Source organism: Streptomyces inusitatus (genome assembly GCF_014651115.1).
GTDB lineage: Bacteria > Actinomycetota > Actinomycetes > Streptomycetales > Streptomycetaceae > Streptomyces > Streptomyces amakusaensis.
This window is the reverse complement of the sequence record NZ_BMWG01000010.1, coordinates 1-45,146: the sequence shown is the minus strand read 5'-3', so window position 1 is coordinate 45,146 and position 45,146 is coordinate 1. Positions and strand designations below refer to the sequence as shown.

Below are 45,146 nucleotides of genomic sequence, written 5' to 3'. Positions count from 1 at the left end.
CCTCCTACGGGGGCCCACCCCCCTTCCCGGGTGGCGGGGCCTCGGCGTGTTCCGGCGGTAGACACGGGAGCGCCGGGCGGGGGGGACCTCGTCCCCCCCCGCCGGGAGTTCGCCGACGGGCTCCGGGGACGCCCGCCCGTCGGCTGCGGGAACCGGTCGGAAAGAATGAAGACTTTCGTGCGGTAAGGCCGGTCGTCCCCGTGACGGCCGGCGGGAGAAATGCCAGAGAGATTCTGTCGGCGCGAGAGCGCCGGAGGAGGAGCACACAGTGCGCAGTCTGCTGCCGTTCTTGAGCACCAAGCCGCACGCGGGCGGACGTTCCGCCCTCACCTGTCGCTACCGCTGTGGCGACGCCTGCTTCATGGAGGTGCCGAACACCAGCGACAACGAGTACGCGGGCGACATCATCGCCGCGGCCGTCTCCCGCCGTTCGGTGGTGCGGGCCACCGCCCTGGTGACCGTGGCGACCGCCGCCGGCACCGCCCTGACCGCCGTCCCGGGCACCGGGGCCCAGGCGCACGCCGCCCCGGTCGCGGGCCGGGGCCACGGCCGCCCCGACGGAGCGAGGGGCCTGCGGTTCACCCCCGTACCCCCCAATGTGAACGACGCGGTCACCGTCCCCGCCGGACACGCCCAGGGGGTGGTGATCCGCTGGGGCGACCCCATCCTGCGCGGCGCGCCCGCCTTCGACGCGGAGAACCAGACCGCGAAGGCCCAGGAGGGGCAGTTCGGCTACAACAACGACTTCCTCTCCCTCCTGCCCCTGCCGGGCGAGCGGGGCCGGCAGGTCATGGTCGCCAACCACGAGTACACCAGCGAGCAGCTGATGTTCCGCGGCTACGACCCCGAGAACCCCACCCGGGAACAGGTGGAGATCGGCTGGGCCGGACACGGGCTCTCCGTCGTCGTGGTCCAGGAGGAGCGCGGCACCGGCAGGCTCACCCCCGTCGTACGCCACCGTCTCAACCGCCGCATCACCGCGACGACCGAGTTCGAGGTCACCGGACCGGCGGCCGGCAGCCCGCTGCTCACCACCTCGGCCGACCCCACCGGGACCAAGGTGCTGGGCACCTTCAACAACTGCGCGGGCGGCACCACCCCCTGGGGCACCACCCTCCACGGCGAGGAGAACATCAACCAGTACTTCGCCAACGGCACCCGCGCCACCGACCGCCGCTACGGCCTCCCCACCGGGGTCACCGAGCGCAAGTGGGAGCGGTTCGACCGGCGCTTCGACGTGGCGCTGGAGCCCAATGAGCCGCACCGCCACGGCTGGGTGGTCGAGCTCGACCCGTACGACCCCGACTCCACCCCCCGCAAGCACACCGCGCTCGGCCGTCTCAAGCACGAGGGCGCGGAGCCCCGGCTCACCGCCGACGGCCGCCCGGCGGTCTACACGGGCGACGACGAACGCTTTGAATACCTCTACAAGTTCGTCTCCTCCAAGCGCATGCGTCAGGGGCACTCGCGCGCGGCGCGCCGGCACAACCTCACCCTGCTGGACGAGGGCACGCTGTACGTCGCCAAGCTCACCGGCGACAGCCCGGAGGCCATCGACGGCTCGGGCAGGCTCCCGGACGACGGCGAGTTCGACGGCTCCGGCGTCTGGATCCCGCTGGCCACCGGCGATGTCTCCCATGTGCCGGGGATGACCGCCGACGAGGTGTACGTCTTCACCCGCCTCGCCGCCGACAAGGTCGGCGCGACCAAGATGGACCGCCCGGAGGACGTCGAGCCCTCGCCGCGCACCGGCCGGGTCTATGTGGCGCTCACCAACAACACCGACCGGGGCAAGCCCGGCAAGCCCGGCGCGGACGAGGCCAATCCGCGCAACCTCAACAAGCACGGCCAGATCCTGGAGCTGATGGAGGACCGCAACGACCCGTCGAGCACGACCTTCGCCTGGCGGCTCTTCCTGGTCGCGGGCGACCCGGCCGACCCGGCCACCTACTTCGCGGGCTTCCCCAAGGAGAGAGTCAGCCCCATCTCCTGCCCGGACAATGTGACCTTCGACCCGCACGGCAATCTGTGGATCTCCACCGACGGCAACAAGCTCGGCTCCAACGACGGGCTCTTCGGGGTCGCCACCCGGGGCGAGCGGCGCGGTGAGCTGAAGCAGTTCCTGAGCGTGCCCGTGGGGGCCGAGACCTGCGGTCCCATCGTCCAGGACCGCAGGGTGGTCGTCGCGGTCCAGCACCCCGGCGAGGTGGACGGAGCCTCCGTCGAACTGCCCGGCAGCACCTGGCCGGACGGGCCGGGCAAGCTGGTGCGGCCCGCCGTGGTCGCCGTCTGGCGCGAGGACGGCCGCGACATCGGCGTCTGACCCGCACCCGCCCCAGCCCGGTGCACGGACACCCGGCGGCCTGGATCGCTCCCCGAGCGGATCCCGGCCGCCGGGCCGTCACCGGCTCATCCGCTCACCGGCCGCACAGGCCGCACCGGCTCATCACCGCCTCTCGCGCTCCAGCAGGACTCCGGCCAGGGCGACCTGCGCGGGCTCCAGCGCCGCCTTGCCGTCCTCCACGTCCCACAGGGCGTTCTGCAGTACGCGGCCGAGCGTCCAGCCGATCGCCCGCCGCCGGTCCAGCCCGAGCACCTCGGTGAGCAGGTCGAAGCGGCGGAGCACCGTGCGGCTCACCCCGCCGGGCACCACCGTCTCCTCCCACCGGCTGTCCAGCGCGGGCCACAGCTCGAACCCGGGGTCACCGGCCAGCGGTTCGGGGTCGATGGCCAGCCACGGCTCCCGCCGGCCGGCGAGGACATTGCCGTAGTGCAGATCCCAGTGGAGCAGCCGGTCCCCGGACTCGCCGATCAGCTCGGCCACGGCGGACGCGCAGCTGCGCACCAGCCGCCGCTCCGCCGGGTCGCGCAGCGCCCGCACCGCGCGCGGCGTCTCGTCGAGCATGGCCGCGGCGATGTCGGACAGCCGCCGCAGCCCCGGCGGCGCCTCCACGGCGACCAGGCGCGCCAGCAGCTCCGCGAGAATCCCCATGGCGGCCGAGTCGTCGGCCACCGCCGACAGCGGGCGGCTCGCGTCCAGCCGCTCCAGCAGCATGGTCCCGGACTCGGGATCGTGCTCCAGCAGACGCACCATTCCGTCGCCGTTCCATGTCCGCAGGCCGCTCGCGGCCCCCGCGTTCTCCTCCTTGGCCTTCTGGAGCTTCAGCGCCGCTCCCGTGCCGTCCGCGCGGGTCACCGGCAGCACCAGAGAGGCCATCCCGTGCCCCGGGGGGCCGTCCGGGCGCAGGCTCCAGCGGTCCAGGAACTCCGCCGCCAGCGCGGGCAGCGCGGCGATCCAGGTCCGGCCGGACGGGTTGTTCCGGAGGTACGACGCGACGAACGCGTCGGGTACGTCTGGTACGTCGGGCACATCGGGTACGTCGACAGGGGTCGACGGATTCATGTCGGGGTCTCCTTCGTGGGTTCGGGTTTCTCCGTGACACGAAGGAGCGGCGGGGGCGCCCGGGCCTCGGGCATGCGTCAAAGCATGGGATCACCTTAGGCGAACACCCCCCGCCGGGCCCGGGATTATTATCCCGCGCAGGTCTCCGTCCGTCCTCGGGTGTCACTCGTGCCGGTGTCTCCGGGCGTGTGCGCCGGGCCGCGGGCACCGGTGCGCGGGACGATGACCGGATGCGCCAGCGGTCCGTACTCCTCGTCCTGTCCGTCTCCGTCCTCCTCGGCCTGTCCGCGTGCGTCTCCGTGCCGGCCGAGCCCACGGGCGGGCCGGGCGCGCCCGGCCCGGCCCAGGACGGCGGCCGGTCGGCCCTCCCCGCCGGGGGCCGGCACCCCGCCGAGCCCACCGGCCGCGAACAGCTCACCTCCCCCAGCCACAAGCCCGCGCCCCGCCCCGCGAAGCGACCCGACGACAGCGCCCGCCACCCTTCCCACCTCGACCGCCCCCTCCCCGCCGTCCCCACCCTCCGCACCCCCCAGCCGCCTCCGCCGAGCCGGCGCGTCCCCTGGCCGGGGGCCCACGAGCCGCGCCCCTCGGTACCGAAGCCGCCCGCGCCCCGGCCGGGCAAGACCTACGGCATGAAGGACATCTGCGACAGCTCCGCCGGAATCACCGACCCCTCCGTCACCGTCCTCTGCCGCGACGCCTACCGCTGAACCGGCACCCCCTCCGGGCCTGTTGGCACACGCGTCCCCCGTACGAACTCGGGTGCGGCGGCGACCGCCGCTCCCGCACAATGCCCGGATGGCCGCTCACAACCACGCTTCGCCGCCGGGCCGGAAGGCCCTGCGGCATGTCGCGCTCCTCTCCACCGGCGGGCCCCTCCCTCCCGACGTACGGGTGACGATGCACTTCCACCCCGATCGCACGGCGGGAGACCGCCCGATCCTGGACAGCATGGCGGCGGACGGCGTCTATCGGTCCCAGTTCGTGACCGGCACCGGGAACGGCGGTCTGACCGCTCACCCCGGCGGGGACCGATGGCGCTGGGAGAGCCGTATCTTCGCGGGCGCGTACGATCACGCCCCGGCCCGCGAGCGCCCTGTGTACGGCGCGCTGAACCACCGCCACGACCCTGTCGGCGCCGCGCCCCGGTTCGGCTCCTCGTACTTCAGGCTCACCGCCGAGGCGCTCGCGCGCACCACGTTCTGCTATCCCGACAGCTCCACCGAGCCTGTGGACTTCGGCGTCGCCGCCCACTGCTCGCTCATCGAACTGGCCCGGTCCGGCGGGCTCGACGCCCTGGACGGTCACATCGAGGCACAGATCCACGGGCCGGTCGCTCTCGACGCCGACGTGGAGGCGCTGGTGCTGGACCCCAGCTATCGCGGTACGGCGGTCGAGGCCGCCGCTCACCGGCTTCCGTGCCCGGTGGAATGGCATCCCGGCTTCCGGCTCGGCGTGGACGAGCTGCGACGCCGTCCGGGCTACCGGGGGCAGCGGTACGTGGACCTGGGCGCCGAGATCGCGGTGGGCGGCTCGCTCACCCCCGAGGTCGTCGGGGATGCCGCCCGTTCGGGCCGGTACGCGCTTCAGGACCTCAAGAAGGTCTGGCACTGCCTGGCGCGATTCGGCCACCCGTCGTACCGCGCCGGAGCCGGGGTGCCGGAGTGCGGCCGGCCCCCGGCCGGAGGCGTATGTCCTAAGGAGCGGTGATGTGGAAGACGCCGCACTGCACGGACGGCGAGAGCACCACCCAGTGCGGGCTACACCCCACCACCACGTTCGGGTTCTGCTCCGAGGAGATGACGATGTCGCCGAAGTCGAGGGCCGAAGCGGCGGTCGTGGTGCCGAGGATTCCGGCGGCGGTGAGGGCGAGGGTGGTCAGGACGGCGCGGACGCGCATGATGGTTCTCCTTGACGGTCGATGGACCAGAGAGGGGGGAACTTCCGCTGAAACGTTCCCGCGCGGTCGGCCGGGGCATCGCGACATGCCGGTACGCACCTGATTGGCGGCCGGGTTTCACACGGCCGCAGCAAGGGGATCCGCCGTACGGCGGCCTGTCCGGCGCGGCCGCTACTCCGTCCGGTCGGGGGCGGACCAGAGATGGTCGAGGGCTCCGAGGACGAGCCGGCAGACGGCGTCGGGATCCGCGCCCGCCAGGGGCTCGCGGGCGACGACCGTGCGCATGAGGCCGATGCCGAGCAGCCAGGCCATGGCGAGGTCGGCGCGCAGGGCCCCGTCCTCGGCGCCGGAGAGTGTGGCCAGGGCGCTCTGGTACTCCTCGCCCAGCTCCCGCAGGGTTCCCGCCTCCTCCTCGCCCCGTCCGACGGATCGCAGATAGACCTCCAGCGAGCGGTCGGCCGCGCCGGTGGCGCTCCCGGTCAGCAGCGAGCGCAGGGAGGCCTCGAACAGCTCCCCGGGGGGCGTCGCGCGCAGCCGCTCCAGACCGCCCTGGGCGACGACCTCGGTGAGCAGCCCCTGCTTCGACCCGAAATAACGGAACAGCAGCGCCTGATTGGCCCCGGCCCGCTCGGCTATCTCGCGGACCGTCGTCCCCTCGTAGCCCCGCTCGGCGAACAGGTCCCGGGCCGCTTCGAGGAGCCGCAGCCGGGTGGCGGCGGCGTCGCGGCGGCGTTCTCCGGCGGGCGGACAGGGAGCTTCTTCCACGAGGGTGTTCCTTTCCGAAGGTTCGTCAGAACAACGTCTGTATACGGTCGTTGACCGCCCCGGAGGCCGGGCCTACCGTTGTAAGCAGATGCTTACATCTGGGAGGCCGCAGTGACAGCCGACACCACCACACCCCTTGCCTACCCCTTCAACACCGCCGACGGGCTCCAGCTCGCCGACGCCTATGAGCACGCCCGAGACCAGGAGGGCCTGCTCTCCGTCCGTATGCCCTACGGCGAACCGGCCCTGCTGGTCACCCGTTACGCGGACGCCCGGTTCGTCCTGGGCGACCAGCGGTTCAGCCGCGCCCTGGCCGCCGAGCACGACGCGCCCCGGCAGTCGGAGGGCCGTAATGACCGGGGGATCCTCAGCATGGACCCGCCCGACCACACCCGGCTCCGCTCCCTGGTCGCCAAGGCGTTCACGGTCCGCGCGGCCGAGCGGCTCCGGCCCCAGGTCAAGGAGTTCACCGCGGGCCTCCTCGACGCGCTGGAGGAGACCGGGGCCCCCGCCGACCTGGTGGACGGCTTCGCGCTGCCGCTGCCGGTCGCGGTGATCTGCCGGCTGCTCGGGGTGCCCCTGGAGGACCGCCCCCGCTTCCGGATCTGGAGCGACGCGGCGCTGTCGACCAGCTCCCTCACCGCCGCCGAGGCTGAGGCCAACCGCGAGGAGCTGCGCGTCTACATGGCGGGGCTGATCGAGCGCCACCGCGAGGAGCCGCAGGACGATCTGATGACCGCGCTCATCGAGGCCAGGGACGGCGGCGACCGGCTCTCCGAGGAGGAGCTCGTCGATCTGTGCGTGGCCGTGCTGGTCGCCGGGCACGAGACCACCGCGACCCAGATCCCCAACTTCGTCCTCACCCTGCTGGACCACCCCGATCAGCTCGCTCTGCTGAGGGCCCGCCCGGAGCTGATCCCGGGCGCGGTCGAGGAACTCCTGCGGTTCGTGCCGCTGGGCAGCGGCGCGGCCCACCCCCGGTACGCCACCGAGGACGTCGTGGTCGGCACCACCCTCGTCAGGGCGGGCACCCCGGTCCTGGTCGCGGCGGGCGCGGCCAACCGTGACGCGATGAGGTTCACCGCCCCCGGCGTCCTGGACATCTCCCGCGAGGGCAACCAGCACCTCGGATTCGGCCACGGGGCGCACCACTGTCTCGGCGCGCCGCTGGCCCGGCTGGAGCTCCAGGAGGCCCTGGGCGGGCTGATCTCCCGATTCCCCGGGCTGCGGCTGGCCGGTGATGTGGTGTGGAAGACCGAGATGCTGGTGCGCGGCCCCCGGGCCATGCCCGTCGCCTGGTGACCGGCGTGAGCCGGAGCGTACGGGTCGACTCCCGGCTCTGTCTGGGCTCGGGGATGTGCGCCGCGATCGCCCCCGAGGTGTTCGCGCTGGACGGCGATCGCGCACGGGCCCGTGAGGACGGCGCGGAACCGGACGAACGCGCCCTGGAGGCGGCCGAGATCTGCCCGGCCCTGGCGATCACCGTCCACGAAGGGACCGCCGTGATCGGCCCCCGCCGCGAATGAACCGAAGTGGAGCGAGCGCGGGGGATTCCCCCACAGGGTTCCGCCGCGCCCGCTCCTCCGCCGGCTCCGGCTCACGCTTCCCGTGCGGTGGTCCGGAGCCGGGGGAGGGCGACCGCGGTGAGCGCGGCGGCGGCCAGCGCGAGCCCGGCGGTGACGAGGAAGGCACGGCCGTACCCCGCCGCCAGCGCCTCCCGGGCTCCGGCCCCCGCGCCCTCGGAGGCCCTGGTCGCGGCGGCCGCGACGGTGGCGAGCACCGCGAGGCCGATGCTCCCGCCGCACTGGCGGCCCGCGTTGAGGAGTCCGCTGGCGAGACCTGCCTCGTGGTGGGCCACCCCGGAGGTGCCCATATAAGTGTTGGTGACCATGCTCAGCCCCATGCCGACGCTCGCCACCAGGGAAGGCCCGAAGAACCCGCCGACCAGGGTCGATGAGGCGTCCGCCAGACTGAACCAGGCCATTCCGGCGGCGAGGAGCAGCAGACCGCCGACGATGAGCAGCCGTCGGTCCACCGTCTTGACGAGGCGCATGCCGGCCACGCTGCCGCCGATGGCCCCGAAGCAGAAGGGCAGGAAGGCGAAGCCCGCCTCCAGAGGGGTGTGGCGCAGCACGTCCTGGAGGTAGAGCGAGGCCAGATAGAAGCCGCTCACCATCGCCGCGCCCACCAGCAGCGAGTTGACGTTGGAGAGCCACACGGTGCGGGTCCGGAGTATCCCCAGCCGCACCAGCGGGGCGCTGCTCCGCCGCTCCCACAGGGTGAACGCGAGGCCGAGGAGCACGGCCAGGCCCAGGACGGACAGGGTCCGGGCCGAGCCCCAGGGGTGCCGGTCGGTGCTCAGAACGCCGTAGACCAGGGCGGTCATCGACGCGGTGCCGAGCACCGCACCGAGGATGTCGAGCCGGGGCCGCTCGCTCGTCGGCCGGTCCCGTACGGCCGCCATCGCTATCGGCAGGGCCACGGCGATCAGCGGCACATTGATCAGCATCACCCAGCGCCAGCCGAGCAGATCGGTGAGCAGTCCGCCCGCCAGTACGCCCAGGGCGCTGCCGGAACCGGCGACGGTGGCCCAGGTGCCGACCGCCCTGCTGCGGGCCGGGCCCTCCGCGAAGGTGACCATGATCACGGTGAGGCCGATCGGCGCGAGCACCGCGCCCGCCAGCCCCTGCCCGGCCCGGGCGGCGATCAACTGGCCCGGGGTCTGCGCGAAGCCGCCCAGCAGCGAGGCGATCCCGAACAGCAGCAGCCCGGCGATCATGGTGCGGCGGTGTCCGAACAGATCGGCCAGCCGCCCCCCGAGGAGCAGCAGCCCGCCGAAGACCAGGGTGTAGGCGTTCACCACCCAGGCCAGCGAGCCCGCCGAGAAGCCCAGATCCCGGCTGATGGCGGGCAGGGCGACATTGACCACGCTGATGTCCAGCGCCACGATGAGCTGGGAGAGACAGACCGCGGCCAGCACCAGCCCGGTGCGGGCGGACGGCCCCCGGCCTTTCGCCCCCGTGGCGCCGGGGAGCGGTCCGGGCGCGGTGTCCCTGGTCGGGGAGAGGCCGCCGGAATCACCCATGGTTACCTCCTGTGTACCCGAGTCACAACTGCTCAGGTAAGGTATGCCTAAGTCCACTTGTGTGCAAGCTGGAAGGGTTTTCCGAGACCCCAACTGCCGTGCGGAGCAAGTTGATTCGTTCGGCGAGAGATGGTTAGGCTTTCCTTATCAACTTATGGACTGCTGGGTGCGAACGGGGGAGGCCTGGTGGTGAAGGCGTTGTGTCGTTTTCCCGGAGCGACGGTGACCGGGTGGTGAGGCGGTACGGTCCGGCGGCGACAGCCTCGGCCGAGTCCCCGGATCCGCCGGGCGGTTCGTCCCCCGTCCTTCTGACGAAGACCGCGGAGGAGCCGGCCGCGACGGCCCCCGGCCCGCCCGTGGGGGCCGCCTCCCCTTCGCCGCGCCGCCGGGCCGCCACGAAACGCTGGGGCGGCCTGCTCGCCGGTGCCGTACTGCTCGCCGGAGTCTGTGTGCTCAGCCTCTCGGTCGGCGCGCGGAGCATCCCGTTCACGGCCGTCTGGGAGGTGCTCTTCGACGGCAGGGGCGGCGAAGAGGGCTTCATCGTGCGGGAGCTGAGGATCCCGCGCACCGTGCTCGGGCTGCTGGCGGGCGCCGCGCTGGGGCTCGCCGGCGCGCTGATGCAGGGGCTGACCCGCAATCCGCTGGCCGATCCCGGACTCCTCGGCGTGAACAACGGAGCCTCGGCCGCCGTGGTGGTGGCGATCTCCTTCCTGGGCGTCGGTTCCCCGATCGGCTACGTCTGGTTCGCCTTCCTGGGCGCGGCGGCCACCTACACCCTGGTCTATCTGCTCGGCTCCACCGGCCGGGCGGCCACCCCCGACCGGATGGTGCTCGCCGGGGCGGCGATCAACGCCGCGATGATCGCCTTCGTCTCCGCCGTCCTTCTCCATGACGTGGAGACCTTCGACAAGTTCCGCTTCTGGGACGTGGGCTCACTCGCCGGCCGCGATCTGGCGGTGGCCCTCCAGGTCGGCCCGCTGATCCTGCTGGGCGTGGTTGTGGCGCTCGCCCTGGCCCGCCCGCTGAACGCGCTGGCCCTCGGCGACGAGACCGGCCGGGCGCTGGGCGCGCACACCGAGCGGACCCGGCTGATCGGCGCACTGGCGGTCGCCCTGCTCTGCGGCGGGGCCACCGCCGCGGCCGGGCCGATCGCCTTCGTCGGCCTGGCGGTCCCGCATGTCGTCCGGCTGCTCACCGGCCCCGACCAGCGCTGGGTGATGGCCTATTCGCTGGTGCTCGCACCGGCCCTGCTGCTGGGCGCGGACATCGCCGGGCGGCTGCTCGCCGCGCCGGGGGAGCTGGAGGCGGGCATCGTCACCGCGTTCCTGGGCGCGCCGGTCTTCATCGCGCTCAGCCGCCGACGCAGGGTCACCGGGCTGTGAGCGCGGTACGCGGGGGTCCCCCCGCCCACAAGTCCGCCGGGCCCCACAAGTCCGCCGGGCCGGGCAGGCCGGTCACCGGACGGGTGCTCCGCACCCCGGCCGGGGCGGTCTCCCTCCGCTTCCACTTCCGCTCGCTGGCCGCCGGGGCGCTGCTGGCCGCGGTGACCGCGGTCGTGGGCGTCGTGAGTCTGACCACCGGCAGCTATCAGGCCTCGGTCCCCGATGTGATCGCCACGCTGTTCGGCGGCGGCCCCGCCGGGCTGGACTTCATCGTCAACGAACTGCGGCTGCCCCGGCTGCTGGTCGCCGTCATGGTCGGGGTGGCGCTGGGGATGAGCGGGGCGATGTTCCAGAGCATCTCCCGCAATCCGCTGGGCAGCCCGGACGTCATCGGCTTCACCACCGGCTCGGCCACCGGCGCGCTGATCGTGATCCTGCTGCTCGGCGGCGGCCTCCAGGGCGTCGCCGCCGGCGCGGTCGTCGGCGGTCTGGCGACCGCCGCCGTGGTCTACGGGCTGGCCTTCCGGCGAGGGGTGCAGGGCTTCCGCCTCATTCTGATCGGCATCGGCACCACCGCGATGCTCGCCTCGTTCAACGCCTATCTCCTGACGCGCGCTGCACTCGCCGACGCGCACACCGCGCAGCTCTGGCTCACCGGCAGTCTGAACGGCCGCCGCTGGGAGCACGCGCTGCCGCTGGCGCTCGCGCTGCTGGTCCTGGTGCCCGCCGCGCTCGCCCTCGGCCGGCGGATGTCGCTGCTGGAGATGGGCGACGAGACGGCCCGCGCCCGGGGCGTCCCCGCCGAGCCGACCAGGCTCGCCCTCCTGGTGACCAGCGTCGGGCTGACCGCGGTGGCCACCGCCGCCGCGGGCCCCATCGCCTTCGTGGCGCTCGCCGCCCCCCAGCTCGCCCGCCGGCTGACCCGTTCGGCCGGGTCGGGACTGCTGCCCGCCGCGCTGATGGGAGCCCTGCTGCTGGTCGTCGGCGACCTGGCCGCGCAGCGGGTGCTGGCCCCGACACAACTGCCGGTCGGCGTCGCCACCGCGGCGCTCGGCGGGGTGTATCTGGCCTGGCTGCTGAGCCGGGAATGGCGGAACCGCTGATGGCGCGCCCCCGCCGGGACGTCGCCGGAATCCACTGCGCACCACACCACTTCGGAAGCGGGCAGGGAACGACATGAGCGACTCCGCGCACGGTGTCCGGCTCCAGGGCGAGGGCCTCACCCTGGCCTACGACGAGCGGGTGGTGGCCAGCGCCCTGGACGTCCGCATCCCGGACGGCTCCTTCACGGTGATCGTCGGGCCGAACGCCTGCGGCAAGTCCACCCTGCTCAAGGCCCTCTCCCGAATGATCAAACCGAGAGCCGGGACAGTCCGGCTGGACTCCGCGCCGATCTCCTCCTACTCCGCGAAGGAGGTGGCGCGGCGGCTCGGACTGCTGCCGCAGACCTCCACCGCCCCCGGCGGCATCACCGTCGGCGACCTGGTGGCGCGCGGGCGCTATCCGCATCAGCGGATGCTCCGCCAGTGGTCCGCCGAGGACGAGCGCGCGGTGGTCGAGGCCATGGAGATGACCGGCGTCCTGGAGCTGGCCGACCGCTTCGTCGAGGAACTCTCCGGCGGGCAGCGCCAGCGGGTCTGGCTCGCCATGGTCCTCGCCCAGCGGACCGGGGTGCTGCTGCTGGACGAACCCACCACCTTCCTCGACCTCGCCCACCAGGTCGAGGTGCTCGACCTCTGCTGGGACCTGCACCGGGGACAGGGGCACACCCTGGTCCTGGTCCTCCACGACCTCAATCAGGCGTGCCGCTACGCCACCCATCTGATCGTGATGAAGGACGGCAGGATCGCGGCCCAGGGCGACCCCTCGAAGATCATCACGGCGGAGCTGGTGGAGGAGGTCTTCGGGCTCGCCTGCCGGATCATCCCCGACCCGGAGGTGGGCACTCCGCTGGTGGTCCCCCTCGCCAGGCCCGACGACCCCCGCCGGCTGGACGCGCCCTCCTCCGGGCTGCTCGCCGCCGACGGCGCGCGACGGGGCTGAGCCGGGCCCGTCACGCGGAGGGCCGGACTCCCGTCCGTTCCCCATTCCCCCCGTCAACTGCTGCGACTACGGCGAGTTCCGCAAGCGGAAGGTCATTAATTACCCTTCCAACAGGGGCATTTGGGATGGGTGACAGTGGTGCGCACGGAAGGGATTAGGTTAGACTTACCTAAGTATCCATGTGAGTGGATCATGGCACGGGAACCCCAGGCCGACGACGTAAGGATCAACTCGTCCATGACGACGAACCCCTTTGACGACGACAGCGGAACCTTCTACGCCCCGGTCGACAGTGAAGGCACTCGCTCCTCGTGCCCGGAGCACAACGAACGGCAGTGGACCGACATGCGTCCGCAGAGCCTCATACGCCGGATGGAGCGGGACGCCCGGGCCCCCGCGCCCCGCTGACCCGCCGTACCCGTTCGCGTACACCCCCCCTCATCAGCAGGTGCGAACCTGCCTCTGAGCCGTCCAGGACCTGAATCTGTCACGGCGCACTCTGTGCTGCCAGAAGAGGACTTCCCATGCGGACCACGGAGCACCTTCAGCATGCAGTGAGCGTGCGGTGACCACACTTTCCGATCGATCCGGCTACCGATCCGCCACCGTCGGCGCCCTCGGCGACCCCCTCGCGGTCGCCGCCTCCCTGGCCGGGGCCTCCACCGCGCCCCATGTGCTCTACGAGCGCGCGGGCCAGTGGTCCTTCGGGGCCGGCGCCGCCTATGAACTGCTGCTCTACCCGGACCGGATCGAGGTGCGGGACAGCTTCGGCGACCGCACCCTGGCGACCGGCCCCGCACCCCTCCAGCAGATAGCCGACCTCCTCGCCGCCTGCCCGCTGCCCGGATGGCGCGCCTACGGCTGGGCCGGGTTCGAGCTGGCGTACTTCCTGCACGGCCTGCCCCAGCTCGCCGGTCCGGAACCGCTGCTGCATCTCATCGTCCCCGAGACCGAGGTCCGCTGGCAGGACGGGGAGGCCACCCTGCGCGCCCTGGACCCCGGGGCCCTGCCCGCGCTGGCCGAACTGCTCGCCAAGGAACCCGCCCCGGCCGCCGGAGCGCCGCTCGACCTCGACGAGGGCGAACTCGGCGAGGAGTACCGCAAGGCCGTCGCCGCCGCCGTCGAGGACATCCGGGCACGACAGCTCCAGAAGGTCATCCTCTCCCGGGTCGTCCCGGTGCCGCAGGAGATCGACCTCGCCGCCACCTATCTGCTGGGCCGCCGGGGCAACACCCCCGCCCGCTCCTTCCTGCTGGACCTCGGAGTCCACCGGGCGGCCGGATTCAGCCCGGAGACCGTCGTCGAGGTCGACGCGCACGGCCGGATCTCCACCCAGCCACTGGCCGGCACCCGGGCCCTGACCGGCGACCCGGCGGCCGACCACGACCGCCACGAAGAACTCCTCGCCGACCCCAAGGAGATCTTCGAGCACGCGATATCGGTCAAGGCCGCCTGCGAAGAGCTGTACCCGATGTCCGAGCGCGGCTCCGTCACCGTGGACGAGTTCATGAACGTACGCAGACGGGGCAGCGTCCAGCACCTCGCCTCCCGGGTCGGCGCACGCCTCGCCCCCGGCCGCAACGCCTGGCACGCGCTGGCCGCGCTCTTCCCCGCCGTCACGGCCTCCGGCCTCCCCAAGGCCGCCGCCTGCACCGCGATCCACCGGTACGAGAGCCTCCCCCGGGGCCTGTACAGCGGCGCGGTCCTCACCGCCGACGCGGACGGCTCCCTCGACGCCGCCCTCGTCCTGCGGACCGTCTTCCAGCGCGACGGCCGCACCTGGCTGCGCGCCGGGGCCGGCATCGTCGAACACTCCACTCCCGAGCGCGAGTTCGAGGAGACCTGCGAGAAGCTCCGCAGCACCAGCAGATTCCTCGTACCCCGCACGCCGTCCGACGCCGGCAGCCCCGAAGGGCCCCGCGACCCGCGCAACCGCGACTTCGGAGCGACAGACCGATGACCTCACACGAACCCACCCCCGAGGCGCTGCGCCGGACGATCGCCGAACTCGTCGACGAGGAGCCCGGGGCGATCGACGAGAACGCCAATCTCTTCGCGCTGGGCCTCGGATCCATCGCGGTGATGCGTCTGATCGGCGGCTGGCGGCGCGGCGGCCTCATGGTGAACTTCGCCGAACTCGCCGAGAACCCCACGCTCGCGGCCTGGACCGGGCTGCTCACCGCCCGTACCCCCGAAACGCCCGCCGGGGCGGAGACGGAGACGGAGGCGGAGGACGGCGAGAAGGACGGCGGCAGGTACGGCGACGGCGGTGAAGGCGCCGAGTTCCCCCTCGCGGTGATGCAGCACGCCTACTGGATCGGCCGCACCGACGGACAGCGGCTCGGCGGCGTCGCCGCGCACCTCTACACCGAGTTCGACACCGCCCCCGGCCAAGGCGTCGACCCGGCGGTCTTACGCACCGCGCTGGAACGGCTGGTGGAGCGCCACGCGATGCTCCGCGCCCGCTTCACCGACGACGGACGCCAGCGGATCGAGGCCCGCTCCGGCTGGCGCGGGCTGACCGTGCACGATCTGCGCGGGCTCGACGGACCCGCCCTCGAACGGCGGCTCGAAGACATCCGGCAGACCCTCTCCCACCAACTGCTCGGCATCGACCGGGGCGAGGTCTTCTCCACCGCGCTCAGCCTGCTCCCCGGCGACCGCACCCGTCTCCACCTCGATGTGGACATGGTCGCCGCCGACGCGGTCAGCTACCGGATCCTCCTCGCCGACCTCGCCCGTCTGCACACCGAGCCGGACACCGAACTGCCCGCCATCGACTACAGCTACCGCCAGTACCGCGCCGCCCGCCCCGAAGCCGCGCGGACGGCCGCCGACCACTGGCGGGAGCGGCTGCCCCACCTCCCCGGCGCGCCCGAACTCCCCCTGGCCCCCGAGCCGGACCGGACGGCCGCCGCCCGTGTCACCCGCCGGCACTTCGTCCTCGGCCCCGAGGCGCGCGGCCGGCTCACCGAAGCCGCCAGGCGGCGCGGACTGACCCCGGCGATGACCGTGGCGACCGCCTTCGCCGAGGTCATCGGGGCCTGGTCGGCCACCCCCCGGTTCCTGCTCAATGTGCCGCTGTTCGACCGCGAGCCGCTCCACCCGCACATCGACCGGATCATCGGCGACTTCACCGGCTCCGTCCTCCTCGACGTGGACCTCACCGAGCCGCTGCCCTTCGCCGACCGCGCCCACGCGATCCAGACCCGGATGCACGCGGACATGGCCCACGCCGACCACTCCGGCGTCGAGGTGCTGCGCGACCTCACCCGGCGGGCCGGTGAACAGGTGCTGGCCCCCGTGGTCTTCACCAGCGCACTCAACCTCGGCGAACTCTTCCACCCCACCGTGCGCGCCGCCTTCGGCGACCCGGTGTGGATCGTCTCCCAGGGCCCCCAGGTGCTGCTCGACGCCCAGATCACCGAACTCGGCGGCGGTCTGCTGGTCAACTGGGACATCCGGGAGGACGAACTGGCCCCCGGTACGGCCGAGGCCATGTTCGGCGCCTTCGAACGGCTGGTGCACCGGCTCGCCGAGGACGGCCCCGCCTGGGACCTGCCCGTCGACGATCTGCCGCCCGCGGCGCAGCCCGCGGCCCGCGCCCGCGCCAACGACACCGGGCGGCCCCGCCGAGACCGCCCGCTCCACCAGGACTTCTTCACCCTGGCCCGGCGGAATCCGCACGCCCCGGCGCTGCTCTGGGGCGACGACGGCACGATGACCTACGGCGACCTCGCCGACCGCGCCCTGCGGGTCGCGGCGGCGCTGGCCGCCCGGGGAGTGCGCCCCGGCGACCCCGTCGGAGTGACCCTCCCCAAGGGGCCGGGCCAGGCCGTCGCCGTCCTCGGAGTGCTGGCCGCCGGGGGCTCCTACACGCCCATCGGGGTGGACCAGCCGCCCGCCCGCGCCGCCCGCATCACCGAGACCGCGGGACTCTCCGTCACCGTCACCGCCGGCCACCCCGGCCCGGACGCCGCCGAGGACTCCGGGCGCGCCCTGCCGCTGCCCGCCGCGCTCCAGGTCCCGCCGCTGCCCGCCCCGGTCTCCGGCGGTACGGGGGAGCCCGGGGACGGGACGGACGACGATCCGGAGCGCCCCGCGTATCTGCTGTTCACCTCCGGGTCCACCGGCGAGCCCAAGGGCGTCGACGTGCCGCACCGGGCCGTCGTGAACACCCTCGACGACCTCGCCGAGCGCTACTCACTGGGCCCGGGCGACCGCACCCTCGCCCTCTCCGCCCTCGACTTCGACATGTCGGTCTTCGATCTCTTCGCCCCGCTCTCCACCGGCGGCGCGGTCGTCTTCCCCGACCAGGACGACCGCCGCGACGCCGCGCGCTGGGCCGAACTGGCCCGACGCCACCGCGTCACGGTCCTCAACTGCGTACCCGCGCTGCTGGACATGCTGCTCACCGGCGCGAACGACCCCGGCGACAGCCTGCGGCTGGTCCTGCTCGGCGGCGACCGGGTCGCCCCCGAACTGCCCGGAAGGCTCGCCGCGAAGGTCCCCGGCTGCCGGTTCGTCGCCCTGGGCGGCACCACCGAGACCGCCATCCACTCCACCGTCCGCGAGGTGGGGACCGTGCCGCCGCACTGGCACTGCGTCCCCTACGGAACACCGCTGCGCAATGTCGTCTGCCGGGTGGTGGACCACCTCGGCCGGGACTGCCCCGACTGGGTGCCCGGCGAGCTGTGGATCGGCGGCGACGGCGTCGCCCTCGGCTACCGGGGCGACCCCGGGCGTACCGCCGACCGCTTCGTCGAACACCTGGGCAGGCGCTGGTACCGCACCGGCGACCAGGCCCGCTGGACCCCCGTCGACGGCATCGAATTCCTGGGCCGCCGCGACCACCAGGTGAAGATCCGGGGCTTCCGCGTCGAACTCGGCGAGGTGGAGGCCGCTCTCACCGCGGACCCCCGGGTCCGCTCCGCCGTCGCCCTCGCCGCGGGCAGCCCCGCCGCCCTCACCGCGGCCGTCGTCCCGGCCGGAGCGCACAGCGCGTCCGACACCACGCCCGAAGCCCTCCGCGAAGCCCTCCGCGACCGGCTCCCGCCGCACATGGTGCCCGACCGGATCACCGTCCTGGACGCCGTCCCGCTCACCGCCAACGGCAAGACCGACCGCGCCGCGCTCGCCGCGCTGACGGCCCGGCAGAGCCCGGGCCCCGCCCGTACGGCGCCGGGCACCCCGCTGGAGCGGGCCGTCGCCCACATCTGGCAGCAGACCCTCGGCGTCAAGGACGTCGCGGCCGACGAGGAACTCTTCGCGCTCGGCGGCGACTCGGTGCGCGCCACGGGGATCATCGCCCGGCTGAGGGAGGCACTGGACGCCCCACAGGCCTCCGTGCGGATGCTCTTCGCCGCCCCCACCGTCGCCGGACTGGCCCGCGCGCTGGCCGCCGCCCACCCCGACCCCGGCCGGCTGGAGAGGGTCGCCCAGCTCTTCCTCGACATCGAGGCGCTGAGCGACGACGAGGTCGCCACCCGGCTCGACGCCGCCCGTGCACCCGGTCAGGAGGACGGCCGATGACCTCCATACCCTCCGCACCCTCCGCACCCTCCGCACCCGAGGGCCCTCCCGGGCCCGCGAGCCTCCCCGACGGCCCCGCCTTCACCCCCTGGCCCGCCGAGGACGCCCGCCGCTACCGCGACCTCGGCCACTGGCGCGGCACCGCCCTCGGCGAGCTGCCGCGCACCTGGGCCGCCCGCTCCGGCGACCGCACCGCCCTCGTCTTCGGGGACCTGCGCCTCAGCTACACCGAACTGGACCGCCGCGCCGACACCCTCGCCGCCGGACTCCTCTCCCTCGGCATCGCCCCCGGCGACCGGGTCCTGGTCCAGCTCCCCAACAGCGCCGACTTCGCCGTGCTGCTGTTCGCGCTGGCCCGCTGCGCCGCGGTCCCCGTCCTCACCCTCCCGGCGCACCGGCGCTCCGAGATCGCCCATCTGGCCGCGCTCTCCGAGGCCGTCGCCTACGTCGTACCCGACCGGTACGCGGGCTTCGACCACCGCGCGCTCGCCGCCGAGGTCGCCGAACGCGTCCCCAGCCTGCGGCACATCCTGGTCGCCGGGGACCCCGGACCCTTCACCGCGCTCGACTCGGTGAGCGCCGAACCGGGCCCGCTGCCCACCGCGGACCCCTCGGCCCCCGCCGTCCTGCTGGTCTCCGGCGGCACCACCGGCAAACCCAAACTCATCCCCCGTACCCACGACGACTACGCCTACAACGCCCGAGCCAGCGCCGAGGTCTGCGGGCTGGGCCCGGCCGACGTCTATCTGGCCGCCCTCCCCGCCGCCCACAACTTCCCGCTGGCCTGCCCCGGACTCCTCGGCATCTGGAGCGCGGGCGGCACCGCCGTGATGGCCCCCGCCCCCAGCCCCGACGTCGCCTTCCCCCTCATCGAACGCGAAGGCGTCACGGTCACCGCCCTGGTGCCGCCGATGGCCCGGCTGTGGACGGAGTACGCCGAGTGGGCCCCGGAGGACCTCTCCTCGCTGCGGCTCCTCCAGGTGGGCGGCGCACGCCTCGACCCCGACCTGGCCCGCCGGATCCCGCCCGCCCTCGGCTGCTCCCTGCAACAGGTCTTCGGCATGGCCGAGGGACTCCTCAGCTACACCCGGCCCGAGGACGGCCCCGAGACCGTCGCCACCACCCAGGGCCGCCCCCTCTCCCCGCAGGACGAGGTGCGCGTACTCGACCGGGACGGAGCCCCGGTGGCGGACGGAACCGTGGGGGAGCTGTGGGCCAGGGGCCCGTACACCCTGCGCGGCTACTACCGGGCGGCCGGGCACAACGCCGGGGCGTTCTCCCCGGACGGCTTCTTCCGCACCGGCGACCTGGTCCGCCGGCTGCCGACCGGCCACCTCGTGGTCGAGGGCCGCGCCAAGGACGTCGTCAACCGGGGCGGCGAGAACGTCTCCGCCTCGGAGCTGGAGGAACATCTCCTCGCCCATCCGGGCATCGCCCAGGCCGCGGTGGTCCCCCTGCCCGACGAGACCCTCGGCGAGCTGGTCTGCGCCGTGGTCACCGCCGCCCCCGGCGCGGAACAGCCCCGGATCAAGGAGGTCAAGGCTTATCTCGCCGACCGGGGCCTGGCCGACTTCATGCACCCCGACCGGCTCGTGGTGCTCGACACCCTCCCGCTCACCGCGGTCGGCAAGATCAGCAAGCGCGACCTGGTCGCCCGGCTCACCGACGAAGCCGAAGCCGGCTGACACGCGCGCACCCCGCACCCCGCGCCGACTCGTACGCAGACACGTACGCCGACTCACCACGCCGGACCCGCTGACAGCCAGACCCGTGCCCATGGAAGGCGAACCCCCGTGACAACTGACGGTGCCCGGACGGAACCAGGCGCGGCCGAGCGCCGGCGCGAACTGCTGCGCCTGGCCAAGGCCCGCGAGAACCTCACCGCGGACCCCACCCCGCAGCCCGCCCCCGCGGCGCCCCAGGGGGACCTGCCCCTCTCACCCGGCCAGCGCCGCATGTGGTCGATCCAGCAGCTGCACCCCGAGAGCACCGCCTACAACGTCCTGATCGCCCTGGACCTCCAGGGACCGCTGGAAGGACCCGTCCTCGGCGAGGCCCTCGTCCGGCTCACCCGCCGGCACGACATCCTGCGCACCACCTACCACACGGGCCCCGACAGCACCCCCGTCCAGCGGGTCCACGCCGAACTCGCCGTCCCCTTCGACATCGTGGACCTGCGCGAGTACGCCGAACCCGAGGCCGCCGAGCGAGCCCGGCACTCCGCCCGCGCCGCCGCCGAGCACGTCTTCGACCTGAGCGGCCGCCCCCCGCTGCTGCTGCGGCTCATCCGCACCGGCGAACACACCAGCGTCCTGGTCCTGGTCGCCCACCACATCGCCTGGGACGACAGCACCTCCGCCGTCTTCTTCGGCGAACTGATGGAGAACTACACCGGCCTCCTCACGGGCGCGGAGCCGGTGCGCGGCCCCGCCCTCCAGTTCGCCGAGGCCGCCGCCCCCGACCGGCCCGCCGAACCCCGGCCCGAGGGCCTGGCCCACTGGCGCGAGACCCTCGCCGCCCCGCCCGCCCCCATCGACCTGCCCCGCCTCAGCGGCGGCAGCGGCGGCACCGGACGCCCCGGCGACGACCAGGCCCACCGGCTCCGGCCGGGCACCGGCCGCCGGCTGCGCGAGTTCGCCCGCGCCGAGGGCGCGTCCCCCTTCATGGTGCTCCTCGCCGCGGTCAACGCCCTCGTCCACCGCTACACCGGGGCACAGGACTTCCTCATCGGCGCGCCCGTCGTCAACCGCGACTTCCCCCGCGCCGAGGAAGTCGTCGGCTACCTCGGCAACACCCTCGCCCTGCGCGCCGACGTCCGGCCCGGCGACACCTTCACGCACCTCGTCGCCAAGGCCCGCGCCCGCTGCGTCGCCGCGTACGAGAACCAGGACATCGAACTCGAACACATCACCAGGGAAGTCGACCCCCAGCGCCGCCGGGGCGAACAGGGCCTGTTCAACCTGGTCCTCTCCCTCCGCAGCACCGTGCTCGACCCCTTCACCGCCGCCGGGCTCACCGCTGCCCGCCACCATCTCTACAACGGCAGCGCCCGCTTCGATCTGACCCTCGCCGCCGAACTCCTCGGCGACGAGGTGGGCGTCGAGGCCAACCACTGGGCCGACGACGGGGCCGCCGCCATGGCGCGCGGACTCCTCCACCACCTCGACACCCTGCTCAACGCCGCGCTGGAGAGCCCCGACACCCCCATCAGCGCCCTGGAACTGCTCACCCCCCGGGAACACGCCAAGATCGCCGCGGCGGCGGCCGGCCCCACCCCCGAACTGCCCGACGCGCTGCTGCCGGAACTCTTCCAGGCCCAGGTGCGGCGCACCCCGGACGCCACCGCCCTGCTCTCCCCGGCCGGCGCACTCGGCTACGCCGAGCTGAACGCCCGCGCCAACCGGCTCGCCCGGCACCTCACCGGCCTGGGCATCGGCCCGGAGGACCTGGTGGCGCTCGCCGTCCCCCGCTCGCACGACACCGTCGTCGCCGCGCTGGCCGTCCTCAAGGCGGGCGCGGCCTATGTGCCCGTCGACCCCGGCTATCCGCCGGACCGGGTCCGCTTCATGCTCACCGACCCCGCGCCCGCGCTGCTGATCACCACGGTCCCCGCCGACTCCTGGCTGCCCCGCGACGCGGGCCCCGACCGGCTGCCGCTGGACGCCCCGGAGACCGTCGCCCTCCTCGCCGGACACCGCGACGACGACCTCACCGACGCCGAGCGGACCGCCCCCCTCGACCCGGACCACCCGGCGTACGTCATCTACACCTCCGGATCCACCGGCACCCCCAAGGGCGTCGTCGTCGCCCACCGCGCGCTCGCCGCCCATCTCGACTGGGCCGGACGCATGTTCACCGGACTGGCCGGACACACCCTGATGCACTCCTCCGTCTCCTTCGACTTCTCGGTGACCCCGATGTACGGGCCACTGCTCCAGGGCGGCGTCCTCGAACTCTGCGAGGACACCCTCGACGGCCTGACCGCCGCCGCCGGCCGGGCCAGCTTCATCAAGATCACCCCCAGCCATCTCCCGCTGCTCCCCGCCGTCCGCTTCTCCGAGACGGGGGAGCGCACCCTCGTCATCGCGGGCGAGGCGCTGCGCGGCGAGGCCCTCGCCGGCTGGCGTCCCCCGGCCGACGGAACCGTCGAGGTCATCAACGAGTACGGACCGACCGAGACCACCGTCGGCTGCCTCATCCACAGCCTCGGCACCGCCCACGACACCCCGCCAGGACCGGTCCCCGTCGGCCGCCCGGTGCCCCACACCTCCGCCCATGTCCTCGACACCGCCCTGCGCCCGGTCCCCGACGGCGTCATCGGCGAGCTGTACGTCGGCGGACGCCAGCTCGCCCGCGGCTATCTCGGCCGCCCCGCCCTCACCGCCGCCCGCTTCGTCGCCGACCCCTTCGGCGAACCCGCCGCCCGGCTCTACCGCACCGGCGACCTGGTACGCCGCCGTCCCGACGGCACCCTGGACTTCGTCGGCCGCACCGACGACCAGGTCAAGATCCGGGGCTTCCGCGTCGAACTCGGCGAGGTCGAGGCCGCCGTCGCCGCCTTCCCCGGCGTCGCCCGGGCCGCCGTCGCCGCCCACCACGACGGCCCCGGCGGGGCCTATCTCGCCGCCTACGCCGTCCCGGACACGCCCGGCTCCCTCGACGTCGCCGCACTCCGCGACCATCTCGCCGCCCGGCTCCCCGAACACTCCGTCCCCGCCGCCACCGTGCTGCTCGACGCGCTCCCGCTCTCCCCCTCGGGCAAGACCGACCGCCGCGCCCTGCCCGTACCCGACTTCACCAGCGCCGCACCCGTCCGCGAACCGGGCACCGAGGCCGAACGCACCCTGTGCGCCCTCTTCGCCGAACTCCTCGGCGTCGAGAACGTCGGCGTCGACGACTCGTTCTTCGAACTCGGCGGCGACAGCATCGTCAGCATCTCCCTGGTCAGCCGCGCCCGCGCGGCAGGCCTCGCCCTCTCGCCCGGCGACGTCTTCGCCCACCGCACCCCCGCCGCCCTGGCCGCCGCGGTCGCCGCAACCGACGCCGACGGGCCCGGCGGTACGGAAGAGCCCGCCGCCGCACCGGCGGACGACGGCACGGGCACCGCCCGGCCCACCCCCGTCATGCGCGCCTTCGCCGCCCGCCCCGGCGGACTGCTGCCCCGCCACCACATGTCCGCACTGCTCGACGTACCCGGCGACCTCACGGCAAACGAGCTGACCGCCGTACTCCAAGCCCTGCTCGACCACCACGGAGCCCTGCGCTCCCGCCTCGAACCCGGCCCGCTCCTCACCGCCCCGGCCCCCGGCTCCGTACCCGCGGAGCCCCTGCTGCGCCGTGTCGCCACCGAGGGCCTCACCGACGCCGAGCGCACCGCGCTCACCGACCGGGAGCACACCGCCGCACTCGGCCGCCTCGACCCCGGCGCGGGAACCATGGTCCAGGCCCTCTGGCTCGACGGCGGCCCGGCCGGCGGACAGCTCCGCCTCCTCGTCCACCATCTCGCCGTCGACGGCGTCTCCTGGCGGATCATCACCGAAGACCTCGCCACCGCCTGGCGCGCCGTCCGCGCGGGCGAGCGGCCCCGGCTGCCGGAGGTACGCACCACCCTGCGCCAGTGGACCGACGGACTCGCCGAAGCGGCGAACCACCCCGACCGCACCGCCCGGCTGGAGACCTGGCGGGCCGTACTGGACGGCCCCGACCCGGTGCTCGGCGCCCGCAGGCCCGACCCGGCCCGCGACCTGTGGTCCACCGTGGACACCGTCACCGTCACCGTGCCCCCCGAGACCACCGGCGCGCTGCTGACCACCGTGCCCGCCGCCTACTTCGCGGGCGTCGAGGACATCCTGCTCACCGCGCTCGGCCTCGCCGTCGCCGCCTGGCGGCGCGAGAGGGGCGTCGACGAGCCCACCACTGTCGTCACCCTGGAGGGACACGGCCGCGAGCAGAGCGTCGTCCCCGGGGCCGACCTCACCCGTACCGTCGGCTGGTTCACCAGCCAGTACCCGGTCCGGCTGGACACCGCCGGGCTCGACCTCGACGAAGCGCTCGACGGCGGACCCGCCGCCGGGACCGCCGTCAAACGCATCAAGGAACACCTGCGCTCACTCCCCGACCGGGGCCTCGGATACGGACTGCTGCGCCACCTCAACGACGCCGCGGCCGAGACTCTCGCCGCCCACCCCGAACCCCAGATCGGCTTCAACTACCTCGGCCGCTTCGACACCTCGGCCCGCGAGAAGGGCCAGGACTGGACCCTGGGCGCGGGCGGCCTCACCGCCGCCTCCGACCCCGGCATGCCCGCCCCCGTCGCCGTCGTCGTCAACGCCCTCACCGAGGACGGCCCCGAGGGCCCGAGGCTCACCGCCCACTGGACCTTCCCCACCGGTGTCCTCACCGCCGGGGAGACCACCGCCCTGGCCGACTGGTGGCGGCGCGCCCTCACCGCCCTCACCACCCACGCGCGGCGGCCCGACGCGGGCGGCCGCACCCCCTCCGACCTCTCCCTGGTCTCCCTGGACCAGAGTCAGCTCGACGCCCTGGAATCGAGGTGGCGCACCGCATGAGCACCCGATCCCCGATCGAGGACGTCCTTCCCCTGAGCCCGCTCCAGGAGGGGCTGCTCTTCCACTCCGTCTACGACGAGACCGGCATCGACGTCTACACCGCCCAGCTCCTCGTCGACCTGACCGGACCGCTCGACCCCGGCCGGCTGCGCCGCGCCGCCGAGGCGCTGGTCCGCCGGCACCCCACGCTCCGCTCCGGCTTCGTCCGCGACACCGGCTCCTCCCCGGTGCAAGTGGTGCTCCGCGAGGTCACCGTCCCCTGGCTCCACACCGATCTGACCCATCTGGACGAGACCGCCCGCGCCGCCGAGCTGACCCGGCTGGTCGAGGCCGACCGGATCCGCCGCTTCGACCTGGAACAGCCGCCGCTGATCCGCTTCCTGACCATCACCACCGGACCGGAACACCACCGGCTGGTGATGACCAACCACCACATCGCGCTCGACGGCTGGTCCACCCCGCTGCTGATGCGCGACCTCTTCGCCCTCTACGCGGCCGACGGCGACCCCTCCGGCCTGCCCGCCGCCCGGCCCCACCGCGACTTCCTGGCCTGGCTCGCCCGACAGGACCGCGAAGCGGCCCTCACCGCCTGGCGCACCGCGCTCGACGGAGTCGAGGAACCCACCCTGGTCGCCCCCGGCGACCTCGCCGAGAGCCCCCGACTGCCCGGACAGGTCACCGCACGGCTGTCCGGCGAACTCACCGACCGGCTCACCGCGCTCGCCCGGAGCCACGGCATCACCCTCAACACCGTGGTCCAGACCGGCTGGGGCCTCCTCCTCAACCGGCTGACCGGCCGCCGCGACGTGCTCTTCGGCGCCACCGTCTCCGGCCGCTCCCCGCTGCTCCCCGGCGTCGAGTCCATCGTCGGACTGCTCATCAACACCCTGCCGGTACGCGTACGAATCGACCCCGCCGAGACCGTCTCCCAGCTGCTCACCCGCGTCCAGGCCGAGCAGGCCGCCCTCGTCGACCACCAGCACATCGGGCTCGCCGAGCTCCAGCGCACGGTCGGCGCGGGCGAACTCTTCGACACCCTGACCGTCTTCGAGTCCTTCCCCTTCGACGCCGACGCCATCACCGCCGCCCAGCGCGGCGCGGGCCTCACCGCCGTCTCCACCACCCGGCCCATCGCCACCCACTACCCGCTCACCCTCATGGTCGAGCCCGGCCCCGGCGGATCCGGCCCCACCGGACTGGGGCTCACCCTCAAACACCGGCCCGACGTCTACGACGGGCCGGGGGCGCGCACCCTCCTGGACCGCTTCCAGCGGATACTCAGGGCCATCGCCGACGACCCCGGGGTCCGCACCGCACGGGTCGACGTCCTCACCCCCGGCGAACGCCGCGCCCTGCTGGCCCCCGCCCCCGCCGCCGCTTCGGTACCGGCCTCCGGCGCGACCCTGCCCGCGCTCTTCGAGGAGCAGGCCGCCCGCACCCCCGACCGGGTCGCCGTCGTCCACGGCGGGGACCGCCTCACGTACCGCGAGCTGAACACCCGGGCCAACCGGCTGGCCCACCGGCTGATCGCCCTCGGCGCGGGCCCCGAAAAGCTGGTCGCCCTCGCCCTGCCCCGCTCCCCGGAGCTGGTCGTCGCCGTGCTCGCGGTCCTGAAGACCGGAGCCGGCTATCTCCCCGTCGACCCCGAGTACCCCGGCGACCGCATCCGGCTGCTGCTCACCGACGCGCGCCCCGCCGCCCTGCTCACGGTCCGCGACACCCCCGCCGCCGCGACCCTCGACACCCTCGCCGCCGGGAGCGCCCTGCCCGCGCTCCGGCTGGACGACCCGGCGACCCTCGCCGACCTCGCCCGGCGGCCGGACACGGACCCGGCCGACGCCGACCGCCGTACCCCCCTCCACCCGGACCATCCGGCCTACGCCATCTACACCTCCGGGTCCACCGGCACCCCCAAGGGCGTCCTGATCCCGCACCGCAACGTCGTCCGGCTCTTCGCCGCCACCGCCGCCCTGATCGAGCCCGGCCCCGACGACGTCTGGACCCTCTTCCACTCGTACGCCTTCGACTTCTCCGTCTGGGAGATCTGGGGCCCGCTGCTGCACGGCGGGCGGCTCGTGGTCGTCCCCACCGCGACCAGCCGCTCTCCCGAGGAGTTCCTCGCCCTCCTCGACGAGCAGCGGGTCACCGTCCTCAACCAGACGCCGTCCGCCTTCCACCAGCTCGCCGCCGCCGTACGCGAACGCGGCGCCCCCACCGCCACCCTGCGCGCCGTCGTCTTCGGCGGCGAGGCCCTGCAACCGCCCCGCCTCGCCGACTGGTACGCCGACCACCCGGCCGGCGGCCCCCGTCTGATCAACATGTACGGCATCACCGAGACCACCGTGCACGCCACCCAGCAGCCGCTGACCCCCGCCATGACCGCCACCGCCACCAGCCCCATCGGACACGCCCTGCCGGGGCTGACGATCCATCTCCTCACCCCCGAACTGGACCTCGCCCCGCCCGGCGTCATCGGCGAGCTGTACATCGGCGGCCCCCAGCTCGCCCGCGGCTATCTGGGACTGCCCGCGCTGACCGCCGCCCGCTTCGTCGCCAGCCCCTTCACCCCCGGCGAACGCCTCTACCGCACCGGCGACCTCGCCCGGCGCGCCGCCGACGGCACCCTGGAATTCGCGGGCCGCGCCGACGACCAGGTCAAGATCCGGGGCTTCCGGATCGAACCCGGCGAGGTCGAGGCCGCCGTCGCCGCTCACCCCGGGGTCTCCCGCTGTGTGGTGCTCGCCCGCTCCGACGGCCCCGGCGGCACCCGTCTCCTCGCCTACGCGGCCACCGCCACAACCCCGCCGCCCACCGCCGCCGAACTGCGCGCCCACACCGCCGACCGGCTGCCCCCGCACATGGTGCCCGCCTCCTTCACCGTCCTGCCCGCTCTCCCGCTCACCCCCCACGGCAAGGTCGACCACCGGGCCCTGCCCGCCCCCGACACCGCGGGCACCGCCGGGGCCCGCCCGCCCGCCGGACCCGCCGAGACCACCCTGTGCGAACTTTTCGCCCAGCTCCTGCGGCTGGACCGGGCCGGCCCCGACGACTCCTTCTTCGAACTCGGCGGCGACAGCATCCTCGCCATCGGCCTGGTCTCCCGGGCCCGCGCCGCCGGTCTCCCCCTCACCCCCCGCGACGTCTTCACCCACCGCACACCGGCCGCCCTGGCCCGTGCCGCCGAACAGACAGCCCGCCCGGCCGAGGCCCCCGCCGAGGACGAGGGCACCGGGGAGATCGGCCCCACCCCCATCACCGCCTGGCTCCGGAGCGTCCAGGGCCCCACCGACGGACTCTCCCAGTCCGCCACCCTCCCCGTCCCGCCCGGCACCACCGAGGAGCAGCTCACCACCGCCCTCCAGGCCCTCATCGACCACCACGACGCGCTGCGCCTGACCGTAGAACACCCCGAAGGCGCCGAAGGCCCCTGGACCCTGCGGGTCCGGCCCGCCGCCACCGTGCCCGCCGCACCCCTGACCCACCGGGTGGAGTGCGCCGGACAGAGCCCACGACAGCTGTACGAGAGCGCCCGCGACCGCGCCGGGGCGGCCCGCGCCCGCCTCGCCCCCGGCACCGGGCACATCCTCGCCGCCGACTGGCTCGACGCGGGCCCGGGCCGCCCCGGACTCCTCCTGCTCGTCCTGCACCACCTCGCCGTCGACGGCGTCTCCTGGCGGATCCTGCTCCCCGACCTCACCGCCGCCCTCGAAGCCGCCGCCCGGGGCGCCGCGCCGGAACTGCCCGCCGTGACCACCTCGCCGCGCCGCTGGGCCCAGCTCCTCGGCGAAGAGGCCCGCCACCCCCGGCGCACCGCCGAACTCCCGCTGTGGACCGACATCCTCACCGACCCCGGACCGCTGCTCCGGGGCCGCCGCCCCGACCCCGCGCACGACACCCAGGGCACCGCCGGACGCCTCGAACTCCAGCTGCCCGCCCACCGCACCGAACCCCTGCTCGGCCGCGTCCCCGCCCTCTTCCACGCGGGCGTCCAGGACATCCTCCTCGCCGCGCTCGCGCTCGCCCTCGCCCAATGGCCCCAGGGCGGCCGGCCCGCCGTCGTCGACGTCGAGAGCCACGGCCGCCACGAACACCTCTTCCCCGGCACGGACCTCTCCCGCACCGTCGGCTGGTTCACCGCCGTGCACCCCGTACGGCTCACCACCGAACCCCTCACCCCCCAGCAGATCCTCGACGACCCCGCCGCCCTGGGACGCGCGGTCAAGGACGTCAAGGAGCAACTGCGCGCCATCCCCGGCGACGGACTCGGACACGGCCTGCTCCGCCGTCTCAACCCCGAGACCGCACCGGCACTCGCCGCCCTCCCCGAACCGCTGCTGGGCTTCAACTACCTCGGCCGGTTCGCCGCGCCCGAGGAGGGCGACACCGCCGGGGGACCGGTGGGCGGCGGCGCGGACCCGGCCATGCCGCTCGGCCACGCCGTCGAGGTCAACGCCGCCACCTGGGACACCCCGGCGGGACCGCGCCTCACCGCCCGCTGGACCTGGGCCCCCAGCCTGCTCACCGAGGAGCAGGCCCGCGCCCTCGCCACCGCCTGGTTCACCGTCCTCGAAGCCCTCGCCGACACCGCCGACCTGCCGGGCGCGGGCGGCCGCACCCCCTCGGACCTGTCCCTGATCGACCTCTCCCAGGACGACATCGACGCCCTGGAAGCAGAGTTCGAGGACCCCGACACCGACAGGATGCCGTCATGAGCCAGCAGTCCCGCATCGAGGACGTCCTGCCCCTCACCCCGCTCCAGGAGGGCATGCTCTTCCACACCCAGCTCGACGACGGACAGGGCCCCGACGTCTACACCGTCCGCCTCGGCGTCGAACTCGCCGGCCCCGTGGACCCCGCGGCCCTGCGCCGCGCCGGACAGGCACTGCTGGAGCGCCACCCCAACCTCCGGTCCGCCTTCCGCACCAACGCCCAGGGCCGCCCGATGGCCGTCGTGCTCCGCCGCGTGGAACTCCCCTGGACCGAGCACGACCTCTCCGGCCTCGACGAACGGGAGAAGCCCACCGCCCTCGCCCGGCTGGCCGACGAGGAGCGCGTCCGCCGCTTCGACGTCCGCACCCCGCCCCTGCTCCGCATGGCGCTGATCCGGCTGGGCGCCGACCGCTTCCGGCTCGCCCTCACCTTCCACCACGTACTGCTCGACGGCTGGTCCTCCCCCCTGGTCCTGCGCGAACTGCTCACCCTCTACGCCGGCGGCCAGGACCCCCGGGCACTGCCCGCCGTCACCCCCTACCGCGACTACCTCGCCTGGCTCGCCGCCCAGGACCGGCGGGCCACCGCCGCCGCCTGGGACGAGGCGCTCGCCGGACTGGAGGAGCCCACCCTGCTCGCCGGGCCCGCGCCCGCCCGCACCCCGGTCCTCCCGCACCGCGTCGACCTCACCACCCCGCCCCGCCTCGCGACCGCCCTGCACACCCTCGCCCGCAGCAGGGGAGTGACCACCAGCACGCTCGTCCAGGCCGCCTGGGGCCTGCTGCTGGCCCGCCGCACCGGCCGCACCGACGTCGTCTTCGGCACCGCGGTCTCCGGCCGCCCGCCCGAGATCCCCGGCGTCGAGAACATGGTCGGACTCTTCATCAACACCGTCCCCGTACGCGTCCGGCTCGACCCCGCCGAAACCCTCGGCGACCTGCTTGAACGCCTCCAGGACGAACAGTCACGACTGCTCGGCCACCAGTACCCGGGCCTCGCCGAGATCCAGCGCTCCGCCCACACCGCCGACACCGGCGACCTCTTCGACACCCTCGCCATCGTCGAGAACTACCCGCCCCCCACCACCGGCGAGACCCCGGGCGGCCTCCGCGTCACCGGACTCGACGGCGAGGACGCCACCCACTACCCGCTCACCCTCACCGCCGTCCCCGACCGCGACACCCCCGGCGGCCTCACCCTCACCCTCGACCACCGGCCCGACACCTTCGACCGCGACCACGTCGCACTCCTCGGCGAGCAGCTGCTGCGCGTACTCGAACAGCTCGCCACCGACCCCGGCCTCCCCACCGCCCGCTGCGAGGCCCTCGCCCCCGCCGAACTCACCCGGCTGCTGGACGGCTGGCGCGGCGAGCGCGCCCCGCTGCCCGAACAGACCCTGCCCCAGCTGTTCCAGGCCCAGGCCGCCGCCACCCCGCACGCCCAGGCCCTCGTCCACGAGGGCGGCGCCCTCAGCTACGCCGAGCTCAACGAGCGCGCCAACCGGCTCGCCCGGGTCCTGACCGGGCTCGGCATCGGCCCCGAACGCGTCGTCGCCCTCGCCCTGCCCCGCTCGGCCGAACTCGTCACCGCGATCCTCGCCGTGCACAAGGCCGGAGCCGCCTATCTGCCCATCGACCCCGACTACCCGCCCGAGCGCGTCGCCCTCATGCTCGACGACGCCCGGCCCGCCCTCCTGCTCACCCCGCCCGGCCAGGCCCCGGCGGCCCACCCGGAACACCCGGCCACCCCCCATCTCGCCGTCGGCCCCGACACCGGCCACGACCAGCCGGGCCACGACCTCCTCCCCGCCGAGCTGGGCGCCCCCCTCGACCCGCGCCACCCGGCGTACATCATCTACACCTCGGGCTCCACCGGCCGCCCCAAGGGCGTCACCGTCCCCCACCGGGGCATCGTCAACCGGCTCCGCTGGACCCAGCACGCGTACGAACTCCGCCCGGACGACCGCGTCCTCCAGAAAACCCCCTCAAGCTTCGACGTCTCCGTCTGGGAATTCCTCTGGCCCCTCGTCACCGGCGCGACCCTGGTCCTCGCCCGCCCCCAGGGCCACAAGGACCCCGCCTACCTCGCCGCACTCATCCGCGACAAAGCCATCACCACCGTCCACTTCGTCCCCTCCATGCTCGACGCCTTCCTCCAGGAACCGGCGGCGGCCCACTGCGGCACCCTGCGCCGCCTGCTGTGCAGCGGCGAGGCCCTCCGCCGCGAGACCGCCGACCACTGCCACCGGGTACTGGGCCTCAACCCCCACAACCTCTACGGCCCCACCGAGGCATCCGTCGACGTCACCGCCTGGGCCCACCACCCCGACGCCCCGCCCGCCGCGACCGTGCCCATCGGCCGCCCCGTGCACAACACCCGCGTCTACGTCCTCGACCCCGCGCTGCGCCCGGTGCCGCCCGGCGTCACCGGCGAACTCCACCTCGCAGGGGACCAACTGGCCCGCGGCTACCTCGGCCGCGCGCGGGCCACCGCCGAACGCTTCGTCGCCGACCCCTTCGGTGAGCCCGGCACCCGGATGTACCGCACCGGCGACCTGGTCCGCTCCGACGCCGACGGAGTCCTGGAGTTCATCGGACGCACCGACGACCAGATCAAGATCCGGGGCTTCCGGATCGAACCCGGCGAGGCCGAGGCCGCCCTCACCGGAGCCCCCGGCACCGCCCGCGTCTGCGTCGTCGCCCGCGAGGACCGCCCCGGCGACCCCCGCCTGGTCGCCTACGCCGTACCCGCGCCCGGCGCCGAAGCCGGCGCCCTGGACCTCGAAGCCCTGCGCGCCCACGCCGCCCGGACCCTGCCCGAACACCTCGTACCCGCCGACTTCGTGGAACTGCCCGCCCTGCCGCTCACCCCCAGCGGCAAACTCGACCGCCGCGCCCTGCCCGCCCCCGGCCACCGCCCCGACCCGGCGGGCCGCACCCCCCGCACCCCCCGCGAAGAACAGCTCTGCACCCTCTTCGCCGACGTCCTCGGCCTGCCCGCCACCGGCCCCGACGACCACTTCTTCCGGCTTGGCGGCCACTCCCTGCTCGCCACCCGGCTGGTCAGCCGGATCCGCACCGAACTCGCTGCCGAACTGCCCCTGCGCGCCGTGTTCGACGCCCCCACCCCCGCCCGGCTCGCCCTCCTCCTGGACGGCGGCCCCGCCGCCCGCCCGGCCCTGCGCCCCGCCGTCCGCCCGGCGGCCGTGCCGCTCTCCTTCGCCCAGCGGAGGATGTGGTTCCTGGACAGCCTCGACCCCGAGGGCACCACCTACAACATCCCCTGGGCCTGGCGGCTGACCGGCCCCGTCGACCCCGAAGCGCTGACCGCGGCCCTCGGCGACCTCACCGACCGCCACGAGGCCCTGCGCACCGTGCTCCCCGCCGAGGACGGCGTCCCCCGCCAGCGGGTCCTGCCCCCGGCCGAGGCCCGCCCCGCACTGCGCACCGAGAACACCACCCCCGAAGAACTCCCCGGCGCTCTCGCCGCGGCCGCCGCCCACCGCTTCGCCCTCGACCGCGACACCCCCCTCCGCGCCCATCTGCTGACCCTCGCCCCCGACGACCACGTCCTGGTCCTGCTCGTGCACCACACCGCCGCCGACGGCTGGTCCCGGGGACCGCTCCTGCGCGACCTCGACACCGCCTACACCGCCCGCCGCGCCGGAGCGCCCCCCGCCTGGCGGCCACTGCCCGTCCAGTACGCCGACCACACCCTGTGGCAGCGCGAACTCCTCGGCGACGAGGACGACCCGCGGAGCCTGGGCCGCCGCCAGGAGAGCTACTGGACCACCGCGCTGGCCGGCCTCCCCGAGGAACTCCCCCTCCCCGCCGACCGGCCCCGCCCGGCCACCGCGAGCCACCGGGCCGACTCCGTCCCCTTCACCGTCACACCCACGCTCCACCGCTCCCTGCGCGCCCTCGCCGAACGCTGCGACGCCAGCGTGTTCATGGTCTTCCAGGCCGCGCTCGCCACCCTGCTCACCCGGCTCGGCGGCGGCACCGACATCCCCCTGGGCACCCCCGTCGCGGGCCGCGACGACGAAGCCCTCACCGACCTGGTCGGCTCCTTCACCAACACCCTCGTCCTGCGCACCGACACCTCCGGCGACCCCGGCTTCCTCGAACTCCTGCGCAGGGTCAGAGAGACCGACCTCGCCGCCTACGCCCACCAGGAACTCCCCTTCGAACGCCTGGTCGACCTCCTCAACCCGGCCCGCTCACTCTCCCGCCACCCCCTCTTCCAGGTCATGCTGGCGCACCAGGTCGCCCCGCCCGCCCGCCCCACCCTGCTGTCCGTGCCCGCGGCCCAGCACGACACCGGACTGCGCACCGCCAAATTCGACCTCGCCCTCGACCTCACCGAACACCCCGGGGCCGACGGCGTCACCGGCCGCGTCGACTACCGGCTCGACCTCTTCGACCCGCCCACCGTCCAGACCCTGGCCGAACGGCTCGTCAGAGTCCTCGAAACAGCCGCCGCCGACCCCGAACGGCCGCTCAGCCGCATCGACGTCCTCTCCCCGGACGAACGGACACGCATCCTCGGCCCCTGGAGCGGCTCCCCCTCCACCCACCCGCCCGTCACCCTCGTCGACGCCTTCGAGGAACAGGCCCGGCTGCGCCCCGACGCGGTGGCGGTGGTCCTGGAGACCGACGAGGTCACCTACGCCGAACTCGACGCCCGCGCCAACCGGCTCGCCCGGCTGCTGCTCGCCCGGGGCGCGGGCCCGGAGCGGCTCGTCGCCCTCGCCCTGCCCCGCTCGATCGACACCGTCGTCGCCCAGCTCGCCGTCGTCAAGGCGGGCAGCGCCTACCTCCCCCTGGACATCGACTACCCCGCCGAGCGGATCGCCCTGATGCTCGCGGACTCCGCACCCGCCGTCATCGTCACCGCCACCGACCTGGAACCCGGCCTCCCCGACGCCCACCCGGCCGCACACACGATCCGCCTCGACGACCCCGCCACCGCCACCGCCGCCGCCGGGCTGAGCGACGCCCCGCTCACCGACGCCGAACGCGGCGGGCCCCTCACCCCCGACAACGCCGCCTACCTCGTCTACACCTCGGGCTCGACCGGCCGCCCCAAGGGCGTCCTGCTCACCCACGCCGGAGTCGCCGGACTCATCTCCACCCAGCGGGAACGCTTCGGCGTCGGCCCGGACACCAGAGTCCTCCAATTCGCCTCGCCCGCCTTCGACGTGGCCTTCTGGGACCAGTGCCTCGCCCTGTGCTCCGGCGGCCGGCTGATCGTGGTCCCCGCCGAACGGCGGATCGCGGGCCCCGAGCTGACGGAGTACGCCGTCGAGCACGGAGCCACCTTCATGATCCTGCCCCCGGCCCTGCTGGAGGCGCTGCCCCCCGAGTGCACACTCCCCGAGAACTCCGTCCTGCTGGCCGGCACCGAACGCGTATCACCCCAGCTGGTCACCCGCTGGGGAACCGGCCGACGGCTCTTCAACGCCTACGGGCCGACCGAGGCCACCGTCAACTCCACCCTCGGCGAGTGCGACCCGCTGGAGTACGCGGACACCGCACCCGGATCGGTGCCCATCGGCATCCCCGACCCGGGCACCCGCGCCCACATCCTCGACGCCGCGCTGCGCCCGGTGCCGCCCTCGGTCCCCGGCGAGCTGTACCTCGGCGGCGCGGGGCTGGCCCGAGGCTATCTGGGCCGCGCCGCGCTGACCTCCCAGCGGTTCGTGGCCGACCCCTTCGGCCCTCCCGGGGCGCGGCTCTACCGCACCGGCGACGTGGTGCGATGGCGGCCGGACGGCCGGATCGACTTCATCGGCCGCAGCGACGACCAGGTCAAGATCCGGGGCTTCCGGATCGAACTCGGCGAGGTCGAGGCCGCCCTGACCGCCCACCCCGACGTGGTGTCGGCCGCCGCGACGGTCCGCGACGATCTGCCCGGCGGCCGCCGGCTGGTGGCGTACGCGGTGCCCGTACGCGGAAGCGCACCGGACCCGGAGGAGCTGCGGGCCGCGCTGGCGGCCGTGCTGCCCGCGCCCATGGTGCCCTCCGCCGTGGTGATCCTCGACGCGCTGCCGGTCACCGGGAGCGGGAAGCTGGACCGCGCGGCGCTGCCCCGGCCCGACCGGCGGAGCCCGGCGGTCGCCGACCGGCCGTCCGATCCCCTCCAGAAGGCGCTGGCGGAACTCTTCGCCGAACTGCTGGGCCTGGAAGGGGTGGGCGCGCACGAGGACTTCTTCGCGCTCGGCGGCCACTCCCTGCTGGTGCCGCGCTTCCTCGCCCGGGTCCGTACCGAACTGGGGGCGGAGCTGGCCACCAGGGCCTTCTTCGACGGCCCCACGGTCGCCGCCCTCGCGTCGGTGATCACCACCACCGCCGCCGGGACGTCCGGCCGCGACGAGGACGAGAAGGAGAGTGACGCCGTGGCCACGGCCGACCCGCAGACGGAGATGGCGCTGGACGCCCGGCTCGACCCGTCCCTGAGGCTGCCCGCCGGGGACGCCCCGCCCGCCGACGGGCCGGCCGAGATCCTCCTCACGGGAGCGACCGGATTCGTCGGGGCGTTCCTCCTCGAAACCCTCCTGGAGCGCACCGACGCCCGGGTGCACTGCCTGATCCGGGCCGAGGACGACGAGCGGGCCGGGGAGCGGCTGCGCGAGACACTGGAACGCTTCGGGGTGAAGGCCCCCTCGCCGGACCGGGTGACACCGATCGCGGGCGATCTGGCCAGTCCCGGCCTCGGGCTGAGCGCAGCAGTCCACCGCGCGCTCGCCGGGCGGATCGACACCGTCTTCCACAACGCCGCCTCGATCAGCCTGCTCCGGGGCTACTCGGGACTGCGCGGGGGCAATGTCCTGGGCACCGCCGAGATGGTGCGCTTCTCGGTGACCGGACGGCTCAAGCGGCTGCACCACACCTCGACGCTGTCGGTGATCCCCCGGCTGGAGACCGGGCTGCCCAGCCGGCCCGAGGAGGAGGAGCTGCCGGACCTCGAAGGCCCCGGCAACGGCTATGTGCTCAGCAAGCGCGCCGCCGAGGCGCTGGTGGCGGCCGCCGGACGGCTCGGTGTCCCGACGACCGTGCACCGGCTCGCCCGGGTGACCGGACACAGCAGGACGGGGGTGTGGACCGCCGACGACTTCCTCGGCCGTCTCCTCGTCGGCTCGCTGCGGGTGGGCCTGCTGCCCAGCCACGGCCCGGCCGAACTGTGGACCCCGGTGGACCAGGTGGCGCAGGGGATGGTCCATCTCGCGCTGCGGCCCGAGTCGCGGGGCGGAGTCTTCCATCACGCCGACACCCCGCCGATCACCATGGCCGAGCTGGGGGAGTGGATGGCCGCCTGCGGCCGGCCCGTCGGACTGGCGGAACCTGCCCGCTGGGCGGAGGCCCTGGCGGCGGACCCCGGCAATCCGGTCGGCCCGTTCCTGCCCCAGCTCCGCGGCCAGGCCCCGAGGCCGGCCGCCGTCTGGTCGCCCGAGCCCTTCCGTACCGACCGGCTGCGCGCCGGGCTGGCGGGCTCCGGTCTGGAGCGGCCCGCGCCCGGTCCCGGGCTGCTGGCCGGCTATCTCCGCTTCTTCGAGTCCCAGGGGCTGCTGCCGCCGAAGTGAGCCCGCCGGAGCGCCCCGGAGCGCCCCGCCCGGCCGGCTTCCGGGCGGGGCGCTCCGGCGAGGGCTACTTCTTCAGGGCCTTCGCGAGGAGCGGTTCGAGCCCCTTCACCGCGTAGGGGATGCTCAGCACGGACGCGCTGGACAGGGCCAGGCCCACCGACGGGTCGGAGGGGAAGACCAGCCGGTTCTCACGGGCGGCCTTCATCGCGCCGATCTGCGGATACTGGGCGAGGGTCTGCTTCAGCGGCATCTGCTGCTGGCTCAGCAGGATGACGACGTCGGCGTCCGCGTCGCCGGCCTTCTCCGCCGACAGTTCGACGAAGTACTTCTCGTCGCCCAGGCTCTCGACGTAGGCCGAGGGCTTGAGACCCAGCGCGGTGACGAGCTGCATCCGGGTGTCCCCGGCGGTGTAGACACCGATCTTCCCGCCGAAGGCGAGCAGGATTGAGACGGTCTTCCCGGCGAACGCGGGGTTGGCCTCGGCGGTGCTCCGAAGCAGCGCCTCGGTGTCCGCGATGAGCCGGTCGCCCCGCGCGGTACGCCCCACGGCGGCGGCTATGGTCTTGGTGGACTCCCGCCACGGCACGGCGTTGGGCGTGGCCCCCGCGGGCAGCCCCACCGTGCGGGTGATGTCGGTGAGGGTCTTGTACTCGGTCGCGTCGCCGCCGGACTGGACGTTGACGATGAGGTCGGGGGTGAGCGAGGCCACGCGCTCGTAGTCGTACGGGGGCTTGAGGAAGGCCGGCGTCTGGGATCCCAGCGCCTTCTCCGCCCAGACGCCCACGCCGCGCTTCATCGTCGGGATGAACTGCCAGACGCCGACCGGGACGATGCCCAGCGCCAGCAGTACGTCGTGGTCGGTGCGGCCCAGCGAGAGCACCCGCTTCGGCTCCTCGGGGATCTCCACGGTGCCGAACTTGTCCCGCACCGTGACCGGGAACGTTTTGGCGTTCGCGCCGCCGGAGGGCTTCGCTGACGCCTTGGTCTCGTCCTTCCCGCAGGCGGCGAGCAGCGCGGTCGAGCCGAGCACCGCGCCCAGGGAGAGCAGTCCCCGGCGGCTCAGCGAGCGTTCGCGGTCGGTCGTTCCGGTCATGGCGTGGCCCTGTCTGTGAGTGATGGAGTGGTGGAGTGGGGCGGCGGCCCTGGTTCCCGTCCGGTGCCGACGAACAGTGAAGACCCCGCACCATAGTCAGGTAAGCCTCACCTTGGCAAAGCGGGTGAGTATGTTCCCTTTTGAAACTGACGAAGGGTCAACAGCGCTGTGACAGGAGGGCTTTGACGAGCGATAACGAGAAAGTAACGGCTTCCTCGGGGGAGTCGACTTAGGTTAGGCTAACTTCGCTTGGCGGGGCCCGGGTTGAGACCGGATTCCGCGCACTCCGGAGGCGTCGGCGCCGCCGTACCCACGGCCGGTCCCGTCCCTCCCGCACACGAGTCTGAAGAAGGCGCGCCGAGGCTTCGGCGGCCGGACCGAGGCGACAGGAGAACACCTTGATGGCTGGCCCGACGCTCCCCCTGACCATCGAAGGCGACGGGGGCCCCGCCTCCGAAGCCGTCCGCCGCGACCGCGCGAACCTCAGGGAGCGGCTGTACCAGCACGGCGCCCTGCTGCTGCGCGGATTCGACGTCGGCGGAGTGGACGGCTTCGAGGCCGTGGTGCGCGAGCTGTCGGGCGCCCCGCTGACCTACACCGAGCAGTCGTCCCCGCGCAGCGTCATCAAGGGCAAGGTCTACACCTCGACCGAGTACCCGGCGAAGGCCGAGATACCGCTCCACAACGAGATGTCCTACCAGGCGAGCTGGCCCCTGGTGCTCTACTTCCACTGCGTCGAGCCGCCGCTGACCCAGGGGGCCACTCCGCTGGCCTCCACCCGGGCTGTCTACGACCTCGTCGACCCCGCTGTACGCGAGGAGTTCGTCCGGCGCAAGTGGATGGCGGTGCGCAACTACCGCGACGACATCGGCCTCCGCTGGTGGCAGGCGTTCAACACCGAGAGCCGCGAGGAGGTCGAGCGGCTCTGCGAGGCCGGCGGCATCGAGGCGCAGTGGATCGGGAAGTCCGGCCTGCGCACCCGCGCGGTGCGCGAACCCGTCCACCGCCACCCCGTCACGGGCGACACCGTCTGGTTCAACCACGTCGTGATCTTCCACGTCAGCAGCCTTCCCGCGCCCACCCGCAACGGGCTGCTGGAGATCTGCGGCGAGGAGGGCCTGCCGAACAACACCTACTACGGCGACGGCGAACCGATCCCCGACGAGGTCACCGACCATCTGCGCGACTGCTACCGCCAGGCCTCGGTCCGCTTCGACTACCGCCGCGACGATCTGCTCGTGGTGGACAACATGCTCGCCTCGCACGGCCGCGAGCCCTTCACCGGACCGCGCAAGATCGCCGTGGCGATGGGTGAGGCCTCCGACGCCTGAACCCCCGCCCTCGCCCCCGCCCCCGAGCCCGCCCCCGGCCCCGAGCCCCGCCCGCCGGGGGCTCGGCTCACCCGGCGGGCCGGTCCGACACCGGGCGCGGATCATCGTCGGCCAACTGGGCCAGACACCCCCGGACGAGTCCGCGCATCGTCCACCGGAACACCGCGTCGTCGCCCAACTCGCGTGCGTGCACATGCTTGATGGGGAAGACGGAGAACTCCGCCGCCGCCGTGGCCAGAACCTCCTCCCGCTGCACGCGCGACTCCTCCGAGCCGAAGACCGCCGTCACCCCGATCGCCTGCTGAGCGACCGTGGACGCCATCCACGACGCCTCCCACGGCTCCAGCCCCAGATCGACCAGACGCACATGCGTCTGCTCGAAGCGGGCCATGCTCACCCGCGAACCGAGCTGGAGACGGGAGAGATACCCGGCGATCCCCGGATGGTCGGAGACCAGCTTCCGCAAGGAGACCGCCAGCGCCAGCAGAAAGCCCTCGACCGACTCCTCGGCCGTCTCGGGCGGGCTCCAGCGCTCCAGAATCCCCTCCGCCACCAGCAGGCGCAGCGCGTCCTGGGACGGCACATGCCGGTACACGGCCACCCGGCTGACACCCAGTATCTCGGCGACACCCTGAATGGTGACCTCGTCCAGGGTCAGCGCGATCCCCGCCTCGATGATCACCTTCCGCGTCACCAGCCGCGGCCGTCCCCTCGCACGCCCCGCGCCAACCGCTTTGGTCGTCATCCGCCAAGCCTAGTTCGTGTCGTCGGACCGGCGCGCGAACCGTAAATAGTCTATTCAGACTGTTAGAGTTCGACCATGCCACGCCGCGCTCTCGACAACCCGCTGGTACTCGCGGTGCTCGGGCTCCTCCTGGAAGGCCCCGCACACCCCTACCAGATGCTCGCCGAACTGAGGACCCGCAGCGACAACCACGCGGCGGCCATCAACCGGGGATCGCTCTACAACACCGTCGCCGCCCTCGCCGAAGCCGACTGGGTGACCGCACGGGGCCGGCAGCGCGAGGGCAACCGCCCCGAGCGGACCGTGTACGCCCTCACCCCGGCCGGCCACGACGAACTCGTACACCGGCTGGACAGCCGGATCCGCAACCCCGAGTGGGAGTTCTCCCGCTTCCTCGGAGCGGTCGCCTACCTCGGCGCCCTCGGACCGGACGCCGCCGTCGAAGCCCTGACGGAACGCGCCCGGCGGCTGCGCCTGCGCACCACCGCCGACGAGAGCCGCCGCACCGAGGCGCTCGCCGCGAACGTGCCCCGGCTGCACATCATCGAGGCCGAGTACGCACTCCACCTCGCCCGCGCCGAAACGGCCTGGGTCGAAGCCGTCATCGACGACATCCGCACCGGCGAACTGACCTGGCCCGCCACCGCCACCGCCACCGCCACTGCCCCGGACGCGGACAGGCCGTCCGCCCGCGCCTGAGACCAACCGGAAGCGACCCGGAAGAGAGGGAAACCGCCATGCCGAAACCCCCCGAAGGACTGCTCTTCGGCGTCTACCCGGGAAGCGTCGCCGGCGACGACACCGGCGGCCTGGCCGAAGGACCGCCCGACGACCCGGCCCGGGTGACCGCCGCACTCGACCGGTTACAGGGCCGCCCCGGCCGCCCCTTCCTGGTACGCGCCTACACCCGCTACGACGACACCACCCCGCCCGGCGGACCGCACCCCACCGCCACCCCCGCCGCCGCGGAACGGTACGCCGCCCGGGGCCGCCGCCTGGACCTGGTCGCCCAATACCAGTCCACGACCGGCGACATCGACGGCTACCGCCGATTCCTGCGCGAACTCGTCGAGCTGTACGGCCCGGTAACCGACACCCTGCAAGTGACCGAAGAGCCCAATGTCACCTCCGTGCCCACCCTGGACGGCCACTACCCGGCGGTCAGGGAGGCCATCGTCCACGGAGTGTCCGCCGCCAAGGAACGGGCGCGCGAACTCGGCCACACCCATCTGCGCGTCGGCTTCAACACCACCCCCCTCTTCGGCCCGGCCGCCTCCTTCGTCACCGAACTGACCGAACACGGAGGCCCCGGCTTCACCGACGACCTCGACTACATCGGCCTGGACTTCTTCCCCGACGTCTTCCAGCCCCTAGGGCCTGTCTGACGGATCTTGCTGGGCTCGCGAGCCCTGGCACCGCGCCTCGCCGCGTTGTCGTCGGTCGCCAATACACCACATTGGCTCCCTCCTCCGCCTTGCGATCCACGGCACCAGACCCCGCTCCCTGATCCAGCCTGATCCGTCAGACAGGCCCTAGCCCCACCCGACCTCGCCCCCGCCGTCGAAGCACTGCTGCGCCACCACCGGGACACGGTCCTCACCCCCGCCGGACTGGGCGGGCTGCCGCTCCACATCACCGAACACGGCTGGCCCACCGGCCCCGGCCGGACGCCGAGCCGCCAGGCCGAAGTGGTCGAGACCGTCGTACGGGTCGTCGCGGCCCAGGCCCACCCACTGCGGCTGAGCGGATACACCCACTTCGCACTGCGCGACGCCGACAGCTCCCGGCCCGGAGTGTTCCACCGCTTCGGACTCACCACCGACGACTACACCCCCAAACCCGCCTTCGCGGCCCTGGCCCGGCTCGTCGAGGAGTTCAGCCGCTGACCCCGGCGTCCTGCCTGGCCGGAACTCTCTCCAACCACAGAAGGACCCCCCACGCTCGCCGTGCGACCGGAGATCGACAAAGCCCGACCGGACGGATGATTCGCCGGGGCGGCACCGCACGACAAGGTCGACATGTCCTCAACCCGGAATGGAAAGGCCCTCCTTCGTGCACGCACGACATGTGGCACCCCTGCTCGCGGTGAGCGTCATCGCGACACTCGCCCCGGCACTCGCCACCGCCCCGGCGGCCGCCGCCCCCGGCGCGAACCCCCAGCACTCCCCGTACCTCCAGCACTCCCAGGCCCTGCCGAAGACGAAATGGCAGCGGTGCGCCGCCGACAAGCCCGCGTCCCTCCAGTGCGCCACGATCACAGTGCCGCTCAACCACGCGAAACCCGACGGCCGGAAAATCGGCATCGCCGTCTCCCGTATCAGAGCGACCGACCCCGCCCAGCGCCGGGGCGTCCTGCTCTTCAACCCCGGCGGCCCCGGCGGCTCGGGCCTCCACTTCCCCTCGGCGCTGACCTCCCTGCCCGCCTCCGTCAAGGCCCGGTACGACCTCATCGGCTTCGACCCCCGGGGCATCGGCGAGAGCGCGCCCGTCGCCTGCGGACTGACCCCCGACGAGAGGGAGGTGGAGCGCCCCTACAAGAAGGAGACCTTCGCCCAGGACGTCGCCAGGTCCCGCGCCTTCGCCGACAAGTGCCGCGCCAAGCACAAAGACTCCCTCCGGCACATCACCACCCGCAACACCGCCCGCGACATGGACATGATCCGGAAGGCCCTGGGCGAGAAGAAGATCAACTACCTGGGTTACTCGTACGGCACCTATCTGGGGGCCGTCTACACCCAGCTCTTCCCCCGGAACACCGACCGGGTCGTCCTCGACAGCGCGGTCGACCCCAAGCGCGTCTGGCGCGACGACTTCCAGCTCTGGGCCCCGGAGGCGGAGAAGGCCTTCAAACGCTGGACGAAGTGGACCGCCGAGCGCTCGGCCGAGTACCGCCTCGGCGACACCCCGGCGAAGGTCGGCAAGACCTTCTGGGACATCGTCGCCCAGGCCGAGCGCGAGCCCGTCGTCGTCGGCAGGACCCCGCTCGACGGCGATCAGATCCGCAGCCTGATGCGCGCCCCCTTCTTCAGGGCCGCCACCGCGGCGGAGCTGGTCGTCACCCTCAAGAAGGCAGCGGCCGGAAAGCCCACCCCGGACCTCCCCGAGTCCGGCGGCTGGGACGACCGATCGGCCTCCGCCCTGTGGACCGTCACCTGCGGCGACGCCAACTGGCCGAGGAACCCCGAGACATACCGCAAGGACGCGATCCGCGACAAGGCGCGCTATCCGCTCTTCGGCGACTTCGCTTCAAACATCTCGCCCTGCGCCTTCTGGGACAAGACCGCCGAGCCCACCACCAAGGTCGACAACAAGGTGCGCGCGCTGATCGTGCAGAACGAGTGGGACTCCCAGACACCGCTGCCCGACGCGATCGGTCTGCGCGAGGACATGAAGGGCTCGCGCATGATCCTGGTCGACGAGGGCGAGGGCCACGGCGTCTACACCACCGGCCTCAGCAAGTGCGCGGACACCGCCACCACCGCCTATCTGACCCACGGCTCCTTCCCCGCGAAGGACATGACCTGCCGGCCGACCCCGGCCAAGGAGCGCTCGGGAACCGCGGAGCTGCCGATCCCACTGCCCCTTCCCACCCGCTGACCGGACGCCCCGCCCAGGGACCGCCCTCTTCCTGACATCGGACCGCCCGAACGGAGCAAATCCGTCCGGGCGGTCCTCTGCTGGGTTTCAATGGTTTCAGCGGTTTCAGCGGTTTCCATGGCAGAGGAACGCCGGGACGTATGTACGGGAGAGGCGGCCGTAGATGAGCACGGTGCTGCGGAGAGCGGGCGAGGGCGACCGGGACGCGGTGATCCGGCTGCTTGACGCGGCCTTCCAGAACGATCCGGTGACCCGGTGGCTGTTCCCCGACGCGGAGCATCGCCGCTCGGCCAACCCCCGACTGATGGCGGCCTTCCTCGACATCGTCCTCCGGGCGGGCCGGGTCGACCTCCTGGCGGATGGCTCCGGCACTGCCCTGTGGCTGCCCGCGCGGGACGGCGAGGAGGCGGAGGAAGAGGAGGACGACACCCTGTCGAGGGCTTTCGCCGAGAGCGCCCCCGGCAATGAACGTGTGCTGACCCTCAACAGACTCATGGACGAGATCCACCCGGACCGGGCTCACGAGTACCTCTGGCTGATCGCTGTGAACCCGGCCCGGCAGGGCAGGGGCCGGGGTACGGCACTGCTCGCGCAGGCCCTCGAACGCTGCGACCGCGAAGGCACACCGGCCTATCTGGAAGCGACCAGCCCGAGCAGCCGCGCGCTCTACCAGCGCCACGGCTTCGTACCCACAGAGCCCGCTCTCGCCCTCCCCGACGGCCCGACCCTGTGGCCGATGTGGCGCGAGCCGCGTCCCTGAAAATCGCCGCCCCCCCCGCAGGGGGTGAGTACCCGCTTTCGATACTTCTGGCGGAGAGCGAAGCCTGCCCGGATCTCCCACCATCGGGGGAGCGCGCGGCCGTGTGCGCCAATATCCTTCCGGCCCGTGGCCTGGGAAATGCCGGACATCAGGGATTGGTCGGCGGCGCGTTTCTCCCTCGACCGGATGAGTACTCGTGAATCTGAGCCGGTAGGACTGTTTACAGCCTTGTGACTTAAGCCCTAGCGTTACCACAGGTGAATCATCGGCAGCGTAAATGCTCAGTAAATTTCAATCTGAAATCCCCTCGGACAGATTCATTGCCCGATCATTCAAGATCTCGCACCCATTGATGTCCCTCCATATATGAGCCCGCCCATCGGGCCGCGCACGGAAGGCTTCCCCGATGAAGAATGACCAAGAGCCTCGGATCTCGCGAGAGCAGATCCTCTGTGCGTTGTTCGCCGAAGTTCTGGGGTTGTCCGAGGTGGGTGTCGAGGACGGTTTCTTCGATTTGGGGGGCGACAGCATTCTTGCGCTTCAGCTGGTGAGCCGCGCCCGGGAGGAGGGCCTTGAATTCACCCGGCGTGAGGTTTTTCAGTGTGGGTCGGTGGGTGGGTTGGCGGTGGTGGCGCGGGATGTGGGTGTG

The 45,146-nt window shown here is 73.5% G+C and carries 27 protein-coding genes and 1 pseudogene; 22 read left to right on the top strand and 6 right to left on the bottom strand.

Translation table 11 applies throughout. The annotated features are described in order from the left end of the window. Positions 1-268 precede the first annotated feature (268 nt). Positions 269-2,323 carry a PhoX family protein gene (locus IE247_RS17320; RefSeq protein WP_190124044.1) on the top strand — a complete coding sequence of 685 codons (2,055 nt, stop codon included), beginning with the start codon at positions 269-271 and terminating at the stop codon, positions 2,321-2,323. Positions 2,324-2,446: 123 nt separating this feature from the next. On the opposite strand, the gene IE247_RS17315 is transcribed toward IE247_RS17320, so the two are convergent. Beyond that, on the bottom strand, positions 2,447-3,403 hold the full coding sequence (locus IE247_RS17315) for an aminoglycoside phosphotransferase family protein (RefSeq protein ID WP_190124043.1): 957 nt from the start codon (positions 3,401-3,403) through the stop codon (positions 2,447-2,449). A 230-nt stretch (positions 3,404-3,633) separates the two neighbouring features. On the opposite strand from IE247_RS17315, the gene IE247_RS17310 reads away from it, so the two are divergent. Further along, the gene (locus IE247_RS17310) at positions 3,634-4,113 is read left to right on the top strand and encodes a hypothetical protein (protein ID WP_190124042.1); all 480 of its coding nucleotides are present in this window, start codon (positions 3,634-3,636) and stop codon (positions 4,111-4,113) included. Positions 4,114-4,201: 88 nt separating this feature from the next. Continuing rightward, positions 4,202-5,113 (top strand): DUF3626 domain-containing protein, encoded by a 912-nt coding sequence (locus IE247_RS17305; RefSeq protein ID WP_229869175.1) that lies wholly within the window; start codon positions 4,202-4,204, stop codon positions 5,111-5,113. On the opposite strand, the gene IE247_RS17300 is transcribed toward IE247_RS17305, so the two are convergent. Continuing rightward, positions 5,100-5,303, bottom strand: a complete 204-nt coding sequence (locus IE247_RS17300; protein ID WP_190124041.1) for a hypothetical protein — start codon at positions 5,301-5,303, stop codon at positions 5,100-5,102. The genes IE247_RS17305 and IE247_RS17300 overlap by 14 nt on opposite strands. 171 nt (positions 5,304-5,474) lie before the next feature. Continuing rightward, entirely contained in the window at positions 5,475-6,068 is a 594-nt protein-coding gene (locus tag IE247_RS17295; protein WP_190124040.1) for a TetR/AcrR family transcriptional regulator, read from the bottom strand. Between the two features lie 111 nt (positions 6,069-6,179). On the opposite strand from IE247_RS17295, the gene IE247_RS17290 reads away from it, so the two are divergent. Together IE247_RS17290 and IE247_RS17285 are read left to right on the top strand one after the other, a co-directional pair. Beyond that, the gene (locus IE247_RS17290) at positions 6,180-7,370 is read left to right on the top strand and encodes a cytochrome P450 (protein ID WP_190124039.1); all 1,191 of its coding nucleotides are present in this window, start codon (positions 6,180-6,182) and stop codon (positions 7,368-7,370) included. Positions 7,371-7,375: 5 nt separating this feature from the next. Then, a complete protein-coding gene (locus IE247_RS17285; protein WP_308433242.1) occupies positions 7,376-7,594 on the top strand; it encodes a ferredoxin in 219 nt (72 codons plus the stop codon). A gap of 71 nt (positions 7,595-7,665) precedes the next feature. On the opposite strand, the gene IE247_RS17280 is transcribed toward IE247_RS17285, so the two are convergent. Continuing rightward, positions 7,666-9,153 carry an MFS transporter gene (locus IE247_RS17280; protein ID WP_190124037.1) on the bottom strand — a complete coding sequence of 496 codons (1,488 nt, stop codon included), beginning with the start codon at positions 9,151-9,153 and terminating at the stop codon, positions 7,666-7,668. A 356-nt stretch (positions 9,154-9,509) separates the two neighbouring features. On the opposite strand from IE247_RS17280, the gene IE247_RS17275 reads away from it, so the two are divergent. From IE247_RS17275 to IE247_RS17230, 10 genes are all read left to right on the top strand, one after another. Continuing rightward, positions 9,510-10,535 carry a FecCD family ABC transporter permease gene (locus IE247_RS17275; RefSeq protein ID WP_190124168.1) on the top strand — a complete coding sequence of 342 codons (1,026 nt, stop codon included), beginning with the start codon at positions 9,510-9,512 and terminating at the stop codon, positions 10,533-10,535. Beyond that, a complete protein-coding gene (locus IE247_RS17270; protein ID WP_229869174.1) occupies positions 10,532-11,638 on the top strand; it encodes a FecCD family ABC transporter permease in 1,107 nt (368 codons plus the stop codon). The genes IE247_RS17275 and IE247_RS17270 overlap by 4 nt, the downstream gene beginning before the upstream one ends. 73 nt (positions 11,639-11,711) lie before the next feature. Then, entirely contained in the window at positions 11,712-12,578 is an 867-nt protein-coding gene (locus IE247_RS17265) for an ABC transporter ATP-binding protein (RefSeq protein WP_190124036.1), read from the top strand. 192 nt (positions 12,579-12,770) lie between these two features. After that, positions 12,771-12,986, top strand: coding sequence for an MbtH family NRPS accessory protein (locus tag IE247_RS17260; RefSeq protein ID WP_229869190.1), 216 nt, complete (start codon positions 12,771-12,773; stop codon positions 12,984-12,986). A gap of 157 nt (positions 12,987-13,143) precedes the next feature. Then, positions 13,144-14,538, top strand: a complete 1,395-nt coding sequence (locus tag IE247_RS17255) for a salicylate synthase (RefSeq protein ID WP_190124035.1) — start codon at positions 13,144-13,146, stop codon at positions 14,536-14,538. Beyond that, positions 14,535-18,110, top strand: a complete 3,576-nt coding sequence (locus tag IE247_RS17250) for a non-ribosomal peptide synthetase (protein ID WP_190124034.1) — start codon at positions 14,535-14,537, stop codon at positions 18,108-18,110. The genes IE247_RS17255 and IE247_RS17250 overlap by 4 nt, the downstream gene beginning before the upstream one ends. Next, a complete protein-coding gene (locus IE247_RS17245; protein ID WP_190124033.1) occupies positions 18,107-19,795 on the top strand; it encodes a (2,3-dihydroxybenzoyl)adenylate synthase in 1,689 nt (562 codons plus the stop codon). Before IE247_RS17250 ends, IE247_RS17245 begins: the two co-directional genes overlap by 4 nt. A gap of 108 nt (positions 19,796-19,903) precedes the next feature. Further along, positions 19,904-24,679: a non-ribosomal peptide synthetase gene (locus IE247_RS17240; RefSeq protein WP_190124032.1), complete on the top strand. Its 4,776-nt coding sequence runs from the start codon at positions 19,904-19,906 to the stop codon at positions 24,677-24,679. Then, positions 24,676-29,391, top strand: a complete 4,716-nt coding sequence (locus tag IE247_RS17235; protein ID WP_190124031.1) for a non-ribosomal peptide synthetase — start codon at positions 24,676-24,678, stop codon at positions 29,389-29,391. The genes IE247_RS17240 and IE247_RS17235 overlap by 4 nt, the downstream gene beginning before the upstream one ends. After that, complete coding sequence (locus tag IE247_RS17230) at positions 29,388-36,971, top strand: non-ribosomal peptide synthetase (RefSeq protein WP_190124030.1); 7,584 nt, start codon at positions 29,388-29,390, stop codon at positions 36,969-36,971. The genes IE247_RS17235 and IE247_RS17230 overlap by 4 nt, the downstream gene beginning before the upstream one ends. 64 nt (positions 36,972-37,035) lie before the next feature. On the opposite strand, the gene IE247_RS17225 is transcribed toward IE247_RS17230, so the two are convergent. Further along, positions 37,036-38,064 (bottom strand): ABC transporter substrate-binding protein, encoded by a 1,029-nt coding sequence (locus IE247_RS17225; RefSeq protein ID WP_190124029.1) that lies wholly within the window; start codon positions 38,062-38,064, stop codon positions 37,036-37,038. Positions 38,065-38,465: 401 nt separating this feature from the next. On the opposite strand from IE247_RS17225, the gene IE247_RS17220 reads away from it, so the two are divergent. Then, complete coding sequence (locus tag IE247_RS17220; RefSeq protein ID WP_190124028.1) at positions 38,466-39,395, top strand: TauD/TfdA family dioxygenase; 930 nt, start codon at positions 38,466-38,468, stop codon at positions 39,393-39,395. Between the two features lie 67 nt (positions 39,396-39,462). On the opposite strand, the gene IE247_RS17215 is transcribed toward IE247_RS17220, so the two are convergent. Then, entirely contained in the window at positions 39,463-40,140 is a 678-nt protein-coding gene (locus IE247_RS17215) for a TetR/AcrR family transcriptional regulator (RefSeq protein WP_190124027.1), read from the bottom strand. Positions 40,141-40,215: 75 nt separating this feature from the next. Here IE247_RS17215 and IE247_RS17210 point away from each other — a divergent pair, with 75 nt between their 5' ends. The 6 genes and pseudogenes from IE247_RS17210 to IE247_RS17185 form a co-directional block, all read left to right on the top strand. Beyond that, entirely contained in the window at positions 40,216-40,839 is a 624-nt protein-coding gene (locus IE247_RS17210) for a PadR family transcriptional regulator (protein ID WP_190124026.1), read from the top strand. Between the two features lie 38 nt (positions 40,840-40,877). Further along, a pseudogene (locus IE247_RS17205) lies at positions 40,878-41,510 on the top strand (hypothetical protein); the annotation flags it as partial. Between the two features lie 318 nt (positions 41,511-41,828). Beyond that, the gene (locus IE247_RS35020; protein WP_373305573.1) at positions 41,829-42,026 is read left to right on the top strand and encodes a hypothetical protein; all 198 of its coding nucleotides are present in this window, start codon (positions 41,829-41,831) and stop codon (positions 42,024-42,026) included. A gap of 148 nt (positions 42,027-42,174) precedes the next feature. Beyond that, complete coding sequence (locus IE247_RS17195; RefSeq protein WP_190124025.1) at positions 42,175-43,737, top strand: alpha/beta fold hydrolase; 1,563 nt, start codon at positions 42,175-42,177, stop codon at positions 43,735-43,737. 163 nt (positions 43,738-43,900) lie between these two features. Next, the gene (locus IE247_RS17190; protein ID WP_190124024.1) at positions 43,901-44,497 is read left to right on the top strand and encodes a GNAT family N-acetyltransferase; all 597 of its coding nucleotides are present in this window, start codon (positions 43,901-43,903) and stop codon (positions 44,495-44,497) included. Between the two features lie 406 nt (positions 44,498-44,903). Then, positions 44,904-45,146 (top strand): phosphopantetheine-binding protein (locus tag IE247_RS17185; RefSeq protein WP_190124023.1); only part of this gene is annotated, 243 nt, incomplete at its 3' end.

Bases quoted from the DNA above. Each gene is read 5' to 3' on its own strand.
- IE247_RS17315 (WP_190124043.1), bottom strand. From the start codon at position 3,403: ATGAATCCGTCGACCCCTGTCGACGTACCCGATGTGCCCGACGTACCA.
- IE247_RS17310 (WP_190124042.1), top strand. From the start codon at position 3,634: ATGCGCCAGCGGTCCGTACTCCTCGTCCTGTCCGTCTCCGTCCTCCTC.
- IE247_RS17305 (WP_229869175.1), top strand. From the start codon at position 4,202: ATGGCCGCTCACAACCACGCTTCGCCGCCGGGCCGGAAGGCCCTGCGG.
- IE247_RS17300 (WP_190124041.1), bottom strand. From the start codon at position 5,303: ATGCGCGTCCGCGCCGTCCTGACCACCCTCGCCCTCACCGCCGCCGGA.
- IE247_RS17280 (WP_190124037.1), bottom strand. From the start codon at position 9,153: ATGGGTGATTCCGGCGGCCTCTCCCCGACCAGGGACACCGCGCCCGGA.
- IE247_RS17265 (WP_190124036.1), top strand. From the start codon at position 11,712: ATGAGCGACTCCGCGCACGGTGTCCGGCTCCAGGGCGAGGGCCTCACC.
- IE247_RS17260 (WP_229869190.1), top strand. From the start codon at position 12,771: ATGGCACGGGAACCCCAGGCCGACGACGTAAGGATCAACTCGTCCATG.
- IE247_RS17250 (WP_190124034.1), top strand. From the start codon at position 14,535: ATGACCTCACACGAACCCACCCCCGAGGCGCTGCGCCGGACGATCGCC.
- IE247_RS17245 (WP_190124033.1), top strand. From the start codon at position 18,107: ATGACCTCCATACCCTCCGCACCCTCCGCACCCTCCGCACCCGAGGGC.
- IE247_RS17235 (WP_190124031.1), top strand. From the start codon at position 24,676: ATGAGCACCCGATCCCCGATCGAGGACGTCCTTCCCCTGAGCCCGCTC.
- IE247_RS17230 (WP_190124030.1), top strand. From the start codon at position 29,388: ATGAGCCAGCAGTCCCGCATCGAGGACGTCCTGCCCCTCACCCCGCTC.
- IE247_RS17225 (WP_190124029.1), bottom strand. From the start codon at position 38,064: ATGACCGGAACGACCGACCGCGAACGCTCGCTGAGCCGCCGGGGACTG.
- IE247_RS17220 (WP_190124028.1), top strand. From the start codon at position 38,466: ATGGCTGGCCCGACGCTCCCCCTGACCATCGAAGGCGACGGGGGCCCC.
- IE247_RS17215 (WP_190124027.1), bottom strand. From the start codon at position 40,140: ATGACGACCAAAGCGGTTGGCGCGGGGCGTGCGAGGGGACGGCCGCGG.
- IE247_RS17210 (WP_190124026.1), top strand. From the start codon at position 40,216: ATGCCACGCCGCGCTCTCGACAACCCGCTGGTACTCGCGGTGCTCGGG.
- IE247_RS17195 (WP_190124025.1), top strand. From the start codon at position 42,175: ATGGAAAGGCCCTCCTTCGTGCACGCACGACATGTGGCACCCCTGCTC.
- IE247_RS17190 (WP_190124024.1), top strand. From the start codon at position 43,901: ATGAGCACGGTGCTGCGGAGAGCGGGCGAGGGCGACCGGGACGCGGTG.